We start from the raw sequence: 55307 nt of genomic DNA, 5'->3' as shown, positions 1-55307 counted from the left end.
GTCCACCGGCGTCAGCTCGGCGCAGGGAATGCCCTCGGCGTCGACGGGCAGATAGCGATCGGCGAACAGCTGCAGCCGTTGGGCGCGGGCGTCGGTGCCGGGGCCGTCCAGATTGAAATAGGCGTGGTTGGTCAGGTTGACCGGGCAGGGGCGATCGACCTGCGCCAGATAGCTGATTTCCATACGATTATCGGGGGTCAGGCGGTAGCAAACCTGCACGTTGAGATTGCCGGGGAAGCCCTGATCGCCATCCGCTGAATGCAGCGCATAGCAGACCTGGTGCGCATCCTGCTGTACCCGGCGCCAGCGGCGGGTATGAAAACCGTCGGGGCCGCCGTGCAACTGGTGCGCGCCCTGATTGGCGAGCAGCGCATGGGATTTACCGTCGATGGGCAGGCTGGCGTTGGCGATGCGGTTGGCGTAACGGCCAACGGTGGCGCCCAGATAGGCGCCCTGACGTTGATAGTCTGCGGCGCTGCGGCAGCCGAGCAGCAGCTCGCGTTTTTCGCCGGATGTGAGCGGCAATACCGCGGACAACCAGGTGGCGCCCCAGTCCATCAGGGTGACGGTCATGCCGCCGGCGTTTTGCAGCCGCGTCAGCTGGTAAGGCTGCCCATCGGGCGCCGCTTCCGTGCTCACCGTCAGCATGTGCCGGCCCCCTGCGAAGCCTGGCAGACGTAAAACGTTTCCCGCAATCCGCCGGTTTGCAGCGGATACTCGTGCGCCACGGCGGCGCGCACCGTTTCCACGAGGTCCTGCGGCATCAGTGCGACGATGCAGCCGCCAAAGCCGCCTCCGGTCATGCGCACGCCGCCGCGCGGGCCGAGGGTCGCTTTGACAATCTCGACCAACCGATCGATTGGCGGCACGGTGATTTCGAAGTCGTCACGCATCGAGGCGTGGGACTCCGCCATCAGCCGGCCCATGCGTTGCAGATCGCCGGCCGCCAGCGCATCGGCCGCCGCCAGCGTGCGGGCATTCTCGCTGATGACATGGCGCGCGCGTTTGGCCACCAACGGATCCAACTCATGTTGACGCGCTGCAAACTGTTCGGGGCTGACGTCGCGCAGCGCCTTGACGCCGAAGAAACGCGCCGCTTCTTCGCACTGTTTGCGGCGGGTGTTGTATTCGCTGTCCACCAGCCCGCGTTGCACATTGGAGTTGATGATCACCACCGCCACGCTGTCCGGCATCGGCACCGCGCGAGTCTCCAGCGAGCGGCAGTCGATCAGCAGAGCGCTGTCGCGCCGGCCGAGCGCGGAGATCAGCTGGTCCATGATGCCGCAGTTGCAACCGACGAATTGGTTCTCCGCCTCCTGGCCGTTCAGCGCCAGCGCCACGCCGTCCAGCGGCAGCTGATAGAGCGCCTGCAGCGCCTGGCCCACCGCCACTTCCAGCGCGGCGGAGGAGCTGAGCCCCGCGCCCTGCGGCACATTGCCGGCGATCACCAGATCCGCGCCGCCGAAATCGGCGTTACGGCGCTGAAGGTGCTTCACCACGCCGCGGACATAGTCGGACCAGCGCTGGTCGGGATGGCTGACGATCGGATCGTCGAGCGAGAATTGATCCTGCTGATTCTGATAATCGGCGGCCAGCACGCGGATCTGGCGGTCGTCGCGCTTGGCGCAGGCGATAACGGTTTGGTAATCAATGGCGCAGGGCAGCACGAAGCCGTCATTGTAATCGGTATGCTCGCCGATCAGGTTCACCCGCCCCGGCGCCTGGATGGTCAACGCCGGCGCATAGCCGAAGTGTTCGGTAAACAGGGAATGGGTAAGCGGTTTCAGGCTCATGCTTGGGCTCCGGCTTCACGGTAATGAATATCGCTGACGGCGCGCAGACGCTCTGCGGCCTGTTCGGCGGTCAGGTCACGCTGGGTTTCCGCCAGCATCTCGTAACCGACCATAAATTTGCGCACGCTGGCTGAACGCAGCAGCGGTGGATAGAAATGGGCGTGCAGCTGCCAGTGCCGGTTGTCGGCGCCGTTGAACGGCGCGCCGTGCCATCCCATCGAATAGGGGAACGAGCACTGGAACAGGTTGTCGTAGCGGCTGGTCAGCTTCTTCAGCGCCAGCGCCAGATCGCGGCTTTGCGCCGCGCTGAGATCGGTGATGCGCTGCACCGCCGTTTTCGGCAGCAGCAGCGTTTCAAACGGCCAGGCGGCCCAGTAGGGCACCACCGCCAGCCAGTGTTCGGTGTTCACCACGATGCGTTCGCCTGCGGCCAGCTCGCGCTGCGCATAGTCCAGCAGCAGCGGGGAGGCATGTTCCCGGAAATAGTCGTGTTGCAGGCGATCTTCGCGTTCGGCCTCGTTCGGCAGAAAACTGTTGGCCCAGACCTGTCCGTGCGGGTGCGGGTTGGAGCAGCCCATCGCCGCGCCTTTGTTTTCGAACAGTTGCACCCAGGGGTAGTGCTTGCCCAGCTCCTCGGTTTGCGCCTGCCAGGCGGCGATCACCTGCTCCAGCGCCGGCAGCGTCAGTTCGGGCAGGGTCTTGCTGTGATCGGGAGAGAAACAGATAACCCGGCTGACGCCGCGCGCGCTCTGGCTGCGCATCAGCGGATCGTGGCTGTCGGGCGCCGGCGGCGTATCGCTCATCAGCGCGGCGAAATCGTTGGTAAAGACATAGGTGCCGCGATATTCCGGATTGCGATCGCCGGTGACGCGCGCATTGCCCGGGCACAGGAAACAGTCGGGATCGTGCGTCGGCAGCGTTGCCGTGGGGACGCTCTCCTGTTGGCCCTGCCAGGGGCGCTTGGCGCGGTGCGGTGAGACCAGCACCCACTGGCCGCTCAGCGGGTTAAAGCGGCGGTGCGGATGGTCGATAGGGTTAAATTCCGTCATACGGTTCCTTTCTTGGCGTCGACGAGGGTGTAATCGCTTCCAATTACCGTCTTGATACGCCCATTGCTGAACAGGGAGTGGTCAATGCGCAAAAAGATAGCATGGCTACAGCGATAAAAAGGTGATCCAACGCGAAAAATGGAATCGTTTACACTTCAGTGAAAAGCGCCGGACAGGCGGCGTAAAGCAGCATGCAAAGCGGTTGATGGCGGGGCGGTGAGGCGCTTGTGATAGCGTTTTCATCCAGCCACCGGCAGAGAAGCGCTCTCTGCCGGTGTCAGACGTTAGGGATGCTGATACAGCGGGTAGGTGAAGAACAGCAGATGGGTCAGGTTCAGTCCGAAATGGAACAGAATCGGCACCCACAGACGGCCGCTCCACATCCACGCCAGGCCGTAGATCACCCCGGCGAGGGTCGCGAAGATCACCATCAACGTACCGCCCGCCAGATGCGCGGCGCCGAACACCAGGGAGGCGACGATCAGCGCCGGCCAGGCCCCCAGCCACTGGCTGAGGCGCTGCTGCAGGTAGCCGCGAAACAGCGCTTCTTCGGCCATGCAGACGAAGAACAGGTTCGCCATGACGAAGGGCAGGATCCAGGCGGGCGCATGCAGCTCGATTTTTAAGCCGCCCAGCGCCACCGCCAGCAGCAACAGCGCCGGGACGGCCAGCAGCAGCGCAATCCAGCCCGCCTTGCCGCCGTTGCCGCCGCGTTCGGCGGAAAACAATGTGGGCAAGCAGGCGAACAGCAGGAACGGCACCATCGCCTTGTCGAAGTTGTAATACATGGTGAACGGCGCGCTGAGCGGGCCGGCCTTTTCGCCGTCGATCATCAGCTGGTTGTGGATGCCCGGCACCAGATGCAAGAACAGCGCCACGCAGCCGGCGATCACCAACCCTTCGAGCGCGATCGCCAGATTACGCTGCGCGCGAAAATGATGACGCAGCCCCGCCAGCGCCACGATGGCCAACAGGCAACCCAGGCTGAGTGGCGTCAGCACCCCATGATAAAGCCCCATGCCCGCCGAGGCGGCCAGGATCACCCAGGCTATCAGCCGGTTAAACGGCAAGAAAAATAACGAAGCAGCCAGTACGCCCCACATAATATATCCCTTAAATATGTACACGGCGCTCAGCGCCTTTGCGGCGTGCGATGATGGCGAAATTGAGCGCTAAAGCGGATAGTAGCACACCAGAATGACGCTAAAGGTCGGGGCAGTGATGCATTCGTGCATTATGCCGGCCGACACAACCGGCGGCGATGCGGGTTAGCCTCTCATCCAGGCCTGCGAACGGGTGATTTCGGCCAGATTTTGCAGGGTATCCAGACTCTGCTGGTGGATCTCCTGCGTAGGGGCTGCGCACAGATCGTGCAATACGGTCACCTGAAAGCCGGCGTCGTGCGCCTGACGCGCGGTGCTTTCGATGGCGAGCGGCGTGCTGATGCCCGCCAGCAGCAAATGGTGGCACCGATGTTGCCGCAGCCAGGCTAACAAATTGTTACCGGAGAAGGCGCTAACCGCCGTTTTTTCAAACTGCAGATCGGTCTCTTCCCGGTGCAGCTCGGGCACCCAGCGGCATCCCGGGCCGTTTAGCCGCAGCGCGCCGATCTGCTTGAGATGGTTGAACAGCGGCGAGTGAGGCGGGATGTCATGATAATCGTCGGCGAATCCCACCCGCACCCAAATTACCGGGATTTTTCGCACCCGCGCATAGGCCGCGGCGGCATTGACGTTGGCGAGCAGGTGGGTCGCCGCCACCTGTTCACGGCAGTGGTTGGCGCGGCCTTTGGGCCCGATAAGATCCTCGATCAGGTCGATGATAATCAACGCAGCGGACATGGCGTCTCCAGAAAATGGCTTTCTTTCTTTCTATGATAAAAGGCCAAATGTGATGTGCTGCGGTGAAGTGTTGCCGGATATGTTTACGCCGCGTTTCAGACGGAGGCCGCCTCCAGCCGCTGGTGTTGATAGCCGTAGCCGCCCTCGCCGTCGGGCACGAAGCTGAGGCGGTGGGTGATGCACTGCGGCGCATCTTCGGCATGGTGCGAAACGAACAGCAGCTGCGTGGCGCCCTGGCCGATCAGCACGTCGATGAAGCGGCGCACCAGCTGGCGATTGAGCGGATCCAACCCTTGCAGCGGCTCGTCGAGGATCAGCAGCGCCGGGTGCTTCACCAGCGCGCGGGCGATCAGCGCCAACCGCTGTTGGCCCCAGGAAAGGCTGTGGAACGGGGCGTCACCGCGTGCGCCGTCGAGCCCGAGCAGCGCCAGCCATTGCTCGGTCAGCTGCCGCTGGCGATCCGAGACCGCCTGATAAATGCCGATCGAATCGAAGAACCCCGACAGCACCACGTTGCGCACGCTGGTGTTGACGCGATAATCCAGATGCAGGCTGCTGCTGACGTAGCCGATATGGCGTTTGATTTCCCAGATGGTTTCCCCGCTGCCGCGGCGGCGGCCGAACAGCGTCAGATCGTTGCTGTAGCCCTGCGGGTGATCGCCGGTGATCAAACTGAGCAGGGTGGATTTGCCGGCGCCGTTCGGGCCGACGATCTGCCAGTGTTCACCGGGGTTCACCTGCCAGTCGAGATGATTGAGGATCGGCCGATCGTTATAACTGACCACGCCGTCACGCAGGACGATCAGCGGACGATCCGCCGGCAGGGCCTCTTTTTGCGTCGGATCCTCCGTTTCCGGCAGCGCCAGCCCGCTGAGATTTTCGCTGTGCGCCAGCTGCGCCACCAGCGCGTCCGCCATCACCTGGCTGCGCGGCCCGCGGTTGGTCAGGGTGCAGTCCGCCAGCACGCCCACCTGCCGGACAAAATCCGGTATTTCGTCGAAACGGTTGAGCACCAGCACCACGGTCTGTCCCTGGGCGGAAAGCTCGCTCAGCAGCGCGGCGAGCTGCGCGCGCGAGTGCACGTCCAGCCCGTCGAAAGGTTCATCGAGGATCAGCAGGTCGGGTTGTGGCATCAGCGCGCGGCACAGCAGGGTTTTACGCGTTTCGCCGGTAGACAGGTATTTGAAGCGGCGCGTCAGCAGGGCGGTAATGCCGAATTGCGCGGCCAGTCGCTCACAGCGCGCGACGTCTTTCACCTCTTCCTGAATGATCTCCGCCGCGGTACGGCCGGTGTCGTCTTCGTCCGCGCTGAGCAGATCGGTATTGTTGCGTTGCCACTCGTCGCTGACCATCTTTTGCAACTGTTCGAAGGAGATGCGCACCGCATGCTGAAAGTCGTTGCGGCGTTCGCCGCGCAGCAGAACCAGTTCGTCGGCCAGCGCGCGCGCCAGGGCGGATTTGCCGCTGCCGTTGGCGCCGACGAAGGCCCAGCTTTCACCGGCCTGGATCGCCAGCGCTTCCAGCGTCAGGGTGCGGGTATCGCTCAAGCGGAATGAACCTTGCGAAATGTGCAACGACGACATCACCTGTTCCTTTTTTTGCAATTATTTGCCTTAGAAATAGGCGCATTGCCGGGTGATGTCAATCAACAAAAACGCAACATCACGTTGCGCTTAACACAACGTGGCGACAATCACCCGATCGGCGTTGAACAGGGCGTGTACGGCGTCGCCGACGCTCAGCTGCAGGCGCTGCAGCTCCGCCGTCGTCAGGGTGGCGCACAGGGTTTCGCCGCCCGCCAGCGTCACCAGCACCTCGCTGTGTTCGGCGCCCGGCTGAATGCCGGCCACCACGCCCGCCAGCGCATTATCCGCGTCGGCGTTATCGGCCGCATCGACGCTCAGACGCACCCAGGGCGCCTTGATCAGCGCCAGCACCTCTTTGCCGGGCGTCAGCTGCAGCCGATCGGCGCTTTGCTGGGTAATGGCCGCCGTCAGGCGAGTGCTGCCGTCGTTCAGCAGGATCGCCAGATGCTGCTGTACCTGCTGGTGGTCGCGTTCGATCACGGTGCCGAAAAACTGATTGCGTGCGCTGGTTTGCAGCGAGAAGCGCGAGATGGCCGCCAGCAGGCTGTCGAGCGGCAGATCGTCCTGCTGCAGCACGTCGAAGGCTTTTTGCTGCACCTGGCCCAGCAGATCGTACAGCTGGATCAGCCGTTGGCCGTAGTGCGTCAGATGCGCGCCCCCGCCGCCTTTGCCGCCGGTGGCGCGTTCCACCACCGTTTGTTCCGCCAGTTGGTTCATCTCATTGATGGCGTCCCAGGCGCTTTTGTAGCTGATGCCCGCCAGTTTGGCGCCCTGGCTGATGGAGCCGGTGTGCTGCACCTGTTTCAGCAGCGCGATGCGGCGCGGATCGGCGAACAGCTTTTGCTGGAGTTTGAGAGTCAGAAGAATTTCGGCCTGCATAGCGCATCCTGTCGGCGGCAAAAATCGTATTGTCGCCGATTTGGCGGCAAAGCGCCAAAGGGCACGTTTGGCCGATCACAATTTCGCCTCGCTGGCTAAAATAACTCCGGTTTTAGCGATTTTTTGGGTTAGAATAACCCGATATGCGGTGAAAGGCATTTGCCGCTCAATGGGCAGTTAAGCGAGGCTATCATGTTGGAATTATTGAAAAGTCTGTTATTCGCCGTGGTGATGGTGCCGGTGGTCATGGCGCTCATTCTCGGCTTGATCTACGGTTTTGGCGAAGTGTTCAACGTCTTCTCCAAAGTGGGCCGTTCGAAAGAAAACCGCACCCAGCACTGACCGTTCCCCATCCCGATACCCGTCGGCATCGCCCGGCGGGCATTCCTCAAGTTATCTCACGCTTTGCCGATAAACCGCATGACAAGCTTTCGCGCAACGTTATATTATTTTTTATATAACGAAGAGTGATAATGCACGTTAACTTGCGGAGAAAAACAATGAAACAGCAATGGACCCAATGGGTTGGCGGGATCGTGTTGGCATCGGGCCTGGTGACTCAGGCCTCGGCGGCGGAAAAGATCACCGTGTTCGCCGCCGCGTCGCTGACCAACGCGCTGCAGGACATCGCCACCCAGTATCAAAAAGGCAAGGACGTGCAGGTGGTTTCCTCCTTCGCGTCGTCCTCGACGCTGGCGCGCCAAATTGAGCAGGGCGCCCCGGCCGATCTGTTTATCTCCGCCGATCAACAGTGGATGGATTACGCCATCGACAAGCAGCAGATGGTGAAAGACACCCGCTACACGCTGCTGGGCAACGAACTGGTGCTGATCGCCGCCAAGAACGATAAACAAGACAAGATCGCCATCGACAAGCAGACCGATTGGGCCAAACTGCTGAACGGCGGCCGCCTGGCGGTGGGCGATCCGGATCACGTGCCGGCCGGCATCTACGCCAAAGAGGCGCTGGAGCATCTGGGCGCCTGGCGCGCGCTGGAGCCTAAACTGGCGCGCGCCAACAATGTACGCAGCGCGATGGCGTTGGTGGAGCGCGGTGAAGCGCCGCTCGGCATCGTCTACGGTTCCGACGCGGTCGCCAGCGACAAGGTGAAAGTGGTGGGCGTGTTCCCGGAAGACAGCCACAAACCGGTTGAATATCCGATGGCGATTGTGAAAGATCGTCAAAATCCGACGGTCAGCGCTTTCTATACCTATTTGAAGAGCCCGGAAGCGGCCGCTATTTTCGAACATTATGGATTCACCCCGCGTAAATGATTCTGAGCGAGTACGAGTGGCAGGCGGTTGAGCTGAGCCTGAAAGTTTCCGGTTTGGCGGTAGTCTGCAGCCTGCCGTTCGGCATTCTGATGGCCTGGGTGCTGGTGCGCTGCCGTTTTCCCGGCAAGGCGCTGCTCGATGGCGTCATTCACCTGCCGCTGGTGCTGCCGCCGGTGGTGGTCGGTTATTTGCTGCTGATCGCCATGGGGCGGCGCGGCGTCATCGGCGAGCGGCTGTACGATTGGTTCGGCTTCAGCTTCAGCTTTAGCTGGCGCGGCGCCGCGCTGGCGTCGGCGGTGGTGGCGTTTCCGCTGATGGTGCGCGCCATTCGGCTGGCGCTGGAGGCAGTGGATACCCGGCTGGAACAGGCGGCGCGCACGCTGGGCGCCAATCCGTGGCGGGTGTTTTTCACCATCACGCTGCCGCTGTCGCTGCCCGGCGTCATTGTCGGCGTGGTGCTGGCCTTCGCCCGTTCGCTGGGGGAGTTTGGCGCCACCATTACCTTCGTCTCCAACATTCCCGGTGAAACCCGCACCATTCCGCTGGCGATGTATACGCTGATTGAAACGCCGGGGGCGGAGGCCGCCGCCGCGCGTCTGTGCGTGATCGCCATCGTGCTGTCGCTGGCTTCGCTGATGGTGTCCGAATGGCTGGCCCGCTGGGGCCGCAAACGGATGGGGGTGTAAATGCTGGAGCTGGATTTCTCGCAGCAGCTGGGCGACCTCAATCTCAACGTCCGCGCCGATTTGCCGGCGCAGGGCATCACCGCGATTTTCGGCCTGTCCGGCGCGGGCAAAACTTCATTGATCAACGCCATCGGCGGCCTGACCCGTTTGCAGCAGGGGCGCATCGCGCTCAATGGCCGCACGCTGGTGGATACCGCCGCGGGCCTCTGCCTGCCGCCGGAAAAGCGCCGTATCGGCTATGTGTTTCAGGAAGCGCGCCTGTTCCCGCACTATCGGGTGCGCGGCAACCTGCAGTACGGCATGGCGGCCGGCATGCGTGCGCAGTTCAACACCATCGTCGAGCTGCTGGGCATCGGGCCGCTGCTTAATCGGCTGCCCCTGACGCTCTCCGGCGGTGAAAAACAGCGGGTGGCGATCGGCCGCGCGCTGCTGACGGCGCCGGAACTGCTGCTGATGGACGAACCGCTGGCCTCGCTCGATCTGCCGCGCAAACGCGAGCTGCTGCCGTATCTGGAGCGGTTGGCGCAGGACGTGAACATCCCCATCCTCTATGTCAGCCACAGCCTGGACGAGATCCTGCGCCTGGCCGAGCAGGTGTTGGTGCTGGATCGCGGCGAGGTGCGCGCGTTCGGCGGGCTGGAAGCCGTCTGGGCCAGCAGCGCGCTGCGGCCGTGGCTGCAACGTGAAGATCAGAGCAGCGTGCTGCGCGTCAGCGTGATTGAGCATCATCAACGTTATGCCATGACCGCGCTGGCGCTCGGCGATCAGCGGCTGTGGGTCAGCGGCATCGACGCCGAGTTGGGCACTCAGCTGCGCATTCGCATCAATGCCGCCGACGTCTCGCTGGTGCTGCAGCCGCCGGTCAACAGCAGCATTCGCAACGTGTTGCCGGCCAAGGTCAGCGAGTGTCTGGACGTGGGCGGGCAGGTGGAAGTGAAGCTGGCGGTCGGGGAACACGTGCTGTGGGCGCGCATCACGCCTTGGGCGCGAGACGAACTGGCGATCCGCCCCGGGCAGTGGCTGTACGCGCAGGTGAAGAGCGTGTCGATCAGCCGCGAGAGCCGTTAAGGCGGGCCCTCCCGGCGGGAGGGCGAAAAGACTAGAGTACGCGGGTGCGGATCACCTCGGCGATGCCCGGCTGCAGGTTATCGGCGATCACCAGATCGGCGCGTTCCTTGATCGCGTCATCGGCGTTGCCCATCGCCACGCCCAAACCGACCGCTTCCAGCATGCTGATATCATTGTAGTTGTCGCCGAACGCCACCACCTGATCCATGCTCAGTCCCTGCGATTCCACCCATTGGCGCAGGCGCTTGCCTTTGCTGTTGCCGCCTTTGGCGATATCCACCTGATCGTGCCAGGACCATTCGCACGCCAACCCCAGCTCTTTTTCCACCGTGTCGGCAAACTTGCGCAGCGCCGGAATATCGGCGTGCGAGGTGGCGAATTTCCAGATCGCCTGCGCGTCGTCGGCCGCCTGCGCCAGGCTGCCGACCTGCAGCAGCGTCGGGCGCTGCGCCGCAGGCAGGGTTTCGGCCCAGGCCAGCGAGCGAGTCACGTGGCCGCTCGGTTCCTGATACAGCATGGCGTCGTCAACGTACATCAGCCCGTGAATGTCGGTCTGTTTGAGCATCCGCAGCACCTGTTTGGCCTGCTCCTTCGCCAAGGGATCGGCGGCCAGCACCTTTTTCTGCTGAAAATCATACAGGTAAGTGCCGTTGCAACAGATGGCCGGGGTGTCAATCTGCAGCGCCTGGTAGAACGGATGGATGGCGACGTGATGGCGGCCGGTGACCACCACCACCTGGACGCCGGCGGCGCGCGCCTGCGCCAGCGCTTCCAGCGACTGCGGTAAGATGCGTTTTTGATTGTCCAGCAGGGTGCCGTCAAGATCGAGGGCGATGACGCGGTAGCTCATAGGGTTCTCGTTATCGTTAGCCATAAAATTAATCCGATGGTACACCGGATAGCCAATGGAGAAAACCGCGTGAGCTTCCGGTGCTAAGCAGGGTTGCCATGCGACGGATGTGCGGTAAGCTAGGGACAATCGAACGGCCTGAAACCGGTTCCTCTTTTACCCTTTGCAAGGAGAACACATGAAGCAAATCGTTTATGTCGCCAGCCCGGAGAGCCAGCAGATCCACGTCTGGCAGTTGGACGACGCCGGCGCGCTGACGCTGCTGCAAACCGTTGACGTGCCGGGCCAGGTGCAGCCGATGACCCTTCATCCGGACAAGACTCACCTGTACGTCGGCGTGCGTCCGGCGTTCGGCATCGTCAGCTACCGCATCGAGGCGGACGGCACGCTGCAGCAGGCCGGTATGGCGCCGCTGCCGGGCAGCCCGACCCATATCTCCACCGATTTGCAGGGGCGTTACCTGTTCTCCGCTTCCTACAGCGGCAACTGCGCCAGCATCAGCCCGATCGGCCACGACGGCGTGGTCACGGCGCCGATCCAACAGATCGACGGCCTGAGCGCGCCGCACTCCGCCAACATCGATCCGACCAACCAGCTGGTGCTGGTGCCGTGTCTGAAAGAAGACCGCATCCGTCTATTCAACCTGAGCCTGGCGGGCCAGCTGACGCCGCACGCGCAGGACGCGGTGGATATCGCCGCCGGCGCCGGTCCGCGCCATATGGCGTTCCACCACAACGACAAGTTCGCTTATTGCGTCAACGAGCTGAACGGCACGGTGGACGTGCTGGCCATTTCGGAAAACGGCGGCAAATACACCGTGACGCAAACGCTGGATATCATGCCGGACGATTTCGACGGCACCCGCTGGGCGGCGGACATTCATATCACGCCGAACGGCCGCTTCCTGTACACCAGCGATCGCACCGCCAGCATTCTGACCCTCTTCAGCGTCTCCGAAGACGGCGGCACGTTGAGCGTGGTCGGCTATTATCCGACCGAAGCGCAACCGCGCGGTTTCAATATCGATCACAGCGGCCGCTTCGTGATTTCGTCCGGCCAGAAGTCCGATCACATCGCGGTGCATGAAATTGATCAGGCCAGCGGTCAGCTGACTATGTTGGCGCGTTATCCGGTGGGCAAAGGCCCGATGTGGGTAAGCGTGCTGGCGAAGTAATTCGGCGGGCAGAGCAGAAAAGCGCGGTTCGGTTGAGCCGCGCTTTTTTATGGGCGGAGATCAATCAGTTGAACATCACCGTCAGCGTGGCGCTGCCGAGGCTGTGGAAATGCACGTTAAAGCCCACCAACGCGCCGCTGGAGCCTTCATCCACCTCAATGCTCTCCACGTCCAGCGCATGCACGGTGAACTGATAGCGGTGGCGTTCGCCATTCGGCGGCGCGGCGCCGCCGTAACCGGCCGAGCCGAAGTCGGTACGGGTTTGCAGCGCGGCGCTCGGCAGCGGCGCTTTGCCGGAGCCTGCGCCCTGCGGCAGCTCGCGCACGTCGGCCGGAATATTGGCCACCACCCAGTGCCACCAGCCGGAGCCGGTCGGGGCATCGGGATCGTACAGGGTGATGACGAAGCTTTTGGTGCCGGCGGGCACGCCGTCCCAGGCCAGGTGCGGCGACAGGTTATCGCCGCGGTAGCCCATGCCGTTGAAGACCTGCGTCTGCGGCATTGTGCCGCCGTCCTGCAGATCGTTGCTGTACAAACGAAAAGCCATAATGACTCCCAGTTGTCGATAAACGCGGACCCTTAAGCTAGATCTTTTCGGTGGAACAATACAACCCCTTGCGCCAGCGGCGGACGGTTGATCTCGACGGTGACATGCACCAGTTCGGGATGCGCGGCCAACAGTTGGCGCACCCGATCGGCGGTGAGGGCGCGATCGGCGCTGCTCAGGGCGAGGACACAATGATATTTTCCTTTGCCGATGCGGCCTACATGCAAATCGGTCAGCGTGAGCGCGTGGCCGGAAGCGGCCAGGGCCTGGCGGATCTCTTGCGCCACCGGGGCGTCCATTTCGGCATCCAGCAAAATCTTTCCGCTATCGCGCATCAGGCTATAGGCCCAGGCGGCCACCATCGCCGCGCCGACGATGCCCATCAGCGGATCGAGCCAGGCGGCGCCCCAAAGCTTGCCGCCGAACAGCGCGACGAGCGCCAGCACCGAGGTGGCGGCGTCGGCGAGCACGTGAACATAGGCGGAACGCAGGTTGAGGTCATGATGAGTGTCGTCGTGGTCATCCCCGTGATGATGATGGTGGCCGCCACCGCGCAACAGCCAGGCGCAGAGCAGGTTGACGGCCAGCCCGATCGCGCCGATGGCGATGGCTTCGTTGTAATGAATCGGGCTGGGATTCAGCAGCCGCTGCCCAGACTGAAACAGCATCAGCGCCGCCACCAGCACCAACAACACCGCGCTGGTGTAACCGGCCAGCACTTCGATCTTCCAGGTGCCGAGGCTAAAGCGGCGATCCTTGGCCAGCCGGCGTGCGGCGCCGTAAGCCAGCACCGACAGGCCCAGGGCCAGCGCGTGCGAACTCATGTGCCAGCCGTCGGCCAGCAGCGCCATCGAGTTAAACAGCCAGCCGCCGGCGATCTCGATAGCCATCATACTGGCGGTGAGTATCACCGCCCATCTGGTGTTTCTTTCGGCCAATGGGTTACCATCGTCAAAAACGTGGCTGTGCTCGCGGTGCAAAACGGGCGCGTGAGACGTCATGGTGAAGTTCCTCAGCAAAAGATAGTGTGCTGAAATATACTATACCCCAGTATAGTAAATAACAATCAGGCGGAAATGATGAGCCATACCCACAGAGATCAAAAGAAGCTGTTGGCGCGGGTGCGCCGCATTAAAGGGCAGGCCGAAGCGCTGGAACGCGCGCTGGAGAGCGGCGGCGAATGTTCGGCTGTTCTGCAGCAGATCGCGGCGGTGCGCGGTGCGGTCAACGGCCTGATGGCGCAGGTGCTGGAAGGGCATGTGCGCGAACATCTGGCTGCCGCGGACGCTACGCCGCAGCAGCGCGAGCAGGACATCGAGCAATTGATGACCGTTTTACGTTCTTATATGAAGTAATCATGATTTCACTGAAAAAACGCACGCCGTGGTTCGGCTGGCTGCGCCGTTGGGCCAAAGGCATCAAGCGCGATATCTACGCGCTGTGGCTGGCCGCCCGTGATAAGCGCACCCCGTGGTACGCCAAGCTGATCGCGCTGCTGGTGGCCGGCTATGCGATCTCACCGATCGATCTGATCCCGGATTTTATTCCGGTGCTGGGCTATCTGGACGATGTGATCATCGTGCCGTTGGGCATCATGTTGGCGGTGCGGCTGATCCCCAAACCGCTGATGGCCGAGCTGCGCGAGAAGGCGCAAAAGCGCGTCGATAATCCCACCGGCCGCATGGCGGCGGCGATGATCATTTTACTGTGGCTGCTGTGTTTGGGATTGCTGGCCCGCTATCTGGACCAGCATTGGTAAGGCATTAACGCGCGGCGGCGGCGACGGCGGCGGTCAGGCGGCTGAGCTGGTCCGCTTCGATGATGTAAGGCGGCATCAGGTAAATCAGCTTGCCGAACGGCCGGATCCATACCCCGCGCTCGACGAACCCGCGCTGCAGCTCGGCGACATCCACCGGTTCGTGCATCTCCACCACCCCAATCGCGCCCAGCACCCGCACGTCGGCCACTTTCGGCAGCGCCGCCAACGGCAACAGTTCCCGCTTCAACTGGGTTTCGATGGCGCTCACCTGCGCCTGCCAGCGATTTTCCGCCAGCAGCGCCAGACTGGCGTCCGCCACGGCGCAGGCTAGCGGATTGCCCATAAAGGTCGGCCCGTGCATAAAGCAGCCGGCCGCGCCGTTGCTGATGGTCTCCGCCACATGGCGGGTAGTCAAGGTGGCGGAAAGGGTCATATAGCCGCCGGTCAGCGCCTTGCCCAGACAGAGAATGTCCGGCACCACCTGCGCGTGCTCGCAGGCGAACAGCTTGCCGGTGCGGCCGAAACCGGTGGCGATCTCGTCGGCGATCAGCAGCACCTGATGGCGATCGCACAGCTCGCGCACCCGCTTGAGGTAGGTCGGATGGTAGATGCGCATGCCGCCGGCGCCTTGCACCACCGGTTCCAGGATCACCGCCGCCACTTCACCGGCGTGCTGCTCCAGCAGCGCGGCGAACGGCGCGATATCCTCTTCACGCCATTCCTCGTCGAAGCGGCACTGCGGCGCGGTGGCGAACAGGTGCGGCGCCAAATACCCCTGATAAAGGCTGTGCATCGAATTGTCCGGATCGCAGACCGACATCGCGCCGAAGGTATCGCCGTGATAGCCGTGGCGCAGCGTCAGGATGCGCTGCCGGCGCTCGCCGCGCGCCTGCCAGTACTGCAGCGCCATTTTCAGCGACACTTCTACCGCCACCGAACCAGAGTCCGCCAGGAACACGCACTGCAGCGCTTCCGGCGTCATTTCCACCAGCCGACGGCACAACGAGATGGCGGCCGGATGGGTAATGCCGCCGAACATCACGTGCGACATCTTCTCCAACTGCTGGCTGGCGGCCTGATTCAGGCGCGGATGGTTGTAACCGTGGATCGCCGCCCACCAGGAGGACATGCCGTCCACCAGACTCCGGCCGTCCGCCAGCTGCAGTTCGACGCCGCTGGCCGATTCGATCGGGTAACAGGGTAACGGGCGGCTCATGGAGGTGTAGGGGTGCCAGATATGGCGTTGGTCAAACGCCAGGTCGGAAGCGGTGACAGACATTGTTGTAAACCAAATTGGATTAAGATTGGTTGACAGTATATCCACAATATTTAAACTGGCGACACTTTTTCGTTTTGGAGACGCCATGATGGCCGACCGCATTCACTGGACAGTAGGGCAAGCCCAGGCCCTGTTTGATAAACCGCTGCTGGAACTGCTGTTCGAAGCGCAAACCGTACACCGCCAGCACTTTGACCCGCGTCAGGTGCAGGTCAGCACGCTGCTGTCGATCAAGACCGGCGCTTGCCCGGAAGACTGCAAATACTGCCCGCAGAGCTCACGCTACAAGACCGGCCTGGAGTCGGAGCGGCTGATGCAGGTCGAGCAGGTGCTGGAATCGGCGCGCAAGGCCAAGGCGAACGGTTCGACCCGTTTTTGCATGGGCGCGGCGTGGAAGAACCCGCACGAGCGCGATATGCCTTATCTGCAGCAAATGGTGCAGGGTGTGAAAGCGATGGGCATGGAAACCTGCATGACGCTGGGCACGCTGGACGGCACCCAGGCCGAGCGGCTGGCGGAGGCCGGGCTGGATTACTACAACCATAACCTCGACACCTCGCCGGAGTTCTACGGCAACATCATCACCACCCGCAGCTACCAGGAGCGCCTGGATACGCTCGACAAGGTGCGCGACGCCGGCATCAAAGTGTGCTCCGGCGGCATCGTCGGGCTGGGTGAAACGGTGCGCGATCGCGCCGGGTTGCTGGTGCAGCTGGCCAACCTGCCAAAACCACCGGAGAGCGTGCCGATCAACATGTTGGTGAAGGTGAAAGGCACGCCGCTGGCGGATAACGATGACGTCGATCCGTTTGATTTCATCCGCACCATCGCGGTGGCGCGCATCATGATGCCATCTTCTTATGTCCGTCTCTCCGCAGGCCGCGAACAGATGAACGAACAGACGCAGGCGATGTGCTTCATGGCCGGCGCCAACTCGATCTTCTACGGTTGCAAGCTGCTGACCACGCCGAATCCGGAAGAAGACAAAGACCTGCAGCTGTTCCGCAAGCTGGGGCTCAACCCGCAGCAGACCGCAACCGAACACGGCGACAACCAGCAACAGCAGGTGCTGGCCAAGCAACTGCTGAACGCCGATACCGCCGAGTTTTACAACGCGGCGCCGTGATGAGCTGGCAGCAACGCATCGAGCAGGCGCTGGCTGAGCGGCGCCTGAACGCCGCCTACCGCCGGCGACAGACCACCGAGGGCGGCAATGGCCGCCAGATCCGGCTCGGCGATCGTCTCTATCTGAACTTCTCGGGCAACGACTACCTGGGGCTGAGCCAGGATACGCGGGTGATCGCCGCCTGGCAGCAGGGCGCGCAGCGTTACGGCGTCGGCAGCGGCGGTTCGGGCCACGTGACCGGTTTTAGCGCGGCGCATCAGGCGCTGGAAGAGCAACTGGCGGCGTGGCTCGGCTATCCGCGCGCGCTGCTGTTCATCTCCGGCTACGCCGCCAACCAGGCGGTGCTGGCGGCGTTGATGCAAAAGGGCGACCGCATTTTGGCCGATCGTCTCAGTCACGCCTCGCTGCTGGAGGCGGCGGCGCAGTCGCCGGCCGAGCTGCGCCGGTTCCAGCATAATCAACCGCAGGCCTTGGCGGATCTGCTGGCCAAACCCTGCGACGGGCAGCGGCTGGCGGTCACCGAAGGGGTGTTCAGCATGGATGGCGACGGCGCGCCGTTGGCAGAGCTGCATCGCTTAACCCGTGCGGCGGGCGCCTGGCTTATGGTGGACGACGCCCACGGCATCGGCGTGCGCGGCGAACAAGGCCGCGGCAGCTGCTGGCAGCAGGGCGTGCGCCCTGAACTGCTGGTGGTGACCTTCGGCAAGGCGTTCGGCGTCAGCGGCGCGGCGGTGCTGTGCGATGAGGCGACCGCCGAGTATCTGCTGCAGTTCGCCCGCCATCTGATCTACAGCACCGCGATGCCGCCGGCGCAGGCCTGCGCGCTGCAGGCGGCGCTGGCCCGTATTCGAGAGGGCGATGATCTGCGCGCCCGGCTGCAGGACAACATCCGGCGTTTCCGCCAGGGCGCGGCGCCGTTGGCGCTGACCCTGACGGATTCCGACACCGCCATCCAGCCGCTGCTGGTGGGGGATAATCAGCGCGCGCTCGATCTGGCGACCCGCCTGCGCGAGTGCGGCCTGTGGGTGAGCGCCATCCGCCCACCGACGGTGCCGCCGGGCGGCGCGCGGCTGCGCATTACCCTGACGGCGGCGCATCAGCCGCAGGACATCGATCGCCTGCTGGAGGTGCTGAATGACGTCAGCCAATGACACTGTGAACAAACAGGCGGTCGCCTCGGCCTTCAGCCGCGCGGCCGGCAGCTACGACGCCGCCGCCGAGCTGCAGCGTGACGTTGGCGAGCGCTTACTGGGGATGGGGAGTTCCCACCCGGGCGAACAGCTGCTGGACGCCGGCTGCGGCACCGGCTATTTCAGCCGAATGTGGCGTGAGCGCGGCAAACGGGTGACCGCGCTCGATTTGGCGCCGGGCATGCTGGAGGTCGCCCGCCAACGGCAGGCGGCGCATCATTATCTGCTGGGCGATATCGAACAGGTGCCGCTGCCCGATGCGGCGATGGACATCTGCTTCAGCAGCCTGGTGGTGCAGTGGTGCAGCGATCTGCCTGCCGCGCTGGCAGAGCTGTATCGCGTGACCCGTCCCGGCGGCGTGATCCTGTTTTCCACGCTGGCGGCGGGCTCGCTGCAGGAATTGGGGGACGCCTGGCAACAGGTGGACGGCGAACGTCACGTGAACGCCTTTTTGCCGTTAACGCAGATCCGCACCGCCTGCGCCGCCTATCGACACGAGCTGGTGACGGAGTTGCGCACCCTGAACTACCCGGACGTGATGACGCTGATGCGTTCGCTCAAGGGCATCGGGGCGACGCATTTGCATCAGGGGCGTGAGGGCGGCCTGATGTCGCGCGGCCGCTTAGCCGCGCTGCAGGCGGCTTACCCGTGTCGGCAGGGGCAGTTCCCGCTCAGCTATCATCTGGCTTATGGAGTGATTTATCGTGAGTAAACGTTGGTTCGTGACCGGCACCGACACCGAAGTGGGGAAAACCGTCGCCAGCAGCGCCTTGCTGCAGGCCGCCAACCGGGCGGGCTACCGCAGCGCCGGCTATAAGCCGGTGGCCTCCGGCAGCGAGATGACCGCCGAGGGGCTGCGCAACGGCGACGCGCTGGCGCTGCAGGCCAACAGCGGTGTGGCGCTGGATTACGACGAAGTGAACCCTTACGTATTTGCCGAACCGACCTCGCCGCATATCGTCAGCGCCGATGAAGGCCGGCCGATCGACGCGGCGCGGCTGTCCGACGGCCTGCGCCGGCTGGAGCAGCGCGCCGACTGGGTGCTGGTCGAGGGGGCCGGCGGGTGGTTTACCCCGTTGTCGGCGGAGTACACCTTCGCCGACTGGGTGCGGCAAGAGCAACTGCCGGTGATCCTGGTGGTGGGCATCAAGCTGGGCTGCATCAACCACGCGGTGCTGACGGCCCAGGCGGTGCAACAGGCCGGGCTGACGCTGGCCGGTTGGATCGCCAACGACGTGGTGCCGCCGGGGCGGCGGCATCAGGAATACCTGGCTACGCTGCGCCGTATGCTGCCCGCGCCGCTGCTGGGCGAAATCCCGCACCTGCCGCAGGCCGAACGGGCGCCGCTGGGGCAGTATCTGGATATCAGCCTGCTATAAATTCCCATGAGGGGGGCCTCTCCCTCATTCTCCTTCCGATCCCGCCAGCCCGGCGCCGATCAGCGCCTCATCCAGCTGCGCCAGCGCGCCGTGCGCCACGGTGCGCCCGCTATCGAGCAGACAAAAACGATCCGCCACCCGGCGCACGAACGGCAGCTGATGCTCTACCAGCAAAATGGTCATGCCCAACTCATAGTTGAGCCTGCGGATCACGTTGCCGATGTCGGCGGCGATCGAGGGCGGTACGCCCGTTGTCGGTTCGTCGAGGATCAGCAGCGCCGGCTCCTGCGCCAGAGCACGACCAATCGCCAACTGGCGCTGAGCGCCTTCGCACAGATCGCCGGCGCGGCGGGTGCGCATCTGGCGCAAATTGGGAAACAGGCTGTAGATCAGCGGCGGAATGCGGTAAGGGGCGCCGCGCACGGCCATCTGCGCCACTTGCAGATTCTCTTCCACGCTCAGCTGCGAGAAGAGTTGCCGCCCTTGCGGGACGTGGCTGATGCCGAGTGCGGCGCGGCGCTCCATCGGTTGCAGCAGCAGGTTTTGCGGCGGCTGATCCGCCGGCTGCCAGGTCATGCTGCCGCTCACCACCGGCAAATGCCCCATGATGCAGTTGACCAGCGTGGTCTTGCCCACGCCGTTGCGCCCGAGCAGCACGGTGCACTGGCCGCGCGGCAGCTCCAGGTTGATGTCCCACAGGGTATGATTTTGCCCGTAAAATTGATTGACCGATCTCAGACTCAGCATGTGGCATTCTCCTCATAGACATAGGCGCCCGTTCCACTCGTTGGTGGGGTGCTGCAAAGGCCGCATTGGCGGTTGATTTCCCGAGTGTGGCAATGTCCGGAACAAAATGCCGTCCCTCCGATTCACCTGAGCAATGTCTGCGGTGGACGGAAAGACAGTCAATATGTCGTGAAAAACGACGTTTATGACGACTTGGTGTCGTTCTCGCGCTTTTACGAGGCATAGCCAGGCAGCGGTTGCACGCCGCATTCGGCAGCGCATTATGCTGTCGCGCCTCGTTCGCACGCGGGAAGATAAAGCAACTCCCAGGCCAGTTTTGCCACTGGCCGAAAAGAGGGAGTGTTATCGCTTTGTTAACCGCCTGTCAGGCCCGACGCGCTCTGCCGCGGCGGCCTGAAAATACGCCGGGAAGTTAACCCGGACGTTTTTTGCACTCTTGTGGTGCTCTCCGGCGTGGGCGTGGTGCAAGGCGTTGCGCCGCCGTCAAGCGCGATCGGCGTGAAAGGGGGCAATGCGATTTTGGCAATGGGGATTTTTAGTATTAATCGGCATAAACAAAGCGATATTTTTATGAAAAAATAACTAAAAAAGCCATTTTGGCGAGTGTAAAGGGCGAAAAGCTTTCTTTCTGTAACTCCCGCCACGGGCGGGGCGGTGAGAGTTATCCACTATTCCTGTGGATAACCTTGTGCATTAGATTTAGAAAAACGCTGTAAAGCGAGAGCCGACGCGGGTTCTGTTCGCTTTGTCCGCAATCTCGTCTTTTTATTAAAACTATTAATTATCAATAAATTAACTAAAATCAAGACGCCAGGGCATTGATCGGGTTTCTATGTGTAATTTTTCGCCGCGGTGCTATCAATAAGTTAATTTTCGGCAAGTTCTGGGGATAAATCTGTTATTGACAATAAAAATGTCACCCCGCTGTAACCTCACGGTGCAACGGCGTTGCCGCGCTGCCGGGCGCAGCGACGAATCCGCTTGAAGCTGGTTTTATATCCAGTATCATGGGCACTGGCGCAAATCGCCGACACTTTCCATAATTAGGGGCCACGTCCGGCGCAGAGCCGGCTGGCCGCCTGAGCGCGCGCATCTCCACAGGGTAGCCGAGCAATGAGTAAACTTTTCAAACTGCATTCTGATTTCAAACCGGCCGGCGATCAGCCGGAAGCCATCCGCAAACTGGAAGAGGGGTTGGAAGACGGCCTGGCGCACCAGACGCTGCTGGGGGTAACCGGCTCGGGCAAAACGTTCACCATCGCCAACGTGATAGCCGATCTGAATCGGCCGACCATGGTGCTGGCGCCGAACAAGACGTTGGCGGCGCAGCTGTATGGCGAGATGAAAGAGTTTTTCCCGGAGAATGCGGTGGAGTACTTCGTCTCTTACTACGACTACTACCAGCCGGAAGCCTACGTGCCCAGCTCCGACACCTTCATTGAAAAAGACGCTTCGGTGAATGAGCACATCGAGCAGATGCGCCTTTCCGCCACCAAGGCGCTGCTCGAGCGGCGCGACGTGGTGGTGGTGGCGTCGGTGTCGGCGATCTACGGCCTGGGCGATCCGGATCTTTACCTGAAGATGATGCTGCATCTGACCAAGGGCATGATCATCGATCAGCGCTCCATTTTGCGCCGGCTGGCGGAGCTGCAGTATTCCCGCAACGATCAGGCTTTCCAGCGCGCCACCTTCCGCGTGCGCGGCGAGGTGATCGACATCTTCCCGGCGGAGTCGGACGAGCTGGCGCTGCGCGTCGAGCTGTTCGACGACGAAGTGGAGCGGCTGTCGCTGTTCGATCCGCTGACCGGGCAGATTGAGCAGGTGGTGCCGCGTTTTACCATCTACCCGAAGTCGCACTACGTGACGCCGCGCGAGCGGATCATTCAGGCGATGGAAGAGATCAAGGTCGATCTGGCGGACCGCCGCAAGGTGCTGTTGGCCAACAACAAGCTGCTGGAAGAGCAGCGCCTGACGCAGCGCACCCAGTTCGATCTGGAGATGATGAACGAGCTGGGTTACTGCTCGGGCATCGAAAACTACTCGCGCTACCTTTCCGGGCGCGCCGAGGGCGAGCCGCCGCCGACGCTGTTCGATTACCTGCCGGCGGACGGCCTGCTGGTGGTCGACGAATCCCACGTCACCATTCCGCAAATCGGCGCGATGTTCAAGGGCGACCGCGCGCGCAAGGAAACGCTGGTGGAGTACGGTTTCCGCCTGCCGTCGGCGCTGGACAACCGCCCGCTGCGCTTCGAGGAGTTCGAGGCGCTGGCGCCGCAGACCATCTATGTCTCCGCCACGCCGGGCAAATATGAGCTGGAGAAATCCGGCGGCGATCTGATCGACCAGGTGGTGCGCCCGACCGGGCTGCTGGATCCGATCGTGGAAGTGCGGCCGGTCGCCACTCAGGTGGACGATTTGCTCTCCGAGATCCGCAAGCGTGCGGCGATCAACGAGCGCGTGCTGGTGACCACCCTGACCAAACGCATGGCGGAAGACCTGACCGAATACCTGGAAGAGCATGGCGAGCGCGTGCGCTACCTGCACTCGGATATCGACACCGTGGAACGCGTCGAAATCATTCGTGACCTGCGTCTGGGCGAGTTTGACGTGCTGGTGGGCATCAACCTGCTGCGTGAGGGGCTCGACATGCCTGAGGTGTCGCTGGTGGCGATTCTGGACGCCGACAAGGAAGGCTTCCTGCGTTCCGAACGTTCGCTGATCCAGACCATCGGCCGCGCGGCGCGTAACCTGAACGGCAAGGCGATCCTGTATGGCGATCGCATCACCGATTCGATGGCCAAAGCGATCGGTGAAACCGAGCGGCGGCGCGCCAAGCAGCAGGCTTACAACGAAGCCAACGGCATCGTGCCGCAGGGGCTGAACAAGAAGATCGGCGACATTCTGCAGATTGGCCAGCCGGTCAACCGCGCCAAGGGTAAAGGCAGGGGCAAGGCGGCGGACAGCGGCGCTCAGCTGCAGAACCTCACGCCGAAAGCGCTGGATCAGAAAATCCGCGATCTGGAAGCGCAGATGTATACCCATGCGCAAAACCTGGAGTTCGAGCAGGCGGCTGCGCTGCGCGACGAGATCCACCAGCTGCGCGAGCAGTTCATCGCGATTTCCTGACCGTTGGACGGCGCCCGCGCTGTGGGCGTCAAAATTCCTTGTCGGCCGCGTCAAAGCTGTTATGGTGTGCGGCCCGATTTGACCACGAAGAGTACCGAACATGAGCCAACACCAGTCTAAAGACCCGCTGCACGGCGTGACGCTGGAGCAACTGCTGAATAAACTGGTGGATCACTACGGTTGGTCCGAGCTGGGCGCGCGCATTCGTATCAACTGCTTCCGCAGCGATCCGAGCATCAAGTCCAGTCTGAAATTTTTGCGTCGCACGCCCTGGGCGCGTAAAGAGGTGGAAGATCTGTATATCGATATGGTCAGCCATCCCGCCCCAGCCAGCGATAATCCCTGGCTGCGCGGGCGAGACGGTTAAATTCGGTTAGCGGCGGTCGGCCAGCTCCACCAGCGCTTGATCCAGCGCCTGGCGCAGCAGCTGGCGATCGTGGCGATAAGGGATGTCGCTCGCTTCCAGCGGTTGCTGAATCACCACCCGATCCTGCACTTCACTGGCGTCCACCGCCGGGCCGACGATCAGCGCATCGATCATCCGGCGGCCGATCTTCTCTTCCATCAACGTCAGCTTATCCTTTAACGACAGCGCCGCGGCGGCCACGCTCAGCTCGCGGCCGAGGTTGCCGATATAGATCATGCTGGCGCTGCTGCGGCGCAGCGCCTGGGTGAGATCGTCGAGCAGCAGCAGCGGCATCAGGCTGGTGAGAAAACTGCCCGGCCCAATCAGGATCACGTCGGCCTGCGCGATGGCGTCCAGCGCTTCGCGCGTGGCGTTGACCGGGGGAGACAGCATCAGCTCCTGCGGCATATGAGTCAGTTGGTCAACATTCACTTCACCGTAAACATGGTTGCCTTCGTGATCGTGCGCCATCAAATCCACCGGCTGTTCCGACATCGGAATCAACGCCGCGTCCACCTTCAACAGGCTGCGCACCAGGTTGATCGCTTCCAGCGGGCGCACGCTCAGATGATCCAGCGCTTTCAACATCAGGTTGCCGAGGTTATGGCCGGCCAGTTCGCCGTTGCCGCTGAAGCGGTATTCGAACATCGCCGAGGCGACGCTCGGCTCGGTGATCAGCTGGTTGAGACAGTTGCGGGTATCGCCCCAGGCTATACCGCCTTCCGAACGGCGGATGCGGCCGGTGGAACCGCCGTTGTCGGTGGTGGTAACGATGCCGGTCAGGCGGGAGCCTAAGGACGACAGGGCCGACATCACACGGCCCAGGCCGTGTCCGCCGCCCAACGCCACCACGCGGTCGAGATCGGCCAGGGTACGATTACGCATAAATTTCCTTACAAAGGGGCTGAACTGCCCGCATAAGGTAGCGGATCCGGCGTAAAAACGCGATATACCCGTTATCCTTGACGTTGCCTCTGGGGTGAACGCGCTTGCCGTCGGGAGGCGACGCCCATTATTTAGGGGATAAAGAGTGCCATTTGCGTGATTCTGGTCAATTCGCCCTCGTAAGCGATGTTTATCATGGTTTACCCGATTACGCGGCGTCTAAAAACGCTGTATAGACAGTTATATAGCGAATTAACGCGTTGGCTATCGTTGCCGATTAGCGCTAGAATTCTGCTGAAAACCACGGTTTCATTCCGGCTACTCAAGGTAGCGGGAAGAGAAATCAAACTCCTAGCCCCTGCGCCTACGTTGTTCATCCGGAACGATATGGCGCCTGGGCCGTGGCGAAGTCAGCCACCAGGGTGCAGAGGGGAAACGCTCGCATCTCCCGACTTTGGAAAGGTGTTATGGTACCGCAACTCATTGATGCTTATGAGCGCAAGTTCTATTACCTGCGCTTGTCGATCACCGACGTGTGCAACTTTCGTTGCACCTACTGTCTGCCCGACGGCTACAAGCCGAGCGGCAGCCCGAAAAGCTTCCTGTCGCTGGATGAAATCCGCCGCGTCAGCCGCGCGTTCGCCGAACTGGGCACCGAAAAGGTGCGCCTGACCGGCGGCGAGCCTTCGCTGCGCCGCGACTTTACCGAGATCATCGCCGCCGTGCGGGAAAATCCGGCCATTCGCACGCTGGCGGTCACCACCAACGGCTACCGTCTGGCGCGCGACGTCGCCGCCTGGCGTGACGCCGGTCTGACGGCGATCAACGTCAGCATCGACAGTCTGGATCCCCGCCAGTTTCACGCCATTACCGGTCAGGACAAGTTCCGCCAGGTGATGGACGGCATCGACGCCGCCTTCAGCGCCGGTTTCAGCAAGGTCAAGGTCAACGCCGTGCTGATGCGCGACGTCAATCACCAGCAACTCGGCGCGTTTCTCGCCTGGATCAAGGATCGGCCGATCCAGCTGCGCTTTATCGAACTGATGGAAACCGGCGAGGGGGGCGAACTGTTTCGCAAACACCACGTTTCCGGCGAAGTGATTCGCCTGCAGCTGGAGCAGCAGGGTTGGCAGCGCCAGGCGCGCGGCCGCAGCGACGGCCCGGCGCAGGTGTTCAGCCATCCGGACTACCAGGGTGAGGTGGGTCTTATCATGCCGTATGAAAAAGACTTCTGCGCCAGCTGCAACCGGCTGCGCGTTTCTTCCATCGGCAATCTGCATCTGTGCCTGTTCGGCGAGCAGGGGGTGCCCCTGCGCGATCTGCTGGCGGACGACGGCCAGCTCGACGCGCTGAAGGCGCGCATTCAGAGCGGGCTGCTGAGCAAGAAGCAGACCCATTTCCTGCATCAGGGTAACAGTGGGATCACCCAGAACCTGTCGTTTATCGGCGGCTGACAGCCAATAGGAGCTTATTGAACCATGAGCCATGCGAGCAGCGAGTTTATTCCGGCGCATATCGCCATCCTGACCGTGTCCGACAGCCGCGGCGCGGCGGAAGACACCTCCGGCCAATATCTGCAGGAAGCGGCGCAGGAAGCCGGCCATCAGGTGGTGGATCGCGCCATCGTCAAAGATGACATTTACCAGATCCGCGCACGGGTTTCCGCGTGGATCGCCGATGACAACGTGCAGGCGGTGCTGATCACCGGCGGCACCGGTTTTACCGCGCGCGACAACACGCCGGAAGCGCTGTTGCCGCTGTTTGACAGAGAGGTGGAAGGGTTCGGCGAACTGTTCCGCATGGTGTCGTACGAAGAGATCGGCACCGCGACGATCCAGTCGCGCGCGCTGGCCGGCCTGGCCAACCGCACGGTGATTTTCGCCATGCCGGGCTCCACCCGCGCCTGCCGCACCGCCTGGGAGCGGATTATCGAAGAGCAGTTGGACGCGCGCCATCGCCCGTGCAACTTCCAGCCCCATTTGAAGAAGCCCTGAGTCATGACACAGCTAACCCACATTAACGCCGCCGGCGAAGCCCATATGGTCGACGTTTCCGCCAAGGCCGAAACGGTGCGCGAGGCGCGCGCCGAAGCCTTCGTCGACATGTTGCCCGCCACGCTGGCGATGATCGTCGACGGCAGCCATCACAAGGGCGACGTGTTCGCCACGGCGCGCATCGCCGGCATTCAGGCGGCCAAACGCACCTGGGAACTGATCCCGCTGTGCCACCCGCTGATGTTGAGCAAGGTCGAAGTGCAGCTGGAGGCGCAAACGGAGCACAGCCGGGTGCGTATTGAAACCTGCTGCCGGCTGACCGGCAAAACCGGCGTCGAGATGGAAGCGCTGACCGCCGCCTCGGTGGCGGCATTGACCATCTATGACATGTGCAAAGCGGTACAGAAAGACATGGTGATCGGCCCGGTGCGCCTGCTGGCGAAAAGCGGCGGCAAATCCGGCGATTTTAAGGTGAACGCATGATCGATATTCTTTTCTTCGCGCAGGTGCGCGAACTGGTGGGCACCGGCGCGCTGTCGATGCCGGCGGATTACCCGACCGTCGAGGCGCTGCGCCAGGCGCTGTGCGCGCGCGGCGATCGCTGGGCGCTGGCGCTGGAGTCCGGCAAACTGCTGGCGGCGGTCAATCAGTCGCTGGTGGCGGCGGATCACCCGCTGCGCGCCGGCGATGAAGTGGCCTTCTTCCCGCCGGTTACCGGGGGGTAAGCATGGAAAACACCCGCATTCGCGTGGGCGAAGCGCCGTTCAACGTCGGCGACGAGTATCAGTGGCTGGCGCAGTGCGACGCCGACGGCGCGGTGGTGACCTTCACCGGCAAGGTGCGCAACCATAACCTCGGGGACGACGTCAGCGCGCTGACGCTGGAACACTACCCCGGCATGACCGAGAAGGCGCTGGCGGAGATCGTGGCCGAGGCGCGCAGCCGTTGGCCGCTGGAGCGCGTGACGGTGATCCACCGCGTCGGCGCGCTGTATCCCGGCGACGAGATCGTGTTCGTCGGCGTGACCGGCGCGCACCGCGGCATGGCGTTCGCCGCCAGCGAGTTCATCATGGACTACCTGAAGACCCGCGCGCCGTTCTGGAAGCGCGAAGCGACCGGCCAGGGCGATCGTTGGGTGGACGCTCGCGACAGCGATCGTCAGGCCGCGCAGCGCTGGCATGACGCGGCTAAATAACGCCTCAACAGCGGAAACAAATCAAGACCTTTGCCGCTTTCGCGCGGCCTATTCTGTGGTACGCTTATAGCAGGCGAAGCCCCGTTTACGGGGCTTCGGAATCTTGTTTACAACGCAAAAGGTAACCGTCATGGACCGATATCCACGCTCTAATGGTTCAATCGTCGAACGTGCCAACAGCGGCATTCAGGCCTACATGGCGCAGGTTTACGGCTGGATGACCTGCGGTCTGCTGCTGACGGCGTTCGTTTCCTGGTATGCGGCCAATACGCCCGCGATCCTCAACTTCATCTTCTCCAGCCAGATCACCTTCTTCGGTCTGATCATCGCCCAGTTGGCGCTGGTGTTCGTGATTTCCGGCATGGTCAACCGCCTGAGCGGCGCGGTGGCCACCTCGTTGTTCATGCTGTACTCGGCGCTGACCGGGCTGACGCTGTCGAGCATCTTTATCGCGTACACCTACAGCTCGATCGCCAGCACTTTCGTAGTCACCGCCGGCATGTTCGGCGCGATGAGCCTGTACGGCTACACCACCAAGCGCGATCTGAGCGGCTTCGGCAGCATGTTGTTCATGGCGCTGATCGGCATCGTGCTGGCTTCGCTGGTGAACATCTGGCTGAAAAGCACCGCGCTGATGTGGGCGATTACCTACATCGGGGTGGTGGTGTTCGTCGGCCTGACCGCGTACGACACGCAGAAACTCAAGGCGATGGGCGAGCAGCTGAACGCCGATGATAAAGACGGCTTCCGCAAGTACGCCATCGTTGGCGCGCTGACGCTGTATCTCGACTTCATCAACCTGTTCCTGATGTTGCTGCGCATTTTCGGCAACCGCCGCTAAATCCGTCGTCTTTCATGCCTTAGGGTATTTGGCGATCAAAAAGCTCCGCATGTGACATGCAGAGCTTTTTTTATGCGATCTTGCGGCGGAACAGCGCGTAGGCGGCGCTGCCGGTGGTGGCGGTGATCACCAGCAGCGGCCACAGGCTGCGCCAGATAATGCTGAAGCTGGCGTCCTTCAGGTAGATCTGCTTGGTGATGTCGGTGAAGTGGCGTATCGGATTCACCCAGGTCAGATCCTGCAGCCACACCGGCATATTCTCCACCGGCGAGACATACCCCGAGAGCAGGATCGCCGGCATCATGAACACGAACACGCCGATAAACGCCTGCTGCTGAGTGGCGCACAGCGACGAGATCAGCAGGCCGAAACCGACCAGCGACAGCCCGTAGATCAACATGGTGGCGTAGAACAGCAGCAGCGATCCGGCGAACGGGATCTGATACAGGAAGATGCCGATCAACAGCACGATGCTGGCCTGGAAGCTGGCGACGATCAGCGCCGGCACCGCCTTGCCGATAAAGATCTGCCAGGTGGTGAGCGGCGAGACCAGCAGCTGTTCCAGCGTGCCCTGTTCACGTTCGCGCGCCACCGACAGCGAGGTGACGATCAGCACGCCGATGGTGGTGATCATGGCGATCAGCGACGGCACCACGAACCATTTGTAGTCCAGATTCGGGTTATACCAGTTGCGCACCACCAGTTCGCTGTTGTTGGGTTTCGCGCGCTTGCCGAGCAGCTCGTTCTGATATTCCTGCACGATCTGCTGCACGTAGTTGGCGGCGATCTGCGCGCTGTTGGAGTTGCGCCCGTCGAGCAGCAGCTGCAGCGGCGCGGTGTTGCCGGTGGCGATATCGCGCGAGAACTGCGCCGGGAAGCGGATCAGCAGCAGCGCCCGCTGGTTGTCGATGGTGGTCTTTATCTCCTGCGGATTGCGCAGCAGCAGGACATGGGAGAAGGCTTTGGCCTTGGCGAAGCGCTGGGTCAGCTCCACCGAGGCCTGGCCGCTGTCCTCGCTGTAGACCGCGATGGTGGCGTTGGTGACTTCCAGCGTCGCGGCGAACGGGAACAGCAGCACCTGCAGGATCACCGGCATGATCAGGATAGCGCGGGTTTGCGGATCGCGCAGCAGCGCCTGCATTTCCTTGATGATGAGCGTCAACAGACGGTGAAACATCACTCTTTCTCCTCAATCCAGCCGGCGCTGGGTTTTCCAGGCCGTCAGGCCGATGAACACCACGGCGGAAGCGATCAGGAACAGCAGATTGATCGCCAGCACGGTGCCGACGTTGCCCGCCAGGAACAGCGTTTGCAGCGTGCTGACGAAGTAACGCGCGGGAATGATGTAGGTCACCGCGCGTACGATGGCCGGCATGCTGTCGATCTGGAAGATGAAGCCGGACAGCATGATCGACGGCAGGAAGGCGGCGTTCAGCGCCACCATCGCCGCATTGAACTGGTTGCGGGTGAGGGTGGAGATCAGCAGGCCCATGCCGAGGGTGCTGGCGAGGAACAGGCTGCTGATCAGCAGCAGGATCGGCAGCGAACCGCGATAGGGCACGCCGAGCACCCAGACCGCCACCGCCATGCACAGCGCCATGGCGATCATGCCGAGGAAGTAATACGGGATCAGCTTGGAGAGCAGCAGCTCGCTGCGCGTCACCTGGGTGGAGAGCAGGGCTTCCATGGTGCCGCGCTCCCATTCGCGGGCGATCACCAGCGAGGTGAGAATGGCGCCGATCACCGTCATGATGATGGTGATGGCGCCGGGAATGATGTAGTGCCGGCTGATGGCCGCCGGGTTGAACCAGTAGCGCATCTGCACGTCAATCAGCGGCTTGTCGTTGCTCCCCCGATCGGCGGCGCGCTGCTGCTGCCAAACTTGCCATACGCCCTGGGCATAGCCCTGCACGAAGTTGGCGGTGTTCGGCTCGCTGCCGTCGGTGATCACCTGGATGGGGGCGCTGTCGTGCGGGCGCGCCATGCGCTGGTCGAAATCCACCGGGATCACCACCAGGCCGCGGATCGTGCCGGCCTGCATCTGCTGGATCAACTGCCGGCGGTTGTCGCTGATGGTCGGTTCGATATAGGGCGAACCGGCGAACGCCTGGGCCAGATCGCGCGCGTCTTCGCTCTGTTGCTCCATCAGAATGCCCAGATGCAGCTTGCTGGAGTCCAGGTTGATGCCGTAGCCGAAGATAAACAGCAGCATCAGCGGGATAACGAAGGCGATCAGGCCGCTGCTGGGATCGCGCAGTATTTGCCGCGTCTCCTTCAGGCACAGCGCGCGCAGTCGGCGCCAGGAGAAACCGCCGTCGTCGATTGGGGCTCGGTTGTCGCTCACCGTGGTTCCTCCTCGTCGTAGCCCTGCACCAGTTCGATAAACGCCTGTTCCATCGAGGGGTTGGGGTTGTCGTCGCGCGCTACCTGTTGTTTGAGATCGTCCGGCGTGCCGGCGGCGATGATCTTGCCGCGATACACCAGGCCGATGCGGTCGCAGTATTCCGCCTCGTCCATAAAGTGGGTGGTCACCATCACCGTGACGCCCTTGTCGACCATGCCGTTGATGTGCAGCCAGAACTCGCGCCGCGTCAGCGGATCGACACCGGAGGTCGGTTCGTCGAGGAACAGAATATCCGGTTCGTGCATCAGCGCGCAGGCCAGCGCCAGGCGTTGCTTGAAGCCGAGCGGCAGGGCATCCGGCGTCTGATCGAGGATCGGCGCGAAGTTGAAGGCGCGGGACATCTCGTCGATTTTGTCGCGCTGCGCCTTGCCGCTCAGGCCGTAGACGCCGGAGAAGAACTTCAGGTTCTGCGCCACCGTCAGGTTGCCGTACAGCGAGAATTTTTGCGCCATGTAGCCGAGGCGTTGGCGCGCCTTGCCGGAACTGGTCTTCAGATCCATCCCCAGCACCAGCGCCTTGCCGCCGGATGGCACCAGCAGGCCGCACATCATTTTGAAGGTGGTGGACTTGCCGGCGCCGTTCGGGCCGAGCAGGCCGAAGATTTCGCCGCGCCGCACCTGAAAATCGACGTGATCGGTGGCGGCGAAATCGCCGAATTTCTTGGTCAGTTGCACCGCTTCGATCACCGTTTCACCGCTTTCTCCGTCAACGGTCGGCATGATCTCCGCCAGCGCCGAGCGATGGTTGGGGCCGCCGCCGAGCAGATCGATAAACGCATCCTCGAAGCGCGGATCCGCTTCGTCCAGTTCGGCGTCCGGCAGATCCAGCGTCTGCAGCAGCTGCCGATGATCTTCGCCTTCTTTCAGGATCAGGCGCAGGTACTTGCCCTGGATCACGCCGTCGGTGACCGCCGGCAGGCAGATCGCCCGCTGCAGCAACGATCGATGGCTGCCGGGCGGCGCGGCGATCAATACCGTGCGTCCGGCCATGCGCTGGGTCAGATCCTGCGGCGCGCCGCTGAACAGCAGCTCGCCCTCGTTGAGCAGCAGCACTTCGCGACACTGCTCGGCCTCGTCGAGATAAGAGGTGCTCCACAGGATCAACATGCCGTCATTGGCCAGCTCGTGCACCATGCGCCACAGCTCGCGGCGCGAGATCGGATCGACGCCGACGCCCGGTTCGTCCAGCAGCAGCACCTGGGGTTCGCCCACCAGCGTGCAGGCCAGTCCCAGTTTTTGCTTCATGCCGCCGGACAGCTTGCCCGCCAGACGCCCGGTGAAGCGGGTCAGATCGGTGAATTTCAGCAGCCGTTCGAAGGTCTGGCGGCGAAGATCGCCGGTGACGCCGCGCAGATCGGCGTACAGCGTCAGGTTCTCCATCACCGTCAGATCCTCATACAGCCCGAACTTCTGCGGCATGTAGCCGAGGATCGCATGCAGTTGGCGATCCTGGCCGATCGGATCCAGCCCGGCGACCCGCAGTTTGCCGCTGCTTGGCTTCAGCAGCCCGGCCAGCATGCGCAGCAGGGTGGTTTTGCCGGCGCCGTCCGGGCCGACCAGCCCGATGACCGCGCCGCTGCGCAGGGTGGTGGTCAGGCTGGCGACCGCCGGTTTCTCAAGCGACGGGAAGCGCTTTTCCAGCCCTTCCAACTCGATGGTGTGCGCCTGTTCCATGGCCGGCCTCAGGGTTTGGCGAAGCGCAGGGTGACCGGCATGCCCTGACGCAGCGCATCGTCGGCGTCGGTGACGATCACCCGCAGGCGATACACCAGATCGGTGCGCAGATCCGGCGTTTCAACGCTTTTCGGCGTGAATTCCGCGGTCGGCGAGACGAAACCGATCTTGCCGTGGTAAGGCTTGCCGGGGCGGCCGTCGGTGTAGATCTCCAGCTCGGTGCCGGGCACCGCCTGGTTCAGGCTGGTTTCGTTGACGTAGGCGCGCACCCACACCGGCCGGGTCAACGACAGGGTGAACACCGTGCCGCCGGCGCCGAGCATGGTGCCCGGCTCTACCGCACGGGTCAGCACCGTGCCGGCGGAAGGGGAGAGCAGCGTGGCGTCTTGCAGGTTCAATTGCGCCTGCGCCAACGCCGCTTCGCTTTGCGCCACCTCGGCCTTGGCCTGTTCAATCTCTTGCGGGCGGTTGCCGCTGCGGTATTGCGACAGTTTGTCTTTCGCCGCTTGCAGGTTGGCCTGCGCCTGGTTGCGGGCGGTGCGCGCATCTTCCAGCGCGTCGGCGGAGGTGGCGTTTTTCGCCCACAGCCCTTGCTGGCGCTTCAGGAAACTGTCGGCGTAGGCGAAAGCGGACTGGCGCTGCGCCATTTCTGACTGCACCTGGGCTATCTCTTCGCTGCGATAGCCAGCCTGCAGCAGCGACAGTTTGGCGCGCGCGCTGCCGACGTTGGCTTCGGCCTGTTGCAGCGCGTTGCGGTAGGGAGCATCGTCCAGTTTGCCGAGCAGCTGGCCCGGCTGAACGGTATCGCCTTCATCCACCGTCAGCGACGCCAGGCGGCCGTCGACGCGAAAGCCGAGGTTGACCGTGCGGATATCGACGTTGCCGTACAGCGTCAGCGGCCGCTCCTGCTGCTGTTGGTAATGCCATACCCCGTAAGCGACGGCCGCGATCAGCAGAATCAACAACACGATCAAGGCACTGCGTTTTTTGTTCATAACACTCCCTGCCTGAATTTACGCGCCGTGACGTTGGCGCAGCCCAATAACTAAAATCTCGATATGCTCGCTCAGCACCGCCGCGATTTGCGCCGCTTCGCCCTCACCAATCTCTTGCCAGCCGGCCTGACGGCGGATGGTCTCCCGCGCTACGCGGAACGACAGCACCTCGCCGATCAGCGCATGGGTATGCAACACGAGGCGGGCAGCGCGTTCGTCGATGCCGGTGGCGGCCGACAGCAGGCGGCACAGCCGTTCGTGCATCGGCGCGATCACCTGGCGGTGGATCAGCGGGTAGGCGTCGGTTGGGGCAAGCTGTTCGCGCGACATGATTTTGCTCAGATTCAGCGTGTGCGGCTGGGTCATCAGCTCGCTGAAGGCCAGCAGGCCACGCTGCAGCAAACGCAGCGCCGCGTCGGGCGATCGCTGTGCGGCAGGCTGCTGCCCAAAGCGATCGACCTCTTCGGCCAGCGGGGCGAACGCCTGCTGGATGAAATCGGCGAGCGACTGCGCCACGGCCAGATACAGCCCCTCTTTGGAGCTGAAGTAGTAGGTGATGGCGGCGATATTCTGGCCGGCGCGCTGGGCGATATCGCGGGTGGTGGCGCCCTGCAGGCCGTATTCACCGAACAGGTCGGTCGCCGCGGCGAGCAGTTGCCGACGCGTTTGCTCGCCGCGCGCCCGGCCGGCGGCCTGATGAGGGACGGAAGCTGGCATAGGTCACGCTCAAAGTTAATCAATCATATGATTAACTTTATGCCAGATTGTTTAAAACGCAACCGCTAACCACAATGAGTTATGTGACCGACTTCAGATAATGCTGAATTTACGGCAGATTGTGCTCTCTGCACGTAAAAGTGCTTTTTATTGCGCGACTTCTGTTACAATCGCCGCCTGGTGCACTGCAGTTTGTGCCAATCCCTCGTGGTCATGCTTAATGCCCCGTCTGATCATCCTCCCAGGAAACTGCACCGAACACTGTTAGGTTAGGGGGGATCTGGAGTTTTTCTCTTTATGTCATTTGAAACCCTCGGCTTAAGTGCTGAAATTGTGCGCGCTGTTGAAGAACAGGGCTATCGCGAACCGACGCCAATTCAGCGTCAGGCTATCCCTGTCGTGCTGGAAGGTCGTGACCTGATGGCCAGCGCCCAGACCGGCACCGGTAAAACCGCCGGTTTTACCCTGCCGCTGTTGCAGCTGCTGAGCAAGCATGACCATCCGGTCAAAGGCCGTCGCCCGGTGCGCGCGCTGATCCTGACGCCAACCCGTGAGCTGGCGGCGCAGATCGGCGAAAACGTCGATGCCTACAGCAAACACCTGCGCCTGCGTTCGCTGGTGGTGTTTGGCGGCGTGAGCATCAACCCGCAGATGATGAAGCTGCGCGGCGGCGTCGATATCCTGGTGGCGACGCCGGGTCGTCTGCTGGATCTGGAACATCAGAACGCGGTTGACCTATCCAAAATCGAAATTCTGGTGCTGGACGAAGCGGACCGCATGTTGGACATGGGCTTTATCCACGACATCCGCCGCGTGCTGGCCAAGCTGCCGGCCAAGCGCCAGAACCTGCTGTTCTCCGCCACCTTCTCCGACGACATCAAGGCGCTGGCCAACAAACTGCTGCATAACCCGGCCTCGGTGGAAGTGGCTCGCCGCAATACCGCGTCCGAGCAGATCGAGCAGAGCGTGCACTTCGTCGACAAGAAGCGTAAGCGGGAACTGCTGTCGCAGATGATCGGCGAAGGCGACTGGAAACAGGTGCTGGTCTTTACCCGCACCAAGCATGGCGCCAACCACCTGGCGGAACAGCTGAACAAAGACGGCATCACCGCCGCGGCGATCCACGGCAACAAGAGCCAGGGCGCCCGTACCCGTGCGCTGGCCGATTTTAAAGACGGCCGCATCCGCGTGCTGGTGGCGACCGACATTGCGGCGCGCGGTCTGGATATCGACCAGTTGCCGCACGTGGTGAACTACGAGCTGCCTAACGTGCCGGAAGACTACGTGCACCGCATCGGCCGCACCGGCCGCGCGGAGCGTACCGGCGAAGCCATCTCGCTGGTGTGCGTGGATGAACACAAGCTGCTGCGCGACATCGAGCGTCTGCTGAAGCGTGAAATTCCGCGCATTGCTCTGCCGGGCTACGAGCCGGATCCGACCATCAAGGCCGAGCCGATCATCAACGGCCGCCAGGGTGGCGGACGCGGCGCGCCGCGCGGCAACGGCGGTGGCCAGCGTTCCGGTAACGGCGGCGGTCAGCGCAGCGGTAACGCCAACGGCGGCCAGCGTGAAAACCGTGGCAACGGTAACGGCAACGCTCGCCCGCAGGGTGACGGCCAGCGCCGTTCCGGCGCGCCGGCCTCGCGTCGCCCGCGCAACCGCAAACCGGCCGAATAAGCCCGATTGCGCAAAAGCAAGCCGCCTGTATGGGCGGCTTTTTTTTGCCTGGCGGAACGGCATTTTCGTACTAGGCTGGACGGTGGCTATCCCTACATTCCAGGAGACGGAGATGAAATTGAAGTGCGCAATTCTTGATGATTACCAGCAGGTGGCGCTCAACATGGCGGATTGGTCAGCGCTGGCCGATCGGGTGGAGGTGTCCGCCATCAGCGCGCACTTTACCGATGAGGCGGAGCTGGCGGTGCATCTGCAGGAATGCGACATTCTGGTCATCATGCGCGAGCGCACGCCGATAACCGCCTCGCTGCTGGCGCGGTTGCCGCAGCTGAAGCTGCTGATCACCTCCGGCATGCGCAATGCCGCTATCGATTTGGCCGCCGCCGCCGAGCGCGGCGTGGTGGTGTGCGGCACCCGCAGCGGGTCGGCGGCGCCGATGGAGTTGACCTGGGCGCTGCTGCTCGGGCTGGCCAAGCATATCGTGCCGGAAAGCGCCGGGCTGCGGAACAACGGCCCGTGGCAGCTGGGCTTGGGCGTCACGCTGCAGGGGAAGACGCTGGGGCTGCTGGGGCTGGGCAAGATCGGCGGCCAAATGGCTAGGGTGGCACAGGCGTTCGGCATGCGGGTGTTGGCCTGGAGCCAGAACCTGACGGCGGAACGGGCAGCGCAGGAGGGCGCCCTGCTGGCGCCGTCCAAACGGGCGCTGTTCGAGCAGAGCGATTTTGTCTCCATTCACCTGGTGCTGAGCGATCGCAGCCGCGGGCTGGTAGGGCGGGACGAATTGACGGCGATGAAACCCACCGCTTACCTGATCAACACCTCGCGCGCGGGGATCGTCGATCGGGCGGCGCTGGTGGACGTGCTGCAACAGCGGAAGATTGCCGGCGCCGGGCTGGACGTGTTCGAGACGGAGCCGCTGCCGGCCGACGATGTGTTTCGTCAACTGCCCAACGTGCTGGCGACGCCGCATGTGGGTTACGTGGCGGACGACAACTACCGCGCCTACTTCACCGAGGCGGTCGAGGACATTGCGGCGTTTCTCGCCGGTCAACCGATCCGTCGGCTGGGCTGATGGCGTTTTTAATGCCCGCAGAGGCTTGTCTGGCGCGGGCATTCACCCGTATCATTGCGGGTCTTTTTTTAGCTGGGATTGGTCATGCGCGTATTATTGGCTCCGATGGAGGGCGTTCTCGACTCTTTGGTGCGTGAGTTACTCACCGAAGTGAACGACTACGATCTGTGCATCACCGAATTTTTGCGCGTGGTCGATCAGCTGCTGCCGGCCAAGTCGTTCTACCGGCTGTGCCCGGAGCTGCGTCACGCCAGCCGCACGCCGTCGGGCACGCTGGTGCGGGTACAGCTGCTGGGGCAGTACCCGCAGTGGCTGGCGGAGAACGCCGCGCGCGCGGTGGAATTGGGCTCTTACGGCGTCGATCTCAACTGCGGCTGCCCGTCCAAGCTGGTGAACGGCAGCGGCGGCGGGGCGACGCTGCTCAAAGATCCGGAATTGATCTACCAGGGCGCCAAAGCGATGCGCGCGGCGGTGCCGGCCCATCTGCCGGTCACGGTGAAGGTGCGCCTGGGCTGGGACTCTTCCAATCGCAGCTTTGAAATCGCCGATGCGGTGCAGCAGGCGGGCGCCAGCGAACTGACGGTGCACGGCCGCACCAAAGAGGACGGCTACAAGGCGGATCGCATCAACTGGGCGGCGATCGGCGAGATCCGTCAGCGGCTGAGCATCCCGGTTGTCGCCAACGGCGAGATCTGGGATTACCAGAGCGCGCAGGATTGCCTGCAGACGACCGGCTGCGACGCCATCATGCTGGGGCGCGGCGCGCTCAACGTGCCGAACCTGAGCCGGGTGGTGAAATATAACGAACCGCGCATGCCCTGGCCGCAGGTGGTTGAGCTGCTGCAAAAATACGTCCATCTGGAAAAGCAGGGCGACACCGGCCTATATCACGTGGCGCGCATTAAACAGTGGCTGGGTTATTTGCGTAAAGAATATGATGAAGCAACTGAACTGTTCAGCGAAATCCGCGCGCTGACGACGTCCGGGGATATTGCGCGCGTCATCTGCCGCAGCTGAAAATAAACCCGCGCGTGGCGGGTTTATTTAAATCGGCATTATCAGGCGGCTTTATCAAGACGGTTTAATTCTATCTCGATATCCTGAATGGTTTTTTCCAGCCCTTCCAGACAGGCGCCTTGTTTATTCAATAGGTCGTTAATGGCTTCGGCGAATGCCTTATTTTTGCATTCCCCCTGATCGAAGGCCAGCCAGTGTGCGGAGAGCGTCTCGATATTCGACTGCGCGTAGTGGCGCATTTCCTTCAGCTGGGAAGCGACATTGCGTAAATTATCCAGCTGCGCCTGTGCATTTGCATTGTTGCTCATGAATTTCTCCTTGAGTTGGCCGTTAAATAATTTCGACTGCGGGATCAAGCTTACCCTATTTAAATAAAAATATCACCCTGAGTGGTCTGGGTGGTTATTTTTGAGTGGGTGTGGCTATATTTATTGTTCGGCTGAACAAGGACTTGGGTGGAATTGTAAAAATAGATAAATACGGTGTTTTTGGCGATTATTTTCGGCCATCCCGTTCGGGATGGCCGTTATTCTACCCCTTAAGCGTGAGGCCGACTATGCCGCGTCCGCCAGCATAAACATGCCGTAGGGGTGAATTTCCAGATAATACTGCTCGCCGACGTTCGGTTGCAGGCGGGTGGCGTTAACCTGCAGCAAGATCTGTTGCCCGTGCCACGCCACCGTCACCTCATACTGCGGCCCCATGTAGGCGACATGCTGGATCTCGCAGCGTTGGCTTTCATCGCCATGCTCGCTCAGCGTGATCGCTTCCGGCCGCACGCCCACCGTGCCGGCGCCCTGGGCGGCAAAATGCGCCGGGCGCGGCAGGCGATAGCCGCTGATATCGACATGATCGGCGCTGAAGCTGGCCGGGAACAGGTTGGCGTCCCCCATAAAGCTCGCCATAAAGCGCGAGGCGGGCTGCCGATAGAGATCCTGCGGTGAGCCCATCTGCATGATATGCCCCTTGTTCATCACCAGTACGGTGTCGGAGACTGCAAAAGCCTCGCTCTGATCGTGGGTGACGTACAGCGACGTGATATCAAACTGCTTTTGCAGCTCGCGGATCTTTTCGCGCATGCTGCGGCGCAGGTTGGCGTCGAGGTTGCTCAACGGCTCGTCGAACAGCAGCACTTTCGGCTTGAGGATCAGCGCGCGCGCCAGCGCCACGCGCTGCTGTTGGCCGCCGGAGATCTGATCGACATAGCGATCGTCGAACCCCGCCAAGTCCACCATCGCCAGCGCTTCCTGCACGCGCGCTTTCACTTCGGCGCGCGGAATGCCGAGCATCTTCAGGCCATAGCCGACGTTCTCCCCCAGCGACATGTGCGGGAACAGGGCATAAGACTGGAATACCATGCAGATGTCACGCTGCTGGATGGAACGATGGGTGACGTCTTCACCATCAATGAATATCTGCCCGTCGCTCGGTTTTTCCAGCCCGGCGACCAGGCGCAAAATGGTGGTCTTGCCGCAGCCGGAAGGGCCGAGCAGCGTCACCATTTGCCCCCGTGGGATGGTGAGCGTGATGTTATCGATTACCGTGTTGCTGCCGAACCGTTTGGAGACGTTACGCAGTTCAACGAAATTTTTCTGGCTCATCATGGGCTCCATTACGCCTGGTTTTTGGCTTTTGAACGGGAGATGCGTGCCTCGCCGATCAGCCAGTCAAAGAGGAAAATAATCGCCAGCATCACCACGATCAGAATTGAACCGTAGGCGATCGCCACGCCGTATTCGCCGTCTTCCACGCGATTGAGGATGTAGGCGGTGGCCACGCGGGTATCGGGGGTGACCAGGAAGACGATGGCGCTGACGGTGGTGATGGCGCGCACGAAGCTGTAGATCAGCGCCGACAGGATCGCCGGGCGCAGCAGCGGCAGCAGGATGTGCGTGATGGTGCGCAGCGAGCCGGCGCGCAGGCTGAGCGAGGCTTCGTCCAGCGATTTGTCTATCTGGCCCAGCCCGGCGATCCCGGCGCGAATGCCCACCGGCACGTTGCGCATCACCATCGAAATAATCACGATGGCGGCCGTCCCGGTGAGGTACACCGGCGCGCCGTTAAAGGCGAGAATGTAAGAGACGCCGGCCACGGTACCCGGCACCGCAAAGCACAGCATGGTGGTGAACTCGATGGTCTTTTTGCCCTTGAACTGTTGGCGCACCACGATCCAGGCGATCAGCAGGCCGAACGCGGCGGTGATCGGCGCGGCGATCCCGGCGTACAGCAGCGTGTCGAGCAGCGAAGGCCACGCGCCGTCGCTCATGCCCTGGCCGAACAGTTTGATGAAGTTATCCAGCGTCAGCGTGTAATCCACTCCCCAGTTGACGGTGAAGCTGCCGTAGAAAATGCTGCCGTAAAGCAGGGCGTTAAAGGCTACCCACACCGCCAGCAGCGCGATCACGCCCCACACCAGCGTGACCGGCAGCGGCTGCACGTCGCCGCGATACGATTTGCCGGACACGGTGACGTAGGAACGTTTGCCGATCCACATATACTGGATGCAGAACACCAGCAGTGAGAACAGCAGCAGGAAGGCGCCGAGGGTGCTGGCGGCCTGATAATCGAGCTGCGAACCGGTGATGTAAAAATAGATTTGCGTCGCCAGCACGTCGAAGTTGCCGCCGAGCACCAGCGGGTTGCTGAAATCAGCCAGCGATTGCACCACCACGATCAAAAACGCGTTGGCCAGCGCCGGTTTCAGCAGCGGCACGAACACGCCGTTAAAGGTTTGCCAGCGGCTGGCGCGCAGGGTGTAGGAGGCTTCTTCCAGCGAAGGATGAATGGTCTTGATCGCGCCGTCGAGGATCATGAACGCCATCGGGGTGAACGCCAGCACCTGCGCCAGCCAGATGCCGGTAAAGCCGTACAGCCAGTTGGTGTTGGTCAAACCGAACCAGGCCACCATCCACTCGGTGACGTAGCCGGAGCGCCCCATCATCAGCGTGACGCCCAGGCCGACGACGAACGGCGGCGTGACGATGGGCAAGATGGAGAAGATGCGGCCGATAATGGCGCTGCGCCTGGCGATGCGGGTAGTGTAAATCGCCAGCACCAGGCCGAAAAAGGTGCAGCCGGCGCCCACCGCGATCGACAGGGCGATGGAGTTGAGGATCACCTGAATGATATGCGCCTGCGTCAGCACGTTCATAAAGGCCAGCGGCGCGAACGCGCCCGTCTGGTCGGTGAACATTGGAATGAAAATCGCGATGCTCGGCCAGACGATGAAGACGCCGATCAGCGCCACGATGGTGACCAGCGCGCCGATAACGAAACGGTCGCCGCCCAGCCAGTCGAGGCGGGTCAGCGCCAGCGTCATGATGGCGCCCAGCGCGGTCAACTGCACCAGGGTGGCGTAGCCTAAACCGCGTCCCGCCACCGTGGCGCTGACAACGATAAAGGCCATGCACAGCAGCGCCCAGCCGGCATCGAACGCGTGGCGGCGCCGCTGCTCACGGCCCGCCGCAGCGTAAGGGCGCAGCAGCAGCAGGCTCGGCAGCAGGCACCAAAACCAGCTGATATTGCGGTGTGACCAGCCGTAGGCCGCGAGGATCTCTTCGCCGGTGGACTCCAGCAGGCCGTAATCCAGGCTCCAGCTCGGCAGCAGGGCGAACGCCAGCCAGCCAAGCAAAACCCAAAGGGATATCGCATCTCGTTTTTTCACGAGATGGAGTGCATGTGTATGTGACATAAGTTTCCCGGATGTTCAGGCCGGGCAAGCCGTGAGGCTTACCCGGCAACAGGCGCAGAATGTGGGCTTATTTACCCATCTTGACTTCGCTGACCCATTTATTGATCAGCGCCTTGCGGACCTCGGTCGAACCGTACTTGTCCATGTCGTAGTTGATCAGCTTCAGGTCGTCGAGCTTCAGCGAGTTCGGCGAGGTATCGGCGGTGGTGTTGGTCAGGATCTGATAGGACTTGCCTTGCTTCCACGCCAGCTCCTGCGCCTCTTTCGACAGCACCCAATCCACGAACAATTTGGCGTTGTCGAGGTTGCGCGCGCCTTTGAGGATGCTGACGCCGCCGATTTCGTAGCCGGTGCCTTCACACGGCGAGATCAGCTCAAGCGGCGCGCCCTGTTCCTTTTCGAGCGAGTAGTCATGCAGGAAACCGATGCCGATCGCCGTTTCGCCGCGGGCGGCGTTGCGCGCCGGGGCTATGCCGGATTTGGTGTACTGCGAGACGTTGGCGTTCAGCTGTTTGAGGTAAGCGAACGCCTGATCGTCTCCCCACAGCTGGGCAAAGGTCGCCAGCGCGGTGTAGGCGGTGCCGGAGCTTTGCGGATCGGCGATTTGAATCTCGCCTTTGTATTCCGGCTTGGTCAGGTCTTTCCAGCACTTGGGCACCGGCAGGTTTTTCTCTTTCAGGCGCTGGGTATTGACGCCAAAGCCGAGAATGCCGACGTAGACCGCCGAGGAGTAGTTGCCTTTCAGCTTGGCCGGATCGCGGAATTGCGTCATCACCTGGTCGAGATTCGGCGATTTGTACGGCTGCAGCAGCCCCATTTCACCGGCCTGGGATTGCGGATCGAGCGTACCGCCGTACCAGACGTCCGCCTGCGGGTTCTTCTTCTCGGCGTCCACTTTCGCCAGCGTACTGCCGGAACCGTTGCGGATGAACGCGGTTTTCACGTCATATTTCTCGCCGAAGGCTTTGGTTTCCGCTTCGCACATTTCATTGGTGGCGCTGCAGTAGACCACCAGGCGGCCCTTGGCGTACGCGGCGCCGCTCAGGGTCGCCAGCGCGATGCCGGACGCTATCAGGGTAGTGACCCACGTTTTTTTCATTGTTTTATCCTTCTCTCGGTAGAGGTGGTAACGCTCGCCATCAGCAGCGGCATCAGCAATAAACCCATAAGAACAGCGGCGATCGACAGCAAACTGAACATGCCTGACCAGCCGTAGCCTTCGATGACCCGCGACAGCGGCCAGCCCGCCAGCGCCGCCCCCAGATAGGCGAACAGGCCGAGAAAGCCGGTGATGGAGCCCGCAGCGCCTTTGTGCCCGCATTCCACGGCGGCGAGGCCAATCAGCATCTGTGGGCCGAAGACAAAAAAGCCCACCGTAAAGAAACAGCCCGCCAGCAGCGCGTAGTGATGCACCGGCGCCAGCCACAGCGCGGCGACGGAAACCATCAGCCCGAGCGTGAACAGCAAAATCATCGGCGCGCGCTGCCCGCCGAACAGCACATCCGAGCCCCAGCCGGCGAACAGCGCGCCGAGCAGGCCGCCTATCTCGAACAGCATCACTGTCGCATTGGCGCTGAGCAGGTTGACGCCGTGGCTTTCCGTCAGCCACAGGTTGCCCCAGTCGTTCAACGCAATGCGGATCAGGTAGACCAGCACGTAAGAGACGCCGAGCAACCAGATCATCGGGTTCTTCAGCATCGTGGTGCGCAACATTCGCCACAGCCCCATCGGCGGGCTTTGCTGTTCCTGGCGCAGCTCCAGCGGATCGTGGCGCCACTGGCCGACCGACGGCAGGCCTTCTTCCTGCGGCGTGCCTGTCAGCTGCCGCGTGAGCCAGATGCCCAGCACCATGCTGACGGCCCCCGGGATCAACATCGCCGCCTGCCAGCCCCAGCGCTGGGCGGCGAAGGCGCTGATCAGCGGCACAATCGCGCCGCCGAGGTTGATCGACATATTCCAGCAGCCCCACCAGAAGCCGCGCTCGTTGCGCGAATACCAGTGGGTCAGCAGCCGCGCGCAGGGCGGCCAGCCCCAGCCCTGAAAGAAGCCGTTCAGCGCCCAGACCGCCAGCAGCAGCGTCAGCGATTCGCCGAAGGCGAACGCCACGTTCAGCAAACCGGTGGCGAACAGGCCGATCCCCATAAACCCGCGCTGCCCATGGCCGTCGTGCCACAACCCGGCGACGAATTTCGACAGGCCGTAGCTCAGATAAAACAGCGAGCCGAGCAGGCCGATGTCTCCTTTATCCAGCCCCAAATCCGTTTGCAGCGCCGGCAGCACGTAATTCACGCTTTTGCGCGTCAGGTAAAAGGCGGCGTACCCGATGACCATGTACAGCAGCAGCCGCGGGCGCAGCGCGCGGTAACGATGATCGATTTCAGATGCTGAGCGTGCTTGCATAGCCGCCTCCCTGGTGCTGACTATAAGAAGGTGAAAAGGAAAGGGGATGAGATAAAGTCCGGAGTGGCTAAGACTTTTTCCTAGTTAGTCGGCGGTTTGTTGCAAATTTGTGGGCAGGTTAACAATTACCCGGGTGCCGCGCTGCGTTTCCAGCGTCAGTTCGCCGCCGAGCGCGCTGACCCGTTCGCGCATTCCCTGAATGCCGAAGCCCGGCGCGTTGCCCGCATGGATGCCGACGCCGTTGTCCCGTACCTCGAGGTGCAACATGGCGCCTTGCTGATACAAAACGATGGCGACTTCGCTGGCCTCGGCGTGTTTGCACACGTTGTTGAGCAGCTCTTGCAGCAGCCGGTAGAGGGTGAAGCGCACCGTCTCGCCGGCGGGCGTGTCGGTCAGGCGGTAGTCGAAACGGCAACGGATGCCCCGTTCGCTAAAGGCGAATTCGCTCAGCAGGTGGTGAAGCGCGTCTTTGAACGCCAGCTCGTCCAGCGCGGGCGGGCGAAGTTGGCGCAGCAGCTGGCGCGTGGAGTGATGAATGCGCCGGGCGAGATCGCCTATCTGGTTCGCGGCGGCCTGGGTTTGCGCCGGATCGCGCGCCCGCTTGACCAGCTGCGACTGAATTTGAATGGCGGTGATGTTCTGGCCGATTTCATCATGCAGCTCGCGCGCCAGGTTCTTTCGCGTGTCTTCTTCGGTGTGGATCAGTTTTTCGGTCAACGCCCGCCGCGCCGCCAACTCTTCTTCCAGGCGTCGGCGATAGTGGTGCAGGTTTTGCGCCAGGTGCTGCTGACGGCTGATGGCGATGCCCAGACCGATGCCGAGCAACGCCTGCGTCGCCAGAAAGATTTCCAGCTCGACCAGATTGCCGAACCCCACGCCGACCTGCCGCGCGATAGTGATCATCATGCTGCCGAGCAGGCCGGACAGCACGCCGCCCTGCCAACCGAACTTCCACGCCATCACCACGTTCGGCAAAAACACCACGATCAGCAGCAGGCGCTCGATTTCCGGCGACAGCACCATCTGCGTACCGATGCCGATAACGAAAAACAGGCTGCACCAGATGATTAAGGACGCGCGCAGCGGCGGGTTGGCGGTGTCCAGCCCCAGCAGATGGTAGCGGTGCTGCTGGCGCAGAAATTCAAAGATCAGGTAGACGAACGGGGTCAACAAAACACCGCCGGTAAACGACGCCAGGCCGAGCAGCATCGCCGGGCTCTGCGCGAAAGGCGACAGCAGGGCGGTATTGAGCAGCGAGGCGGCGGTCACTGCGGCCAGCAGCAGCGTCAGCCGTTGCCAGTAGAGCGGAAAACGGCGCCAGAATCGCTGCGCGAGCGCGGCCGGGAGCAGGGTGATGAACGGCGCGGCCAGCAGGCCATAGCCGCTCAGCAGGCGTTCGCCGTGCAGCCAGAACAGCAGCAGCACCGGCGGTATTATCAGGGCGGGCCAATAGCGGCGCGCCAGCAAGATCAGCAGCGCGAGATAGACACCGTGAGACAGAAACAGCGCCGCCTGATTGCCGTTGTGGGTCAGATAGAAACCGAGCGTCCACAGCATCAGCCAGCCGCTGCCCCAGGCCAACAGGATAAACAGCGAGATAACCCAGCGCCGTGAGCGGAGTGACATCAATGCCCCGCCAGCAGCTGATGATCGAGGGCGAAATGCACCAGCTCGATGGTGCTGTTGCACTGCAGCTTGCCCAGGACGTTGGCGCGATGTACGTGTACCGTTTTATGGCTGAGATCGAGCTTGAAAGCGATCTCCTTTACGCTGTCGCCTTTGACCAGCAGCTCGAAGATTTCGCGCTCGCGCGGGGTCAGCACTTCCAGCGCCGTGGCCGGCTGCTCGCCGCCGCGCAGCGCCCGCAGCGCGTCGGCGCACAGGTAATGGCCGCCCATATCGACGGAGCGCACCGCCTGCACCAGCTCTTCCGGCCCGCAGCGTTTAGTCAGATAACCGCTGGCACCGGCATCCAGCGCGCTCTGCACGAAGGTGGGGGAGTCATAAATGCTGAGTATGATCGCGCGAAACTGCGGCTTCTGCGCCCGCAGGCGTTTCAACAGGCTCAGGCCGTTTTCATCCGGCATGGCGATGTCCATCACCGCGACGCTGACGTCGTCGCGCAGCAGCGCCGGCCAGGCCGCCGCCGCGCTGCTGTATTGCCCCGCCACGTCGATGTCTGCTTCGAGGCTGAGCAATTGCGCAAAGCCGGAGCGCACCACCACATGGTCATCGACCAGTATCACACGGATCATTTTTCGCACTCTGTTGCCGAATCATGATCCTATGATGCCTGCCGCCGCGATGCTGGCAATCAGCCAAGCGCGGTTATGCAATCGATGTAACAGAATCGTAATAAAAGGACGCCGCCCGCGCCGTCAACGATCCACATCGATGGCGAAATGCCGCCACAGCGCGGCTCGCCGTTCCTCTTCCGAATGCAGCGTCGTTTCGTGGCGTTGGTGATCTTCGGTCACGATCAGCTTCATGTCGCTGAGGGTCACCCGGCCCTGTTCGGTCGGCCGTGAACACACCAGGCGCTGGGTGAAGTGCGACTGCGGCGAGGTGCTGTGGAAGTGGCACATCTCATCGAATTCATGCGGTTCGCGCGGCTGAACGGTAAAGCGATACAGGGTTTTGGCATGCGAGCGCTGGTCGCCGTTGCGGCGTTCCAGCAGGTAATATTCGCCTTCCCGCTCCAGGTGGAAGGTGCCGCTGGCCTGCGGTTGCGGCTCGGCAACGACGATTTTGAGCGGCGTCAGGAAGGAATCGCCGAAACCGACGTCCACCAGCCAGGCCTGGCCCGCCAGATCCACCCGCAGCGCCAGATGGTCGTAGGGCGGGCCGAAATGGCCGTCGCGCGCGCGGATCTCGCCGGAGATAAAGCTGACCCTGAAACCGATCTCCCGCAGCAGCAGGGCGAACAGTGTATTCAGTTCATAACAGAAACCGCCGCGGTTACGCTCGACCACTTTGTTGAACAGCGCTTCGGGCGCCAGCTGAATACCCTGATGATAAATAATGCTCAGGTTCTCGAACGGCACGCTCAGCATGTGGCGATGGTGCAGCTGTTGCAACGTGGGGAGATCGGGGCGGGCGACGCCGGTAAAGCCGATATGCTGCAGGTAGCGTTGGGTGTCCACAGGGTGTCTCGCATGAGAAAAAGTAGGCTTAAAATAGCGGGCTTTGCGGCGTTTGTGAGCGCATTACGTGCTGCGCCTCGGCAGCCGGATTACTTTCCCGACGGGCGTCTTAGGTAAAGCGCCGGGTTCAGTGAGCGCAGATGCATTTTCAGTACGGCACCCCGCTGAAAGAGATAGTTGAGTATGGTCAATGACAGCAGTTCGGTCAGCAAGGTGCTGTAAGCGGCGCCCATCATGCCGTATTGCCGAATCAGGCCGTATGACAGGGGAATGTTAATGATAAACACCAACAACATTTTGCGGGAAAGGAAGCCGTAACCGGAAAACAGCACGATGTATTTATAGGCCACGGTCCCCAGGGCGGAGAGCAGGGTGGCGACGGCCAACACCCCCATGGCGGCATAGGCCTCCAGGTATTGCTCGCCGTACAACAGTGCGATGACCGGTTTGCCCAGCCAAACGATCCCGGCGACGATGGCTAAGGCGATGGCCAGCACCAACCCATTCAGTTTGGCCGCGGCGCGCATCGCGTCTTCGCGCCGATAGGCGAATATTTTCGCGAAGAACGAGGTGATGACGGCATCGGTAACGAACATCCAGGCGGTCGCCAGGGTAATGGCGACCGAGTAAATGCCCAGCACCGCGGCGGAAACGAACCACATCAAAAACAGCTGCGCCAGCCGGGTATAGATGGCGATGGAAACATTGGATACCGCCAACGGCAGGCCGCTGGCGAGCAGATAGCGCACATATTTGCGCCGAATACGGCCGGGGGCCGAAAAGCCCGGATGGCGGCGATGATAAAGGTGATGACGGATCAGATAGGGGATGAGGTACACCATCACGATAGGGATGGCCAGAAAGTACAGGTGCAGATCAAAAAACACGATCAGCCAGCGAGCCAACAATGCGCTGGCTAAGCCGGCCACGTTGGCCAGGGTATTGAAACGCGATTCCAGCCGGGCGTCATGGTAAATGGCGAAGACGTCTTTGAGTGAAAAAAACGAGGCCAGGAATGTGGCGGCGCAAAAGTAAAAGGTCGTGAAGTCTTCCCGCAGCCCGGTATAAAGCAAGATGATCGCAGAAAAGGCCAGGAAACAGGCTTGCCTCAGCCGGTTGGTGGAGAACATCAGCGCTGCGCCGGAGCGCGGATTACGGCTAATGCGTTTGAAGAGGATGGTGTCCGACCCCAGCAGCGCCAACGTTTGGGTAATGGCGAAAATCGCCGTGGCAAAGGTAATCTTTCCGAAGCTTTCCGGCCCAATATATTTGGCCATGTAGGCGGTGATGAATATAACGCCGAGGATTGATACCGTCTTTTCCGCTATCATCCAGGAAGCGTTTCTTATTATGCTGAAGTCTATGATCTTTAGTTTCACTGACGCTTCCCTGAATACCTTATGATATAGGATTATTCCGTTTTTTATCCTTTAATAATCACCAAGGCTTTTTATATTTTACAATTGAAGTCAATTGCATTTAAACTTTAGCTGGGTCTTTTGTTATGTTGGGTTAATGGATGAATCAACGGAATGAGAAAATTCGTAAAATACCTCTATAAGGTTTCGCCTGACTTTATTTATTATCAGCTGTCGCATTATTCTGTTCACGGAAGCTTTGTCAACTTTTTGAATCCTAAAAGTTTTTCTGAAAGGATTTACCACAGAATGCGCTACCCGCGCGAAGAGTTCAGCCTGTTGGCGGACAAGGTGGCGGTGAGGGATTATATATCCAGTCGCGTTTCGGAAAAATACCTAACGCCGGTCATCATGATAACGGAGAACTTCACTGAGCAAGACTATTTGTCGTTGCCTCAATCTTTTGTTATCAAAACAAATAATGCCTCGCAGCAAGTTAAGATTGTCAGAGATAAAACGCGAGTGAGTTATGATGAGATTGCAAGCACTCTCAAGAAATGGTCAAAAATAACGTATTGGAAGCGCTTTCGTGAGAAGCACTATGCGAAGATCCCACTGCAAATTGTGGTTGAAAACCTGTTGGACATCGAACGCGACGGTGAATTGATCGACTATAAAGTGCATGTTTTTAACGGCAGCCAGCCTTATCTGTTCGTGGAGTTGCTGCGGGGCGGCCCGGAGCCGACGTCGCTGGAGTTTTTGGACCGCCATGCGCATCACTGCTTTTTTACCCAGAAAGATATTCCCCAGATCAACACGTTGCACGCGAAGCCTGACTTTTGGGATGAGATGATTGAGGTCGCCCAAGCCGTTGCCGCCGATCTGGACTACTGCCGGGTCGATTTCTACCTGACGCAAGACAGGCTCTATATCGGCGAGCTGACGCTCACCCCCGGTGCAGGCAATGAAGTGTACCAACCGCGCGCCACCAACCTGCTGCTGGGCGAGCTGATGGCCAAAACCTGAACGTTATGCCGAGCGTTGAGCCAGTTCCCGCAGCCAGCCCAAAAACGCCGCGGCGCCGGGTTTTTCCAGCGTGCGCGGCGGGTAAACCACGTAGTAGGGCTTGCTAAGCGGCAGCGCCGGTTCGGCCAGGGTGACCAGCCGGCCCTCCGCCAGTTCACGGGCGATCAGCCGCCGCTGGCCGAGCAGCACCCCGCGTCCTTGCACGGCGGCGTCGATGGCCAGCGAAGTCAGGTTATAGGTCAGCCCGCGGCGCGGCGGCGGCGAACGGTCGGCGGCGGTGAACCATTCGTGCCAGCCCGGCAGAAACTGGCTCTCCTTGCCCCAGTCGACGTGGAGCAGCGGCAGTTGCGTCCAGTCGCCACGATCGCGCAGCGCCGGGCTGCATACCGGCTGCACCCGATCCTGAAACAGCTGCACCTTTTCCAGCAGCGGGTAATCCTGATCGCCGAAGCACAGTGCGAAATCCGCCGCCGAATGGGCGAAATCGACCGCCGCATGGGTCGCGTGCAGCCGCAGATCGCCGTCGGGGCACTGCGCCAGCCAGTCGCCCAGCGCCGGATTCAGCCATTTAGACGCCAGCGCCGGCAGGGCGAACACCGTCAGCGCCTGTTTGCCGCGCTGGCGTTCGACGTGTTGCTGCGCCACGCGCAGCGTTTCAAACGCCTCCTGCACGTAGGCCAGGTAGTCCGCGCCCTGTTCGGTCAGCGTGACGCCGCTTTTAGCGCGAATGAACAGCGTGATGCCCAGATGTTGTTCGAGCTGGCGGATCTGTTGGCTGACGGCGGCGGCGGTCAGCGCCAGCGCATCAGCCGCACGGGCCAGGCTGCCGGTGCGAGCGGCGGTTTCGAACGCCAGAATGGCGCTCAGCTTGGGCAAGCGCGCACGGGACGGTGAGTGCATGAGCAGGGCTTATCGCTAAGTATTCGTTAGCTTATCCATAACGTATTTTTGTTATGGCGGCAATGCGGCATTCGCTACAGTGGGAGGCATCCGGCTTTCGCACACGAGGGGAACGTCATGCCGCAACTTGCCGATATTATCGATCTGTCCGCCCACCCCATCGACGACGCCGCGTTCCGCGTCCGCTGCCGGCAAACGCTGGCGCGCGCCGGCGCGCTGGTGCTGCCGGGATTTCTGCGCGAAGCCGCGCTGGCGACGGTGCGGCTGGAAGGCGCCGAACAGCACCATGCGGCGTTTTACGCCACCAGCAAACACAACGTGTATCTACGGCCGCAGGACGACGCGCTGCCGGCCGAGCATGCGCGCAACCGGCTGGTGGTGTCGTCCAAGGGCTGCATTACCGACGAAGATATTCCGCCGCAGTCGCCGCTGCGCGCGTTGTACGACGCTCCGGCGTTTCGCGCGTTCCTCTGTGCGGTGCTGGATGAGGCGCAGCTCTATCCCTACGCCGATCGTCTGTCGTCGATCAACCTGCATTATGCCCACACCGGTCAGGAGCTGGGCTGGCATTTTGACAACTCCTCGTTCGCCATCACGCTCTTGATCCAGAAACCGCAGGCGGGCGGGCGCTTCGAATACGTGGAGAACCTGCGCGACGCCGATCGCGGCGAGATGAACTATGCCGGGGTCACGCAGGTGCTGGACGGCGAGCGGGCGGTCAAACAGCTGGCGATGGAGGAGGGGGATTTGGTGCTGTTTCGCGGGCGCAACGCCATGCACCGGGTGACGCCGACCGAAGGCGACACCACGCGCATGCTGGTGGTGCTGGCCTACAATGCGCAGCCGGACGTGATGCTGTCGGAAAGCGCCAGAATGACGTTCTACGGGCGGTTATAGCGGATAAAAAACCGCCCCGGAGGGCGGTTTGTCGATTCAGTGCGGGTTCTGCTCTTCGTGAGCCTGCTGTTCCAGCTTCACTTCCTGCGCGCGTTTGCGCAGGCCGAACCAGCCCAGCGTCAGCAGCACCGCCAACACAGGAATGGTGGCGATGGTCCAGGTGCCGTTCGGGTAGTCGAAGGCCATCATTACCACCACGATCAGCAGGAACGCCAGCGTTAGCCACGAAGTGAACGGCGCGCCCGGCATTCTGAACGACACCGGCTGAGCGCGGCCTTCGCGCACGGCTTTGCGCAGGCGCATCTGGCAAACGATGATAAACGCCCAGGAGGCGATGATGCCCAGCGAGGCGATGTTCAGCACGATCTCGAACACCTGCGACGGCACCAGGTAGTTGAGCACCACGCCGATCACGTAGATGCCGCAGGTGACCAGGATGCCGGCGTAAGGCACCTGCTGGCTGCTCATTTTGGCCATCAGCTTCGGCGCGGAGCCGCCCATCGCCAGCGAACGCAGGATGCGGCCGGTGGAGTAGAGGCCGGAGTTGAGGCTGGACAGCGCGGCGGTCAACACCACGATGTTCATGATGGTGCCGATGTAAGGCACGCCCAGCTTGCTGAAGAAGGTGACAAACGGGCTTTGGCCGGCCTGATAGGCGTTCCACGGCAGCAGCAGCACCAGCAGCACCACGGAGCCGACGTAGAACAGACCGATACGCCAGATCACGCTATTGATCGCTTTAGGCATCATTTTGGCCGGATCTTTACACTCGCCGGCGGCGGTGCCGATAAGCTCGATGCCGGCGAAGGCGAAGATCACCCCTTGCACCAACACCAGCGCAGGCAGCAGGCCGTGCGGGAACATGCCGCCGTTTTCGGTGATCAGGTGCATGCCGGTGGTGTGGCCGGCCACCGGCGTGCCGGTACCGAGGAAGACAACGCCGACAATCAGGAACAACGCGATGGCGGCGACCTTGATCAGCGCGAACCAGAACTCCATCTCGGCGAACCACTTCACGCCGATCATGTTCATGGTGGCGACGATGCCGAGCGCGCCGAGGGCGAACAGCCACTGCGGCACGTCGGCGAAGGTGCCCCAATAGTGCATGTACAGCGCCACGGCGGTGATGTCGACGATGCCGGTCATCGCCCAGTTGAGGAAATACATCCAACCGGCGACGTAAGAGGCTTTTTCACCGAGGAACTCGCGAGCGTAAGAAACGAAGCTGCCGCTGGAAGGGCGATGCAGCACCAGTTCGCCCAGCGCGCGCAGGATGAAGAAAGAGAAGATCCCGCACACCAGATAGACCAGCGCCAGCGCCGGCCCGGCCAGTTCGAGACGGCCGCCGGTACCGAGGAACAAGCCGGTGCCGATGGAGCCGCCGATGGCGATCATTTGGATTTGCCGGTTGCCCATGCTTTTGTGATAACCGGATTCATGAGAGTCTAGCCAGCGTCTTCTGGCGGCGTGTTTTTCATCCGCAGACTGTTTTTGTGAGTGCATTATCCGTCCTGTTTACCTGTCTATGTTAACCCTGCTCTTACCGAGAGCAAACGATTGCTATGACCAATCGTCATGAGAATGAGGTCGTGGCATCATTCCGCTGTTTATTGTGTATACAGCCATCATTAAAATAACGGCGAAGCATGCTACCTTTTCTCCGTAATGGTGGCAAAAAATACTGCGCATAAAACGTGAACAAGTGTGTTTATTTTTTAATCCAAATATAAAAGGATATATTATTCAAAAAGATGTGATGTTTTATCAAGACGGAAATATCGAGGAATAAAAAGTGATTAAAATCACAAAATAATAATTACCGTGCAAATTACAGGGTGTTGTTCTTATATTTCGCGGTGAGAAATAAGGGGAAAGGAAATGGCGACCCGCGCAGAAAATGGCATCAGCAGCGGGTCGGTGGGCGCGTAACGAGTCTTAGGCCGATTCGCCGGCCGGCAGGGCCGATGCGGGCAGGCCGAACAGCTTGTCGAATGCCCAATTGAACACGAAGGTATAACAAGGAATGATGACGATCAACGCCATATCCAGCAGCAGCGCCTGCCACAGCGTGATGCCCATCCACCAGGCGATCAGCGGGATCAGATACACTACCAACGTCAACTGAAAGCCGACGGCGTGCAAAATGCGGCGTTTGAGCGTGCGGGCGCGCGACGCCTGGCGGCTTTCCCACCACTCGAATAAATAGTTGTAAATAAAGTTCCAGCTTACCGCGATGGTGGTGATCACCACCGCCAGCGGCCCGGTGCTGCTTGGCGCGTGGCCCGACAGCAGCGCCAGCCCCAGCGCCGAGATCGCCATGCCGATGATTTCATAAGCGGTGACATACACCAGTTTGCGTTTGACACCTTGCATCGTTTTCTCCCGATCTGTTTTTAGTTGCCTCTGTGGCGACGGCGGCTAAGATAACGTCAATCACATTGATAGAAAAAGTCAGGAGTTGTCAGTTAATCTGACAGGTTGAACAATGAATTTTTCCAGCGACAACATCGAACTGTTTTTGGCGGTGCTCGATCGCGGCTCGTTTTCCGCCGCCGCCCGCGCGCTGCGGCGCGTGCCCTCCGCCGTCAGCATGGCCATCGCCAACATGGAGGCGGAGCTCGGTTTCGCCTTGTTCGACCGTTCTCACCGTGAACCGACGCCGACCGCGCTGGCGTTGGCCCTGGCGCCGCACGCCCGCCTGATCGCCGGGCAGCTCAAGCAGCTGCAGGTGCACGCCATCGAACTGTCCCAGGGGCTGGAGAGCCGGCTTTCGATCGGCGTGGCGTCGGATATCAACGGCGCCGGCCTGCTGGCGGCGGTGAAAACGCTGTCGCAACGTTATCCGCTGCTGAACATCGAAGTGCTCAGCGCGCCGCAGGACGACGTGTTGCACATGCTGCACGAGGGGCGCATCGGCGTTTGTCTGGCGTTCGGCGGGCTGAACGTCAACAGCGCGGAACAGTTCCACTTCGTGGGCGCGGAGTCACTGGTGGCGATGCTGTCACCGCAGCACCCGGCGCTGGACGGCGCGGCGGGCGAGCTGTTTCTCGAGGATCTGGTCAACGTGCGGCAGATCATGGTGGCCAGTCGTGATCTGCCGATCGGCGATCTGCGTCCCCAGGTGGCGGAGGCTTACTGGCGCACCGACAACCTGCCGATGGCGCTGAACATGGTGGAAGCGGGCCTGGGGTGGGGCAATTTTCCGCTGTCGTTGGCCGAGCCGCTGCTGGCGCAGGGGCGGTTGGTGCGGCTGAAGTTCAAAAACACCAAGAACGAGCTGCGCTTGCCGATGCATTTGATCTGGCTTAAGAATCGCCCGTTGGACAAAGCGGCGCGCGAACTGGTCGCGCTGATGCGCGAGGCGCCGCAGGAAAGCTGACGCCCGCTGCGTTTGCTTACTCCGGATGGCGTTTACGCCACCAGAAACGCACCAGCAGGATGGCGGCGATCGCCAGCGCGACAAACAGCAGGCTGGATAGCTTTTTGTCGAAGCCGGTAATGAAGCGTTCGATCGCCTGGCCGCCAAAATAACCGAGCATGACGAAGATCGTCGCCCATAAAATGGCGCCGAGGATGTTCAACGGCACGAAGCGCGACGGCGGCAGGCGGCTGGCGCCGATCAACACCGGGCCGATGATGCGGAAACCGTACATGAAACGCACC

General features: G+C 61.8%; 57 protein-coding genes and 1 riboswitch (2 of these 58 running past the window's edge). Of the genes, 26 read left to right on the top strand and 31 right to left on the bottom strand.

Going from position 1 to position 55307, the window contains the following annotated elements; genetic code table 11:
- From galM to modE, 7 genes are all read right to left on the bottom strand, one after another.
- A protein-coding gene (gene galM / locus ITX55_RS08720; protein ID WP_108680290.1) for a galactose-1-epimerase crosses the window boundary here: on the bottom strand, positions 1-648 show its 5' portion. It extends 396 nt beyond the left edge of the window; the window shows 648 of its 1044 coding nt (coding positions 1-648); it begins with the start codon at positions 646-648; its stop codon lies off the left edge, out of view.
- Positions 642-1793 (bottom strand): galactokinase, encoded by a 1152-nt coding sequence (galK, locus tag ITX55_RS08715; protein ID WP_046686587.1) that lies wholly within the window; start codon positions 1791-1793, stop codon positions 642-644. The genes galM and galK overlap by 7 nt, the downstream gene beginning before the upstream one ends.
- Complete coding sequence (gene galT, locus ITX55_RS08710) at positions 1790-2842, bottom strand: galactose-1-phosphate uridylyltransferase (RefSeq protein WP_089191311.1); 1053 nt, start codon at positions 2840-2842, stop codon at positions 1790-1792. The genes galK and galT overlap by 4 nt, the downstream gene beginning before the upstream one ends.
- 284 nt (positions 2843-3126) lie before the next feature.
- On the bottom strand, positions 3127-3945 hold the full coding sequence (locus ITX55_RS08705; RefSeq protein ID WP_147837712.1) for a CPBP family intramembrane glutamic endopeptidase: 819 nt from the start codon (positions 3943-3945) through the stop codon (positions 3127-3129).
- 165 nt (positions 3946-4110) lie between these two features.
- Complete coding sequence (locus ITX55_RS08700; protein WP_033642216.1) at positions 4111-4683, bottom strand: cysteine hydrolase family protein; 573 nt, start codon at positions 4681-4683, stop codon at positions 4111-4113.
- Positions 4684-4778: 95 nt separating this feature from the next.
- Positions 4779-6266: a molybdate ABC transporter ATP-binding protein ModF gene (gene modF / locus ITX55_RS08695; protein ID WP_042785657.1), complete on the bottom strand. Its 1488-nt coding sequence runs from the start codon at positions 6264-6266 to the stop codon at positions 4779-4781.
- Between the two features lie 90 nt (positions 6267-6356).
- Positions 6357-7148 (bottom strand): molybdenum-dependent transcriptional regulator, encoded by a 792-nt coding sequence (gene modE, locus ITX55_RS08690; protein WP_033652348.1) that lies wholly within the window; start codon positions 7146-7148, stop codon positions 6357-6359.
- A gap of 192 nt (positions 7149-7340) precedes the next feature.
- Between modE and ITX55_RS08685 the strand changes: the two genes are divergently transcribed.
- The 4 genes from ITX55_RS08685 (at position 7341) to modC (ending at position 10176) form a co-directional block, all read left to right on the top strand.
- The gene (locus ITX55_RS08685) at positions 7341-7490 is read left to right on the top strand and encodes an AcrZ family multidrug efflux pump-associated protein (protein ID WP_004939813.1); all 150 of its coding nucleotides are present in this window, start codon (positions 7341-7343) and stop codon (positions 7488-7490) included.
- 158 nt (positions 7491-7648) lie between these two features.
- On the top strand, positions 7649-8422 hold the full coding sequence (gene modA, locus ITX55_RS08680) for a molybdate ABC transporter substrate-binding protein (protein WP_197793595.1): 774 nt from the start codon (positions 7649-7651) through the stop codon (positions 8420-8422).
- Positions 8419-9108: a molybdate ABC transporter permease subunit gene (modB, locus tag ITX55_RS08675; RefSeq protein WP_033642225.1), complete on the top strand. Its 690-nt coding sequence runs from the start codon at positions 8419-8421 to the stop codon at positions 9106-9108. The genes modA and modB overlap by 4 nt, the downstream gene beginning before the upstream one ends.
- Entirely contained in the window at positions 9109-10176 is a 1068-nt protein-coding gene (gene modC, locus ITX55_RS08670) for a molybdenum ABC transporter ATP-binding protein ModC (protein WP_223085002.1), read from the top strand.
- Between the two features lie 31 nt (positions 10177-10207).
- On the opposite strand, the gene ITX55_RS08665 is transcribed toward modC, so the two are convergent.
- The gene (locus ITX55_RS08665; RefSeq protein WP_042785658.1) at positions 10208-11026 is read right to left on the bottom strand and encodes a pyridoxal phosphatase; all 819 of its coding nucleotides are present in this window, start codon (positions 11024-11026) and stop codon (positions 10208-10210) included.
- A 178-nt stretch (positions 11027-11204) separates the two neighbouring features.
- On the opposite strand from ITX55_RS08665, the gene pgl reads away from it, so the two are divergent.
- A complete protein-coding gene (pgl, locus tag ITX55_RS08660; RefSeq protein ID WP_033652352.1) occupies positions 11205-12200 on the top strand; it encodes a 6-phosphogluconolactonase in 996 nt (331 codons plus the stop codon).
- A 64-nt stretch (positions 12201-12264) separates the two neighbouring features.
- On the opposite strand, the gene ITX55_RS08655 is transcribed toward pgl, so the two are convergent.
- Complete coding sequence (locus ITX55_RS08655; RefSeq protein WP_072628155.1) at positions 12265-12747, bottom strand: kinase inhibitor; 483 nt, start codon at positions 12745-12747, stop codon at positions 12265-12267.
- A 32-nt stretch (positions 12748-12779) separates the two neighbouring features.
- A complete protein-coding gene (gene dmeF, locus ITX55_RS08650; protein ID WP_072628154.1) occupies positions 12780-13748 on the bottom strand; it encodes a CDF family Co(II)/Ni(II) efflux transporter DmeF in 969 nt (322 codons plus the stop codon).
- Positions 13749-13826: 78 nt separating this feature from the next.
- Between dmeF and ITX55_RS08645 the strand changes: the two genes are divergently transcribed.
- On the top strand, positions 13827-14102 hold the full coding sequence (locus tag ITX55_RS08645) for a metal/formaldehyde-sensitive transcriptional repressor (protein WP_025301915.1): 276 nt from the start codon (positions 13827-13829) through the stop codon (positions 14100-14102).
- Between the two features lie 2 nt (positions 14103-14104).
- Positions 14105-14506, top strand: a complete 402-nt coding sequence (locus ITX55_RS08640; RefSeq protein WP_025301916.1) for a YkvA family protein — start codon at positions 14105-14107, stop codon at positions 14504-14506.
- A 4-nt stretch (positions 14507-14510) separates the two neighbouring features.
- On the opposite strand, the gene bioA is transcribed toward ITX55_RS08640, so the two are convergent.
- Complete coding sequence (bioA, locus tag ITX55_RS08635; protein WP_223085001.1) at positions 14511-15785, bottom strand: adenosylmethionine--8-amino-7-oxononanoate transaminase; 1275 nt, start codon at positions 15783-15785, stop codon at positions 14511-14513.
- An 88-nt stretch (positions 15786-15873) separates the two neighbouring features.
- Between bioA and bioB the strand changes: the two genes are divergently transcribed.
- Genes bioB through bioD form a run of 4 tightly spaced genes read left to right on the top strand, consistent with a single transcriptional unit; the run spans position 15874 to position 19480 of the window.
- Positions 15874-16911, top strand: a complete 1038-nt coding sequence (bioB, locus tag ITX55_RS08630; RefSeq protein ID WP_033652413.1) for a biotin synthase BioB — start codon at positions 15874-15876, stop codon at positions 16909-16911.
- On the top strand, positions 16911-18062 hold the full coding sequence (gene bioF / locus ITX55_RS08625) for an 8-amino-7-oxononanoate synthase (RefSeq protein ID WP_197752540.1): 1152 nt from the start codon (positions 16911-16913) through the stop codon (positions 18060-18062). Before bioB ends, bioF begins: the two co-directional genes overlap by 1 nt.
- Positions 18046-18813, top strand: coding sequence for a malonyl-ACP O-methyltransferase BioC (bioC, locus tag ITX55_RS08620; protein WP_223085000.1), 768 nt, complete (start codon positions 18046-18048; stop codon positions 18811-18813). Before bioF ends, bioC begins: the two co-directional genes overlap by 17 nt.
- Positions 18806-19480 carry a dethiobiotin synthase gene (gene bioD, locus ITX55_RS08615; protein WP_108680294.1) on the top strand — a complete coding sequence of 225 codons (675 nt, stop codon included), beginning with the start codon at positions 18806-18808 and terminating at the stop codon, positions 19478-19480. Before bioC ends, bioD begins: the two co-directional genes overlap by 8 nt.
- Positions 19481-19504: 24 nt before the next feature.
- Here bioD and ITX55_RS08610 read toward each other — a convergent pair whose 3' ends face one another.
- Positions 19505-20227 (bottom strand): ATP-binding cassette domain-containing protein, encoded by a 723-nt coding sequence (locus ITX55_RS08610; protein ID WP_033652359.1) that lies wholly within the window; start codon positions 20225-20227, stop codon positions 19505-19507.
- A gap of 453 nt (positions 20228-20680) precedes the next feature.
- Here ITX55_RS08610 and ITX55_RS24020 point away from each other — a divergent pair, with 453 nt between their 5' ends.
- From ITX55_RS24020 to ITX55_RS08600, 3 genes are all read left to right on the top strand, one after another.
- Complete coding sequence (locus tag ITX55_RS24020; RefSeq protein ID WP_255326645.1) at positions 20681-20809, top strand: hypothetical protein; 129 nt, start codon at positions 20681-20683, stop codon at positions 20807-20809.
- Between the two features lie 531 nt (positions 20810-21340).
- Positions 21341-23353, top strand: a complete 2013-nt coding sequence (gene uvrB, locus ITX55_RS08605; protein WP_033642236.1) for an excinuclease ABC subunit UvrB — start codon at positions 21341-21343, stop codon at positions 23351-23353.
- A gap of 100 nt (positions 23354-23453) precedes the next feature.
- The gene (locus ITX55_RS08600; protein ID WP_004939783.1) at positions 23454-23720 is read left to right on the top strand and encodes a VF530 family DNA-binding protein; all 267 of its coding nucleotides are present in this window, start codon (positions 23454-23456) and stop codon (positions 23718-23720) included.
- A 6-nt stretch (positions 23721-23726) separates the two neighbouring features.
- Here the strand turns inward: ITX55_RS08600 and yvcK are convergent, their stop codons facing one another.
- The gene (gene yvcK, locus ITX55_RS08595) at positions 23727-24644 is read right to left on the bottom strand and encodes a uridine diphosphate-N-acetylglucosamine-binding protein YvcK (RefSeq protein WP_033642237.1); all 918 of its coding nucleotides are present in this window, start codon (positions 24642-24644) and stop codon (positions 23727-23729) included.
- 336 nt (positions 24645-24980) lie between these two features.
- Positions 24981-25125: riboswitch (molybdenum cofactor riboswitch) on the top strand.
- Here yvcK and moaA point away from each other — a divergent pair.
- The 6 genes from moaA to ITX55_RS08565 all read left to right on the top strand — a co-directional run bounded on the left by moaA (position 25112) and on the right by ITX55_RS08565 (position 28674).
- Positions 25112-26098, top strand: a complete 987-nt coding sequence (moaA, locus tag ITX55_RS08590) for a GTP 3',8-cyclase MoaA (protein WP_016928681.1) — start codon at positions 25112-25114, stop codon at positions 26096-26098. It overlaps the preceding riboswitch by 14 nt.
- A gap of 24 nt (positions 26099-26122) precedes the next feature.
- Positions 26123-26638 carry a molybdenum cofactor biosynthesis protein B gene (gene moaB, locus ITX55_RS08585; protein ID WP_033642238.1) on the top strand — a complete coding sequence of 172 codons (516 nt, stop codon included), beginning with the start codon at positions 26123-26125 and terminating at the stop codon, positions 26636-26638.
- A 3-nt stretch (positions 26639-26641) separates the two neighbouring features.
- A complete protein-coding gene (moaC, locus tag ITX55_RS08580) occupies positions 26642-27121 on the top strand; it encodes a cyclic pyranopterin monophosphate synthase MoaC (protein ID WP_025301929.1) in 480 nt (159 codons plus the stop codon).
- The gene (moaD, locus tag ITX55_RS08575) at positions 27118-27363 is read left to right on the top strand and encodes a molybdopterin synthase sulfur carrier subunit (protein ID WP_004939768.1); all 246 of its coding nucleotides are present in this window, start codon (positions 27118-27120) and stop codon (positions 27361-27363) included. The genes moaC and moaD overlap by 4 nt, the downstream gene beginning before the upstream one ends.
- Before the next feature lie 2 nt (positions 27364-27365).
- Entirely contained in the window at positions 27366-27833 is a 468-nt protein-coding gene (moaE, locus tag ITX55_RS08570; protein WP_072628147.1) for a molybdopterin synthase catalytic subunit MoaE, read from the top strand.
- A gap of 130 nt (positions 27834-27963) precedes the next feature.
- Entirely contained in the window at positions 27964-28674 is a 711-nt protein-coding gene (locus ITX55_RS08565; protein WP_004939761.1) for a Bax inhibitor-1/YccA family protein, read from the top strand.
- A gap of 70 nt (positions 28675-28744) precedes the next feature.
- Here the strand turns inward: ITX55_RS08565 and ITX55_RS08560 are convergent, their stop codons facing one another.
- From ITX55_RS08560 to cecR, 5 genes are read right to left on the bottom strand one after another with little or no spacing between them, the layout of a single operon-like run.
- Positions 28745-29851 carry an ABC transporter permease gene (locus tag ITX55_RS08560; RefSeq protein WP_047025671.1) on the bottom strand — a complete coding sequence of 369 codons (1107 nt, stop codon included), beginning with the start codon at positions 29849-29851 and terminating at the stop codon, positions 28745-28747.
- A gap of 12 nt (positions 29852-29863) precedes the next feature.
- Complete coding sequence (locus ITX55_RS08555; protein WP_108680297.1) at positions 29864-31018, bottom strand: ABC transporter permease; 1155 nt, start codon at positions 31016-31018, stop codon at positions 29864-29866.
- A complete protein-coding gene (locus tag ITX55_RS08550; RefSeq protein WP_042783888.1) occupies positions 31015-32751 on the bottom strand; it encodes an ATP-binding cassette domain-containing protein in 1737 nt (578 codons plus the stop codon). Before ITX55_RS08550 ends, ITX55_RS08555 begins: the two co-directional genes overlap by 4 nt.
- 8 nt (positions 32752-32759) lie before the next feature.
- Positions 32760-33746, bottom strand: coding sequence for a secretion protein HlyD (hlyD, locus tag ITX55_RS08545; RefSeq protein WP_033652365.1), 987 nt, complete (start codon positions 33744-33746; stop codon positions 32760-32762).
- Positions 33747-33764: 18 nt separating this feature from the next.
- Positions 33765-34463 carry a transcriptional regulator CecR gene (gene cecR / locus ITX55_RS08540; RefSeq protein ID WP_033642245.1) on the bottom strand — a complete coding sequence of 233 codons (699 nt, stop codon included), beginning with the start codon at positions 34461-34463 and terminating at the stop codon, positions 33765-33767.
- A gap of 297 nt (positions 34464-34760) precedes the next feature.
- On the opposite strand from cecR, the gene rhlE reads away from it, so the two are divergent.
- From rhlE to dusC, 3 genes are all read left to right on the top strand, one after another.
- A complete protein-coding gene (gene rhlE, locus ITX55_RS08535; protein ID WP_042783890.1) occupies positions 34761-36140 on the top strand; it encodes an ATP-dependent RNA helicase RhlE in 1380 nt (459 codons plus the stop codon).
- Positions 36141-36252: 112 nt separating this feature from the next.
- A complete protein-coding gene (locus ITX55_RS08530; protein ID WP_108680300.1) occupies positions 36253-37212 on the top strand; it encodes a D-2-hydroxyacid dehydrogenase family protein in 960 nt (319 codons plus the stop codon).
- Positions 37213-37296: 84 nt separating this feature from the next.
- Positions 37297-38229: a tRNA dihydrouridine(16) synthase DusC gene (dusC, locus tag ITX55_RS08525; protein WP_033652368.1), complete on the top strand. Its 933-nt coding sequence runs from the start codon at positions 37297-37299 to the stop codon at positions 38227-38229.
- Between the two features lie 41 nt (positions 38230-38270).
- On the opposite strand, the gene ITX55_RS08520 is transcribed toward dusC, so the two are convergent.
- From ITX55_RS08520 to ITX55_RS08480, 9 genes are all read right to left on the bottom strand, one after another.
- Positions 38271-38537 carry a hypothetical protein gene (locus ITX55_RS08520; protein ID WP_033642249.1) on the bottom strand — a complete coding sequence of 89 codons (267 nt, stop codon included), beginning with the start codon at positions 38535-38537 and terminating at the stop codon, positions 38271-38273.
- A 246-nt stretch (positions 38538-38783) separates the two neighbouring features.
- A complete protein-coding gene (gene fbpC / locus ITX55_RS08515; protein WP_033642250.1) occupies positions 38784-39830 on the bottom strand; it encodes a ferric ABC transporter ATP-binding protein in 1047 nt (348 codons plus the stop codon).
- An 11-nt stretch (positions 39831-39841) separates the two neighbouring features.
- Complete coding sequence (locus ITX55_RS08510) at positions 39842-41920, bottom strand: iron ABC transporter permease (protein ID WP_223084999.1); 2079 nt, start codon at positions 41918-41920, stop codon at positions 39842-39844.
- A gap of 67 nt (positions 41921-41987) precedes the next feature.
- Positions 41988-43019, bottom strand: a complete 1032-nt coding sequence (locus ITX55_RS08505; RefSeq protein ID WP_047025665.1) for an ABC transporter substrate-binding protein — start codon at positions 43017-43019, stop codon at positions 41988-41990.
- Complete coding sequence (uhpC, locus tag ITX55_RS08500) at positions 43016-44344, bottom strand: MFS transporter family glucose-6-phosphate receptor UhpC (protein ID WP_226772964.1); 1329 nt, start codon at positions 44342-44344, stop codon at positions 43016-43018. Before uhpC ends, ITX55_RS08505 begins: the two co-directional genes overlap by 4 nt.
- Before the next feature lie 60 nt (positions 44345-44404).
- Complete coding sequence (locus ITX55_RS08495) at positions 44405-45946, bottom strand: MASE1 domain-containing protein (RefSeq protein ID WP_172756004.1); 1542 nt, start codon at positions 45944-45946, stop codon at positions 44405-44407.
- The gene (locus ITX55_RS08490) at positions 45946-46575 is read right to left on the bottom strand and encodes a response regulator transcription factor (RefSeq protein WP_033642255.1); all 630 of its coding nucleotides are present in this window, start codon (positions 46573-46575) and stop codon (positions 45946-45948) included. The genes ITX55_RS08495 and ITX55_RS08490 overlap by 1 nt, the downstream gene beginning before the upstream one ends.
- A gap of 123 nt (positions 46576-46698) precedes the next feature.
- Positions 46699-47463, bottom strand: a complete 765-nt coding sequence (locus ITX55_RS08485; RefSeq protein ID WP_108680304.1) for an arylamine N-acetyltransferase — start codon at positions 47461-47463, stop codon at positions 46699-46701.
- An 89-nt stretch (positions 47464-47552) separates the two neighbouring features.
- A complete protein-coding gene (locus ITX55_RS08480) occupies positions 47553-48842 on the bottom strand; it encodes an oligosaccharide flippase family protein (protein WP_223084997.1) in 1290 nt (429 codons plus the stop codon).
- Between the two features lie 153 nt (positions 48843-48995).
- On the opposite strand from ITX55_RS08480, the gene ITX55_RS08475 reads away from it, so the two are divergent.
- A complete protein-coding gene (locus ITX55_RS08475) occupies positions 48996-49847 on the top strand; it encodes an ATP-grasp fold amidoligase family protein (protein WP_223084996.1) in 852 nt (283 codons plus the stop codon).
- Positions 49848-49850: 3 nt separating this feature from the next.
- On the opposite strand, the gene ITX55_RS08470 is transcribed toward ITX55_RS08475, so the two are convergent.
- Positions 49851-50747: a LysR substrate-binding domain-containing protein gene (locus ITX55_RS08470; RefSeq protein ID WP_033652376.1), complete on the bottom strand. Its 897-nt coding sequence runs from the start codon at positions 50745-50747 to the stop codon at positions 49851-49853.
- Positions 50748-50864: 117 nt separating this feature from the next.
- Here ITX55_RS08470 and ITX55_RS08465 point away from each other — a divergent pair, with 117 nt between their 5' ends.
- Positions 50865-51644, top strand: coding sequence for a 2OG-Fe(II) oxygenase (locus ITX55_RS08465; RefSeq protein ID WP_047025660.1), 780 nt, complete (start codon positions 50865-50867; stop codon positions 51642-51644).
- 36 nt (positions 51645-51680) lie between these two features.
- Here ITX55_RS08465 and ansP read toward each other — a convergent pair whose 3' ends face one another.
- Positions 51681-53147: an L-asparagine permease gene (ansP, locus tag ITX55_RS08460; protein WP_033642262.1), complete on the bottom strand. Its 1467-nt coding sequence runs from the start codon at positions 53145-53147 to the stop codon at positions 51681-51683.
- A gap of 432 nt (positions 53148-53579) precedes the next feature.
- Positions 53580-54017 carry a PACE efflux transporter gene (locus ITX55_RS08455; RefSeq protein WP_072628137.1) on the bottom strand — a complete coding sequence of 146 codons (438 nt, stop codon included), beginning with the start codon at positions 54015-54017 and terminating at the stop codon, positions 53580-53582.
- 112 nt (positions 54018-54129) lie between these two features.
- Between ITX55_RS08455 and ITX55_RS08450 the strand changes: the two genes are divergently transcribed.
- Positions 54130-55023: a LysR family transcriptional regulator gene (locus tag ITX55_RS08450; RefSeq protein ID WP_223084995.1), complete on the top strand. Its 894-nt coding sequence runs from the start codon at positions 54130-54132 to the stop codon at positions 55021-55023.
- A 16-nt stretch (positions 55024-55039) separates the two neighbouring features.
- On the opposite strand, the gene ITX55_RS08445 is transcribed toward ITX55_RS08450, so the two are convergent.
- Positions 55040-55307: the 3' end of a DedA family protein gene (locus ITX55_RS08445; RefSeq protein WP_072628135.1), read on the bottom strand. 296 nt of this gene lie beyond the right edge of the window; only the last 268 of its 564 coding nucleotides appear in the window; its start codon lies beyond the right edge, outside the window; it ends in the stop codon at positions 55040-55042.

Origin of the sequence: Serratia sp. EWG9, assembly GCF_019913725.1 — a bacterium.
Lineage (GTDB): Bacteria > Pseudomonadota > Gammaproteobacteria > Enterobacterales > Enterobacteriaceae > Serratia > Serratia ureilytica.
Note: the sequence above shows the minus strand (reverse complement) of the source record. Positions and strands in the feature narration are given on the sequence as shown.

What these genes read in the sequence shown, in the direction of transcription:
- ansP (WP_033642262.1), bottom strand. Translation starts at nt 53,147, where the DNA reads ATGCACTCACAAAAACAGTCTGCGGATGAAAAACACGCCGCCAGAAGA.
- ITX55_RS08560 (WP_047025671.1), bottom strand. Translation starts at nt 29,851, where the DNA reads ATGTTTCACCGTCTGTTGACGCTCATCATCAAGGAAATGCAGGCGCTG.
- moaD (WP_004939768.1), top strand. Translation starts at nt 27,118, where the DNA reads ATGATCGATATTCTTTTCTTCGCGCAGGTGCGCGAACTGGTGGGCACC.
- ITX55_RS08495 (WP_172756004.1), bottom strand. Translation starts at nt 45,946, where the DNA reads ATGTCACTCCGCTCACGGCGCTGGGTTATCTCGCTGTTTATCCTGTTG.
- ITX55_RS08530 (WP_108680300.1), top strand. Translation starts at nt 36,253, where the DNA reads ATGAAATTGAAGTGCGCAATTCTTGATGATTACCAGCAGGTGGCGCTC.
- ITX55_RS08520 (WP_033642249.1), bottom strand. Translation starts at nt 38,537, where the DNA reads ATGAGCAACAATGCAAATGCACAGGCGCAGCTGGATAATTTACGCAAT.
- ITX55_RS08465 (WP_047025660.1), top strand. Translation starts at nt 50,865, where the DNA reads ATGCCGCAACTTGCCGATATTATCGATCTGTCCGCCCACCCCATCGAC.
- galT (WP_089191311.1), bottom strand. Translation starts at nt 2,842, where the DNA reads ATGACGGAATTTAACCCTATCGACCATCCGCACCGCCGCTTTAACCCG.
- modF (WP_042785657.1), bottom strand. Translation starts at nt 6,266, where the DNA reads ATGTCGTCGTTGCACATTTCGCAAGGTTCATTCCGCTTGAGCGATACC.
- moaB (WP_033642238.1), top strand. Translation starts at nt 26,123, where the DNA reads ATGAGCCATGCGAGCAGCGAGTTTATTCCGGCGCATATCGCCATCCTG.
- dmeF (WP_072628154.1), bottom strand. Translation starts at nt 13,748, where the DNA reads ATGACGTCTCACGCGCCCGTTTTGCACCGCGAGCACAGCCACGTTTTT.
- moaA (WP_016928681.1), top strand. Translation starts at nt 25,112, where the DNA reads ATGGTACCGCAACTCATTGATGCTTATGAGCGCAAGTTCTATTACCTG.
- bioA (WP_223085001.1), bottom strand. Translation starts at nt 15,785, where the DNA reads ATGTCTGTCACCGCTTCCGACCTGGCGTTTGACCAACGCCATATCTGG.
- uvrB (WP_033642236.1), top strand. Translation starts at nt 21,341, where the DNA reads ATGAGTAAACTTTTCAAACTGCATTCTGATTTCAAACCGGCCGGCGAT.
- rhlE (WP_042783890.1), top strand. Translation starts at nt 34,761, where the DNA reads ATGTCATTTGAAACCCTCGGCTTAAGTGCTGAAATTGTGCGCGCTGTT.
- moaE (WP_072628147.1), top strand. Translation starts at nt 27,366, where the DNA reads ATGGAAAACACCCGCATTCGCGTGGGCGAAGCGCCGTTCAACGTCGGC.
- ITX55_RS08550 (WP_042783888.1), bottom strand. Translation starts at nt 32,751, where the DNA reads ATGGAACAGGCGCACACCATCGAGTTGGAAGGGCTGGAAAAGCGCTTC.
- modB (WP_033642225.1), top strand. Translation starts at nt 8,419, where the DNA reads ATGATTCTGAGCGAGTACGAGTGGCAGGCGGTTGAGCTGAGCCTGAAA.
- modA (WP_197793595.1), top strand. Translation starts at nt 7,649, where the DNA reads ATGAAACAGCAATGGACCCAATGGGTTGGCGGGATCGTGTTGGCATCG.
- ITX55_RS08565 (WP_004939761.1), top strand. Translation starts at nt 27,964, where the DNA reads ATGGACCGATATCCACGCTCTAATGGTTCAATCGTCGAACGTGCCAAC.
- ITX55_RS08450 (WP_223084995.1), top strand. Translation starts at nt 54,130, where the DNA reads ATGAATTTTTCCAGCGACAACATCGAACTGTTTTTGGCGGTGCTCGAT.
- ITX55_RS08645 (WP_025301915.1), top strand. Translation starts at nt 13,827, where the DNA reads ATGAGCCATACCCACAGAGATCAAAAGAAGCTGTTGGCGCGGGTGCGC.
- bioC (WP_223085000.1), top strand. Translation starts at nt 18,046, where the DNA reads ATGACGTCAGCCAATGACACTGTGAACAAACAGGCGGTCGCCTCGGCC.
- bioB (WP_033652413.1), top strand. Translation starts at nt 15,874, where the DNA reads ATGGCCGACCGCATTCACTGGACAGTAGGGCAAGCCCAGGCCCTGTTT.
- ITX55_RS08600 (WP_004939783.1), top strand. Translation starts at nt 23,454, where the DNA reads ATGAGCCAACACCAGTCTAAAGACCCGCTGCACGGCGTGACGCTGGAG.
- modC (WP_223085002.1), top strand. Translation starts at nt 9,109, where the DNA reads ATGCTGGAGCTGGATTTCTCGCAGCAGCTGGGCGACCTCAATCTCAAC.
- modE (WP_033652348.1), bottom strand. Translation starts at nt 7,148, where the DNA reads ATGCAGGCCGAAATTCTTCTGACTCTCAAACTCCAGCAAAAGCTGTTC.
- dusC (WP_033652368.1), top strand. Translation starts at nt 37,297, where the DNA reads ATGCGCGTATTATTGGCTCCGATGGAGGGCGTTCTCGACTCTTTGGTG.
- yvcK (WP_033642237.1), bottom strand. Translation starts at nt 24,644, where the DNA reads ATGCGTAATCGTACCCTGGCCGATCTCGACCGCGTGGTGGCGTTGGGC.
- bioF (WP_197752540.1), top strand. Translation starts at nt 16,911, where the DNA reads ATGAGCTGGCAGCAACGCATCGAGCAGGCGCTGGCTGAGCGGCGCCTG.
- pgl (WP_033652352.1), top strand. Translation starts at nt 11,205, where the DNA reads ATGAAGCAAATCGTTTATGTCGCCAGCCCGGAGAGCCAGCAGATCCAC.
- ITX55_RS08610 (WP_033652359.1), bottom strand. Translation starts at nt 20,227, where the DNA reads ATGCTGAGTCTGAGATCGGTCAATCAATTTTACGGGCAAAATCATACC.
- ITX55_RS08705 (WP_147837712.1), bottom strand. Translation starts at nt 3,945, where the DNA reads ATGTGGGGCGTACTGGCTGCTTCGTTATTTTTCTTGCCGTTTAACCGG.
- hlyD (WP_033652365.1), bottom strand. Translation starts at nt 33,746, where the DNA reads ATGAACAAAAAACGCAGTGCCTTGATCGTGTTGTTGATTCTGCTGATC.
- ITX55_RS08510 (WP_223084999.1), bottom strand. Translation starts at nt 41,920, where the DNA reads ATGTCACATACACATGCACTCCATCTCGTGAAAAAACGAGATGCGATA.
- galK (WP_046686587.1), bottom strand. Translation starts at nt 1,793, where the DNA reads ATGAGCCTGAAACCGCTTACCCATTCCCTGTTTACCGAACACTTCGGC.
- ITX55_RS08700 (WP_033642216.1), bottom strand. Translation starts at nt 4,683, where the DNA reads ATGTCCGCTGCGTTGATTATCATCGACCTGATCGAGGATCTTATCGGG.
- ITX55_RS08640 (WP_025301916.1), top strand. Translation starts at nt 14,105, where the DNA reads ATGATTTCACTGAAAAAACGCACGCCGTGGTTCGGCTGGCTGCGCCGT.
- ITX55_RS08655 (WP_072628155.1), bottom strand. Translation starts at nt 12,747, where the DNA reads ATGGCTTTTCGTTTGTACAGCAACGATCTGCAGGACGGCGGCACAATG.
- moaC (WP_025301929.1), top strand. Translation starts at nt 26,642, where the DNA reads ATGACACAGCTAACCCACATTAACGCCGCCGGCGAAGCCCATATGGTC.
- ITX55_RS08505 (WP_047025665.1), bottom strand. Translation starts at nt 43,019, where the DNA reads ATGAAAAAAACGTGGGTCACTACCCTGATAGCGTCCGGCATCGCGCTG.
- ITX55_RS08685 (WP_004939813.1), top strand. Translation starts at nt 7,341, where the DNA reads ATGTTGGAATTATTGAAAAGTCTGTTATTCGCCGTGGTGATGGTGCCG.
- ITX55_RS08475 (WP_223084996.1), top strand. Translation starts at nt 48,996, where the DNA reads ATGAGAAAATTCGTAAAATACCTCTATAAGGTTTCGCCTGACTTTATT.
- ITX55_RS08470 (WP_033652376.1), bottom strand. Translation starts at nt 50,747, where the DNA reads ATGCACTCACCGTCCCGTGCGCGCTTGCCCAAGCTGAGCGCCATTCTG.
- ITX55_RS08665 (WP_042785658.1), bottom strand. Translation starts at nt 11,026, where the DNA reads ATGAGCTACCGCGTCATCGCCCTCGATCTTGACGGCACCCTGCTGGAC.
- cecR (WP_033642245.1), bottom strand. Translation starts at nt 34,463, where the DNA reads ATGCCAGCTTCCGTCCCTCATCAGGCCGCCGGCCGGGCGCGCGGCGAG.
- ITX55_RS08490 (WP_033642255.1), bottom strand. Translation starts at nt 46,575, where the DNA reads ATGATCCGTGTGATACTGGTCGATGACCATGTGGTGGTGCGCTCCGGC.
- fbpC (WP_033642250.1), bottom strand. Translation starts at nt 39,830, where the DNA reads ATGAGCCAGAAAAATTTCGTTGAACTGCGTAACGTCTCCAAACGGTTC.
- ITX55_RS08455 (WP_072628137.1), bottom strand. Translation starts at nt 54,017, where the DNA reads ATGCAAGGTGTCAAACGCAAACTGGTGTATGTCACCGCTTATGAAATC.